At 54.7% G+C, this 57,671-nt stretch carries 52 protein-coding genes (1 of these 52 running past the window's edge); 34 read left to right on the plus strand and 18 right to left on the minus strand.

The features are described from left to right. Positions 1 to 91 precede the first annotated feature (91 nt). Positions 92 to 391 carry a hypothetical protein gene (locus DQX05_RS20925; protein ID WP_119795417.1) on the minus strand — a complete coding sequence of 100 codons (300 nt, stop codon included), beginning with the start codon at positions 389 to 391 and terminating at the stop codon, positions 92 to 94. A 119-nt stretch (positions 392 to 510) separates the two neighbouring features. Here DQX05_RS20925 and DQX05_RS20930 point away from each other — a divergent pair, with 119 nt between their 5' ends. Further along, a complete protein-coding gene (locus DQX05_RS20930; RefSeq protein ID WP_119795418.1) occupies positions 511 to 717 on the plus strand; it encodes a hypothetical protein in 207 nt (68 codons plus the stop codon). Positions 718 to 1,295: 578 nt separating this feature from the next. After that, positions 1,296 to 2,189: a polysaccharide deacetylase family protein gene (locus DQX05_RS20940; protein ID WP_119795420.1), complete on the plus strand. Its 894-nt coding sequence runs from the start codon at positions 1,296 to 1,298 to the stop codon at positions 2,187 to 2,189. 11 nt (positions 2,190 to 2,200) lie between these two features. Here DQX05_RS20940 and DQX05_RS20945 read toward each other — a convergent pair whose 3' ends face one another. Further along, entirely contained in the window at positions 2,201 to 3,262 is a 1,062-nt protein-coding gene (locus tag DQX05_RS20945; protein WP_119795421.1) for an HD-GYP domain-containing protein, read from the minus strand. Positions 3,263 to 3,534: 272 nt separating this feature from the next. Between DQX05_RS20945 and DQX05_RS20950 the strand changes: the two genes are divergently transcribed. The 5 genes from DQX05_RS20950 to yfkAB all read left to right on the plus strand — a co-directional run bounded on the left by DQX05_RS20950 (position 3,535) and on the right by yfkAB (position 10,738). After that, entirely contained in the window at positions 3,535 to 4,986 is a 1,452-nt protein-coding gene (locus tag DQX05_RS20950) for a bifunctional metallophosphatase/5'-nucleotidase (RefSeq protein ID WP_119795422.1), read from the plus strand. Positions 4,987 to 5,007: 21 nt separating this feature from the next. Continuing rightward, positions 5,008 to 5,835 (plus strand): undecaprenyl-diphosphate phosphatase, encoded by an 828-nt coding sequence (locus DQX05_RS20955; protein ID WP_119795423.1) that lies wholly within the window; start codon positions 5,008 to 5,010, stop codon positions 5,833 to 5,835. A 197-nt stretch (positions 5,836 to 6,032) separates the two neighbouring features. Next, positions 6,033 to 7,118 (plus strand): HD-GYP domain-containing protein, encoded by a 1,086-nt coding sequence (locus tag DQX05_RS20960; protein WP_119795482.1) that lies wholly within the window; start codon positions 6,033 to 6,035, stop codon positions 7,116 to 7,118. Between the two features lie 60 nt (positions 7,119 to 7,178). After that, complete coding sequence (locus DQX05_RS20965) at positions 7,179 to 9,422, plus strand: MMPL family transporter (RefSeq protein WP_119795424.1); 2,244 nt, start codon at positions 7,179 to 7,181, stop codon at positions 9,420 to 9,422. A 164-nt stretch (positions 9,423 to 9,586) separates the two neighbouring features. After that, positions 9,587 to 10,738, plus strand: a complete 1,152-nt coding sequence (yfkAB, locus tag DQX05_RS20970; protein WP_119795425.1) for a radical SAM/CxCxxxxC motif protein YfkAB — start codon at positions 9,587 to 9,589, stop codon at positions 10,736 to 10,738. A gap of 1,047 nt (positions 10,739 to 11,785) precedes the next feature. Here the strand turns inward: yfkAB and DQX05_RS20975 are convergent. Continuing rightward, positions 11,786 to 12,796 (minus strand): YpdA family putative bacillithiol disulfide reductase, encoded by a 1,011-nt coding sequence (locus tag DQX05_RS20975; protein ID WP_119795426.1) that lies wholly within the window; start codon positions 12,794 to 12,796, stop codon positions 11,786 to 11,788. A 199-nt stretch (positions 12,797 to 12,995) separates the two neighbouring features. Between DQX05_RS20975 and DQX05_RS20980 the strand changes: the two genes are divergently transcribed. After that, a complete protein-coding gene (locus DQX05_RS20980; protein WP_119795427.1) occupies positions 12,996 to 13,691 on the plus strand; it encodes an HAD family hydrolase in 696 nt (231 codons plus the stop codon). 72 nt (positions 13,692 to 13,763) lie between these two features. Here DQX05_RS20980 and DQX05_RS20985 read toward each other — a convergent pair whose 3' ends face one another. From DQX05_RS20985 to DQX05_RS21005, 5 genes are read right to left on the minus strand one after another with little or no spacing between them, the layout of a single operon-like run. Next, positions 13,764 to 14,927 (minus strand): YheC/YheD family endospore coat-associated protein, encoded by a 1,164-nt coding sequence (locus DQX05_RS20985; protein WP_119795428.1) that lies wholly within the window; start codon positions 14,925 to 14,927, stop codon positions 13,764 to 13,766. Positions 14,928 to 14,948: 21 nt separating this feature from the next. Further along, the gene (locus DQX05_RS20990) at positions 14,949 to 16,058 is read right to left on the minus strand and encodes a YheC/YheD family endospore coat-associated protein (RefSeq protein WP_119795429.1); all 1,110 of its coding nucleotides are present in this window, start codon (positions 16,056 to 16,058) and stop codon (positions 14,949 to 14,951) included. Beyond that, on the minus strand, positions 16,055 to 17,431 hold the full coding sequence (locus DQX05_RS20995; RefSeq protein ID WP_119795430.1) for a YheC/YheD family endospore coat-associated protein: 1,377 nt from the start codon (positions 17,429 to 17,431) through the stop codon (positions 16,055 to 16,057). Before DQX05_RS20995 ends, DQX05_RS20990 begins: the two co-directional genes overlap by 4 nt. Next, positions 17,428 to 18,585: a YheC/YheD family endospore coat-associated protein gene (locus DQX05_RS21000; protein ID WP_119795431.1), complete on the minus strand. Its 1,158-nt coding sequence runs from the start codon at positions 18,583 to 18,585 to the stop codon at positions 17,428 to 17,430. Before DQX05_RS21000 ends, DQX05_RS20995 begins: the two co-directional genes overlap by 4 nt. Positions 18,586 to 18,599: 14 nt before the next feature. Then, positions 18,600 to 19,961, minus strand: a complete 1,362-nt coding sequence (locus DQX05_RS21005; protein ID WP_119795432.1) for a YheC/YheD family endospore coat-associated protein — start codon at positions 19,959 to 19,961, stop codon at positions 18,600 to 18,602. A gap of 153 nt (positions 19,962 to 20,114) precedes the next feature. On the opposite strand from DQX05_RS21005, the gene DQX05_RS21010 reads away from it, so the two are divergent. The 3 genes from DQX05_RS21010 to DQX05_RS21020 all read left to right on the plus strand — a co-directional run bounded on the left by DQX05_RS21010 (position 20,115) and on the right by DQX05_RS21020 (position 22,186). Beyond that, a complete protein-coding gene (locus DQX05_RS21010; RefSeq protein WP_182914847.1) occupies positions 20,115 to 21,287 on the plus strand; it encodes a DUF445 domain-containing protein in 1,173 nt (390 codons plus the stop codon). A 72-nt stretch (positions 21,288 to 21,359) separates the two neighbouring features. Further along, a complete protein-coding gene (locus DQX05_RS21015; RefSeq protein ID WP_119795433.1) occupies positions 21,360 to 21,695 on the plus strand; it encodes a YlbF/YmcA family competence regulator in 336 nt (111 codons plus the stop codon). A gap of 185 nt (positions 21,696 to 21,880) precedes the next feature. Continuing rightward, positions 21,881 to 22,186, plus strand: coding sequence for a hypothetical protein (locus tag DQX05_RS21020; RefSeq protein WP_259392155.1), 306 nt, complete (start codon positions 21,881 to 21,883; stop codon positions 22,184 to 22,186). Between the two features lie 73 nt (positions 22,187 to 22,259). On the opposite strand, the gene deoD is transcribed toward DQX05_RS21020, so the two are convergent. Beyond that, entirely contained in the window at positions 22,260 to 22,970 is a 711-nt protein-coding gene (gene deoD / locus DQX05_RS21025) for a purine-nucleoside phosphorylase (RefSeq protein ID WP_119795434.1), read from the minus strand. A gap of 278 nt (positions 22,971 to 23,248) precedes the next feature. Beyond that, a complete protein-coding gene (locus tag DQX05_RS21030; protein WP_119795435.1) occupies positions 23,249 to 23,980 on the minus strand; it encodes a Crp/Fnr family transcriptional regulator in 732 nt (243 codons plus the stop codon). A 159-nt stretch (positions 23,981 to 24,139) separates the two neighbouring features. On the opposite strand from DQX05_RS21030, the gene deoB reads away from it, so the two are divergent. The 7 genes from deoB (at position 24,140) to DQX05_RS21065 (ending at position 35,788) form a co-directional block, all read left to right on the plus strand. Continuing rightward, positions 24,140 to 25,321 carry a phosphopentomutase gene (gene deoB, locus DQX05_RS21035; RefSeq protein ID WP_119795436.1) on the plus strand — a complete coding sequence of 394 codons (1,182 nt, stop codon included), beginning with the start codon at positions 24,140 to 24,142 and terminating at the stop codon, positions 25,319 to 25,321. A 64-nt stretch (positions 25,322 to 25,385) separates the two neighbouring features. Continuing rightward, on the plus strand, positions 25,386 to 26,420 hold the full coding sequence (locus DQX05_RS21040) for a BMP family lipoprotein (protein WP_119795437.1): 1,035 nt from the start codon (positions 25,386 to 25,388) through the stop codon (positions 26,418 to 26,420). 64 nt (positions 26,421 to 26,484) lie between these two features. After that, entirely contained in the window at positions 26,485 to 28,026 is a 1,542-nt protein-coding gene (locus DQX05_RS21045) for an ABC transporter ATP-binding protein (RefSeq protein WP_119795438.1), read from the plus strand. Further along, positions 28,013 to 29,089 (plus strand): ABC transporter permease, encoded by a 1,077-nt coding sequence (locus tag DQX05_RS21050; RefSeq protein WP_119795439.1) that lies wholly within the window; start codon positions 28,013 to 28,015, stop codon positions 29,087 to 29,089. Before DQX05_RS21045 ends, DQX05_RS21050 begins: the two co-directional genes overlap by 14 nt. Before the next feature lie 3 nt (positions 29,090 to 29,092). Next, entirely contained in the window at positions 29,093 to 30,046 is a 954-nt protein-coding gene (locus tag DQX05_RS21055) for an ABC transporter permease (RefSeq protein WP_119795440.1), read from the plus strand. A gap of 349 nt (positions 30,047 to 30,395) precedes the next feature. Next, on the plus strand, positions 30,396 to 33,071 hold the full coding sequence (locus DQX05_RS21060) for a YhgE/Pip domain-containing protein (RefSeq protein WP_119795441.1): 2,676 nt from the start codon (positions 30,396 to 30,398) through the stop codon (positions 33,069 to 33,071). A 1,382-nt stretch (positions 33,072 to 34,453) separates the two neighbouring features. Continuing rightward, positions 34,454 to 35,788, plus strand: a complete 1,335-nt coding sequence (locus DQX05_RS21065; protein ID WP_119795442.1) for a DRTGG domain-containing protein — start codon at positions 34,454 to 34,456, stop codon at positions 35,786 to 35,788. Between the two features lie 91 nt (positions 35,789 to 35,879). Here the strand turns inward: DQX05_RS21065 and DQX05_RS21070 are convergent, their stop codons facing one another. From DQX05_RS21070 to DQX05_RS21080, 3 genes are all read right to left on the minus strand, one after another. Then, a complete protein-coding gene (locus DQX05_RS21070) occupies positions 35,880 to 36,191 on the minus strand; it encodes a YtpI family protein (RefSeq protein WP_119795443.1) in 312 nt (103 codons plus the stop codon). Positions 36,192 to 36,273: 82 nt separating this feature from the next. Beyond that, a complete protein-coding gene (locus DQX05_RS21075) occupies positions 36,274 to 36,771 on the minus strand; it encodes a sporulation membrane protein YtrI (protein ID WP_119795444.1) in 498 nt (165 codons plus the stop codon). 37 nt (positions 36,772 to 36,808) lie between these two features. After that, the gene (locus DQX05_RS21080) at positions 36,809 to 37,135 is read right to left on the minus strand and encodes a YtrH family sporulation protein (RefSeq protein WP_119795445.1); all 327 of its coding nucleotides are present in this window, start codon (positions 37,133 to 37,135) and stop codon (positions 36,809 to 36,811) included. A gap of 152 nt (positions 37,136 to 37,287) precedes the next feature. On the opposite strand from DQX05_RS21080, the gene DQX05_RS21085 reads away from it, so the two are divergent. From DQX05_RS21085 to DQX05_RS21120, 9 genes are all read left to right on the plus strand, one after another. Continuing rightward, positions 37,288 to 40,902 carry a DNA polymerase III subunit alpha gene (locus DQX05_RS21085; RefSeq protein WP_119795446.1) on the plus strand — a complete coding sequence of 1,205 codons (3,615 nt, stop codon included), beginning with the start codon at positions 37,288 to 37,290 and terminating at the stop codon, positions 40,900 to 40,902. Between the two features lie 104 nt (positions 40,903 to 41,006). Further along, the gene (locus tag DQX05_RS21090) at positions 41,007 to 41,507 is read left to right on the plus strand and encodes a phosphatidylglycerophosphatase A family protein (protein ID WP_119795447.1); all 501 of its coding nucleotides are present in this window, start codon (positions 41,007 to 41,009) and stop codon (positions 41,505 to 41,507) included. Between the two features lie 143 nt (positions 41,508 to 41,650). Continuing rightward, entirely contained in the window at positions 41,651 to 41,839 is a 189-nt protein-coding gene (locus DQX05_RS21095; RefSeq protein WP_087445247.1) for a glutamate decarboxylase, read from the plus strand. 125 nt (positions 41,840 to 41,964) lie between these two features. Further along, positions 41,965 to 42,846, plus strand: a complete 882-nt coding sequence (gene accD, locus DQX05_RS21100; protein ID WP_119795448.1) for an acetyl-CoA carboxylase, carboxyltransferase subunit beta — start codon at positions 41,965 to 41,967, stop codon at positions 42,844 to 42,846. Next, complete coding sequence (gene accA, locus DQX05_RS21105) at positions 42,836 to 43,816, plus strand: acetyl-CoA carboxylase carboxyl transferase subunit alpha (RefSeq protein WP_119795449.1); 981 nt, start codon at positions 42,836 to 42,838, stop codon at positions 43,814 to 43,816. Before accD ends, accA begins: the two co-directional genes overlap by 11 nt. A 145-nt stretch (positions 43,817 to 43,961) precedes the next feature. Further along, positions 43,962 to 45,395 (plus strand): pyruvate kinase, encoded by a 1,434-nt coding sequence (pyk, locus tag DQX05_RS21110; protein WP_119795450.1) that lies wholly within the window; start codon positions 43,962 to 43,964, stop codon positions 45,393 to 45,395. Positions 45,396 to 45,518: 123 nt separating this feature from the next. Then, positions 45,519 to 45,998 carry an acyl-CoA thioesterase gene (locus DQX05_RS21115; protein WP_119795451.1) on the plus strand — a complete coding sequence of 160 codons (480 nt, stop codon included), beginning with the start codon at positions 45,519 to 45,521 and terminating at the stop codon, positions 45,996 to 45,998. Further along, entirely contained in the window at positions 45,995 to 46,135 is a 141-nt protein-coding gene (locus DQX05_RS30980) for a hypothetical protein (protein ID WP_182914848.1), read from the plus strand. Before DQX05_RS21115 ends, DQX05_RS30980 begins: the two co-directional genes overlap by 4 nt. 25 nt (positions 46,136 to 46,160) lie before the next feature. Next, positions 46,161 to 46,565 carry an FxsA family protein gene (locus DQX05_RS21120; protein WP_087445252.1) on the plus strand — a complete coding sequence of 135 codons (405 nt, stop codon included), beginning with the start codon at positions 46,161 to 46,163 and terminating at the stop codon, positions 46,563 to 46,565. A gap of 1,076 nt (positions 46,566 to 47,641) precedes the next feature. On the opposite strand, the gene DQX05_RS21125 is transcribed toward DQX05_RS21120, so the two are convergent. Together DQX05_RS21125 and ytvI (DQX05_RS21130) are read right to left on the minus strand one after the other, a co-directional pair. Next, positions 47,642 to 48,163: a ClbS/DfsB family four-helix bundle protein gene (locus DQX05_RS21125; RefSeq protein ID WP_119795452.1), complete on the minus strand. Its 522-nt coding sequence runs from the start codon at positions 48,161 to 48,163 to the stop codon at positions 47,642 to 47,644. Between the two features lie 182 nt (positions 48,164 to 48,345). Next, the gene (gene ytvI / locus DQX05_RS21130; RefSeq protein ID WP_119795453.1) at positions 48,346 to 49,461 is read right to left on the minus strand and encodes a sporulation integral membrane protein YtvI; all 1,116 of its coding nucleotides are present in this window, start codon (positions 49,459 to 49,461) and stop codon (positions 48,346 to 48,348) included. Positions 49,462 to 49,777: 316 nt separating this feature from the next. Here ytvI (DQX05_RS21130) and citZ point away from each other — a divergent pair, with 316 nt between their 5' ends. The 4 genes from citZ to DQX05_RS21150 all read left to right on the plus strand — a co-directional run bounded on the left by citZ (position 49,778) and on the right by DQX05_RS21150 (position 53,861). After that, entirely contained in the window at positions 49,778 to 50,890 is a 1,113-nt protein-coding gene (gene citZ / locus DQX05_RS21135; protein WP_119795454.1) for a citrate synthase, read from the plus strand. A gap of 153 nt (positions 50,891 to 51,043) precedes the next feature. Further along, on the plus strand, positions 51,044 to 52,342 hold the full coding sequence (icd, locus tag DQX05_RS21140) for an NADP-dependent isocitrate dehydrogenase (RefSeq protein WP_119795455.1): 1,299 nt from the start codon (positions 51,044 to 51,046) through the stop codon (positions 52,340 to 52,342). A 13-nt stretch (positions 52,343 to 52,355) separates the two neighbouring features. Then, entirely contained in the window at positions 52,356 to 53,297 is a 942-nt protein-coding gene (mdh, locus tag DQX05_RS21145; protein WP_119795456.1) for a malate dehydrogenase, read from the plus strand. A gap of 186 nt (positions 53,298 to 53,483) precedes the next feature. Further along, positions 53,484 to 53,861 carry a hypothetical protein gene (locus DQX05_RS21150; RefSeq protein WP_259392156.1) on the plus strand — a complete coding sequence of 126 codons (378 nt, stop codon included), beginning with the start codon at positions 53,484 to 53,486 and terminating at the stop codon, positions 53,859 to 53,861. A gap of 81 nt (positions 53,862 to 53,942) precedes the next feature. On the opposite strand, the gene DQX05_RS21155 is transcribed toward DQX05_RS21150, so the two are convergent. Continuing rightward, positions 53,943 to 54,590, minus strand: coding sequence for an ABC transporter substrate-binding protein (locus DQX05_RS21155; RefSeq protein ID WP_259392157.1), 648 nt, complete (start codon positions 54,588 to 54,590; stop codon positions 53,943 to 53,945). Positions 54,591 to 54,750: 160 nt separating this feature from the next. Here DQX05_RS21155 and dhaS point away from each other — a divergent pair, with 160 nt between their 5' ends. The 3 genes from dhaS (at position 54,751) to DQX05_RS32440 (ending at position 55,872) form a co-directional block, all read left to right on the plus strand. After that, a complete protein-coding gene (gene dhaS / locus DQX05_RS21160) occupies positions 54,751 to 55,320 on the plus strand; it encodes a dihydroxyacetone kinase transcriptional activator DhaS (RefSeq protein ID WP_119795458.1) in 570 nt (189 codons plus the stop codon). Between the two features lie 85 nt (positions 55,321 to 55,405). Continuing rightward, complete coding sequence (locus DQX05_RS32435) at positions 55,406 to 55,543, plus strand: hypothetical protein (protein WP_259392158.1); 138 nt, start codon at positions 55,406 to 55,408, stop codon at positions 55,541 to 55,543. Positions 55,544 to 55,674: 131 nt separating this feature from the next. Then, positions 55,675 to 55,872, plus strand: coding sequence for an oleate hydratase (locus DQX05_RS32440; protein WP_259392159.1), 198 nt, complete (start codon positions 55,675 to 55,677; stop codon positions 55,870 to 55,872). A gap of 213 nt (positions 55,873 to 56,085) precedes the next feature. Here the strand turns inward: DQX05_RS32440 and ytvI (DQX05_RS21170) are convergent, their stop codons facing one another. Then, complete coding sequence (ytvI, locus tag DQX05_RS21170) at positions 56,086 to 57,222, minus strand: sporulation integral membrane protein YtvI (protein WP_119795459.1); 1,137 nt, start codon at positions 57,220 to 57,222, stop codon at positions 56,086 to 56,088. A gap of 131 nt (positions 57,223 to 57,353) precedes the next feature. Beyond that, positions 57,354 to 57,671 carry the 3' portion of a 5'-deoxynucleotidase gene (gene yfbR, locus DQX05_RS21175; protein ID WP_119795460.1) on the minus strand. It continues 312 nt past the right edge of the window, so only the last 318 of its 630 coding nucleotides appear in the window; its start codon lies beyond the right edge, outside the window — the gene reads right to left on this strand; the stop codon is at positions 57,354 to 57,356.

Below are 57,671 nucleotides of genomic sequence, written 5' to 3' on the forward strand. Positions count from 1 at the left end.
CCGCGCAGCCTTGCTAGTGGCAACAGCCTAGGCGCCCCAAGTGCCTAGCCGCGCAACCTTGCAAGGGCACCAGCATAGCGCCCCAAGCGGCCTAGCCGCGGCATTGTAAGGGGAGCAGCAATTGCGCCAAGTGGCATTCCTGCAAAAGTGCAGCAATTTTGGCAAGGTCAGGGGAAATATCACGAAATTGCTGCGCAGCTGCATCATTTTCTTCAAACTGCGACGTATTCAAGCGAAAACGAGTGAAATTCCTGCACTTTTGCAGGATCCCCTTTTCCAACGATCGGATCATGTAGAATTCCTGTATTTTTGCATCATTCCTGGCAGGCGAAGGAACCGTTCGAACATACAGGACAACCTTATCTCGCGACAAGCCGCCCATCATAGTCAATCCAGTTTACACTTCCCTCGCAGCGGAGAAAACTGCATCTTTTTACCGTTGTATATCGAATATGTGTTCGTATATGCTAGCTAGAAGTAAACAAATGCGAATATTCGGAGTGATGTATAGTGAAGACAGAGCATTATATAGGCAGCACGATCGAAATCATCTATGAGGATCGGCACGGAACCATTACTCAGCGGCGAATTGTCGTGCGCAATATCCGGGAGGACGTCCTGCATGCAACCTGTCTCGCGGCAAGGGGATGGCGACCGTTCCGGCTGGAACGCATTTTATCCTGGAAGCCGCTGACCGGCCGCGGGCGATCGGCATGATACATCCTGACCAGAACGTGGTACAGTAGAAGAAATAGCTGGAAACCGCAAGTCTTAGAGGATAGCCTATGCGCAGCCATCTCTTGCACCTGAACCGTATGCGCAACCATCGCCGATTGATGAATTGGCTCGTTCTCGCCGCCCTGATAATCCTTTTTGCTGGATATCGATCGTACACCTATACAGAAAAGCAGGCGGCGCTTGAATTCTCCAGACAGTATGTGAAAGCGACCTACGCCGATAATTTTCAAATAGATGAAGGGTAGAACATGATTTCTCTAGAGGACCTACATTATCTCTGCTAATGATATCGATCGGAATATAATCTATATTCTTGTCTTGAAGAAAAATTCGTCAGGCGGCTTTCGTGTAATGGAGTCAATTGAACAATAGCAACCAGATATGCAGTATTTCCTCACCTCTGTTCCCAGGCTCCTTCTGCCAACGCAGAATTCCTCGAATTCGGTTCCGCCGCATGAATGTCTTCCCTCCGCTGGCGCATAATAAGTGAATCTTCACTGCTTGCGCCGCATCGCGCACCGCAGAGAATGCTCGACAGTTGTGAAGGAGGAAGCGACATGAAGCGCGTAAGGAAAAGCCTGGAGCGTGCGGCACGAATCGGGATGAGCTGTCTTGTGGCTATAGCCTTGCTGTTCGTTGCGCCAGAGACGAAGGTTCATAGAGGGGAGGCTGCAGGAAACGTTGCCGGCGATGAGGCCGTCCGGCAGAGACACCCTGCTGCTGCGGCTATGGAAGAACTGGAGCCAATGCCGGCGAACGCAGCTATAAAGCCGGTTCGTAAAGATCGGGCTTACTTCGAGGAGCGGGGAGATATCGTATGGGAGGTGCCGTCAGCCGGTAAGCGAATTGCCCTCACCTTTGATGATGGTCCTGATCCCAAAAATACGCCTGCCATTCTGGAGCTGCTGAAGCAGCATGACGCCAAGGCTACCTTTTTCCTGGTTGGTTGGCGGGTGAAGGATAATCCGGAATTGGTGAAACGTACCGTCCGTGAAGGGCATGAGGTCGGGAACCACTCGTATTACCATAAATATTTCCGCCGCGGGATTTCGGCCGCTGAGATCAAGGAGGATATGATGAAGGCGCACCGGGTCATCAAAGAGGTGACCGGAACGGCCCCTCACTTGTATCGTCCGCCCGGCGGCTACTATAATCAGCAACTGGTCGACGTCGCTCGTGCCAACGATTACCGCATCGTCATGTGGTCATGGCATCAGGACACGAAGGACTGGAGCTCGCCCGGTGTGCAGCGCATCGTCAATAAAGTACTGAATTCGGCCCGAAATGGGGATATCGTGCTGATGCATGATTTCGCGGAGGGCCGTGCGCAGACGGTGGAGGCGTTGAAGCAGATTTTGCCGGAACTCAAAAAGCGGGGCTACTCCATAGTCACGGTCTCCGAGTTGATGTCGCACCGGGTCAAGGGAGAATTGAAAACGCCCCGCAAATAATAATGATGCAGCTACACGTATACATGCTCGATTTCCAACTGTCTCCGCTGTGCCAGATCGACGAACTCTTGATCGATTTGCACGAGCGGGCGGAACAGCTCGGTCTGATTCGACATCACGATGACTCCCGTCCGGCCGTCATTCAGGCGGGCTTGCTTGTGCAGGAAGTTCGGAATCATGTTCCGGATAAAGGTGTGGGTCATCGTCGGATCCAATTGACCAAAACTCATCGCGTGCAGATCCCGCAATACGCAGAACAGATTCTGCTTCGGCTGACCGCTGCAGGTCGAGGTCATCTCACTGTACACAGCGGCAATTGCAACGATACGGGAGACGGGATGAATCTCGTCTTCCTTCAGGCCAGACGGATAACCGCTTCCATCTAGCCGTTCGTGATGCTGCAGCGCGGTCAGATACAGCCATTCGTCCTCATAGGTCCCTCGTAGCAAGTCGCACCCGAAACGGGTGTGCTTTTTCATTTTCTCGACTTCTTCCTCGTTCTGAATACCCGCAGCAGTAAGCGATGAGGTATCCGTATCCACCAGAGCCATGCCGATCTCATGAAGGAAGCCGGCCTTGCCGACACGCACCGCATCCGCTTCATTATAATTCAGCCACTTCGCCAAATAATAGGATAGCATTCCGACTTGGACCGAATGCTGGTAGGTGCAATCATCTTCCGCCTCCATCCTCAAGAGCAGGGAGACGACATCCCGTTCCGCTTTGATCTGGTGAATCAGCGGCGTTAATGTTTGTTCCACCTGTTCATCTTGTATATGACCATGGGCAGCCGCCTCATAGAATAACTGCTCCACTCCGGCGACCGCTTCCTTATAGGAAGACTGCAGTTGATCCGTTCCGGAAGAGGAAACTAATTGTGGAAGCGTTGTCATCGATTCGGCTTGTCTCTCTTCAATATCGATAAAATCAAGATGATGCCGCAGGAGCAGGGCGATATCCTTCTCCTTCAATTTCGTTCCAGCGGAAATCACAAGAAGACCGTGTGAATTAAAAATATCCTTCGCTACGATATCGCCGTCCGTAACGCTTAAGACATGAACCTTCACGTTCATTCACCGTCCTAGCCAAAAATAGACAACATATGTACCGTAATCATATCAACTTCATTGGAACGTGACAACAGCATTTCCCATTTTGCTTAAAAATTATCGGTCATCAAATCAACGCAGCGCTCGTATACAGAATAATAAGGCTTGTATGCTCCGCTCCTTCCGGCGAGGGTGCCCGGCCATCCCTTCGTTCTTCCACAGTAGTCACCCGAATCGGACACATGCTATTCTAATCTGTGCATGACATTCTAGATTAGGGAAGGATGGGAGATACGATGCCATCGCCTCAGTTGAATACATCGGCTTCGATTCTATTGCTATACACGAACGATATTCATAGCCATTGGAACGGAGCGGCCCGTCTAGCCTCGCTCATGAGCCGTTACCGGCAGCATTGCGGGGAGAAGATCGTGCTGCTGGACGGTGGCGATCATATGGACCGGGCTTATATGGAGACAGAGGGGACCTACGGCGCAGCGAATGTGCGGCTTATGAACCGGCTCGGCTACGATGCCGCTGTGATCGGCAATAATGAAGGGCTGACATTCGTGCCGGAGCGGCTCGGGCAAGTGTATCGGAGCAATGCACGCTTTCCTGTCCTGGCCGCAAACGTCACCGCGCTCAGCACCGGGCAGCGTCCGGACTGGCTGAAGCCGTGGGTCGAGATGGAGCGCGAAGGAATTCGGATCGGCATCGTCGGCGTTACTGCTCCTTATGTCGATTATTACCGTTTGCTCGGATGGGAGGTAGGCGAGCCGATATCCGCCGTTCGGGAGGCGCTCTCTGCTCTCCGTCCTCGCGTTGATCTGCTCGTCGTCCTGTCGCACTGCGGGCTGACGACGGATGTGAGAATGGCAGAAGAAACGGAAGGGATCGACCTTATTCTGGGCGGGCACAGCCATCACCTGCTTCCGGACGGGCATAAAGTGGGCCGGACCTGGCTGCTGGCTGCGGGGAAATACGGCGATCATCTGGGTGTGGCCGAGTGCCGGCGGGCCCCATCGGGGGAGATGGAGCTGTCAGTGCGTTGTACTCCAGTGACCGGAGAGCTTCCTGATCCGATCGTGGAGGCCGAACTTCTCCAGGTCAGGGCCGAGGGGACCCGGACACTGTCTGTCCCTGTCGCTCAAGTCGCGGAGCCGCTCGCCGTGCGTTACGATCGGCCGTCTCCTCTCGGCCAGCTGCTGGCCCAAGCTATTCGCGACCATACCGGAGCGGATATCGGTCTCGTCAATGCGGGCCAACTGCTTGGGGATCTGCCAGCCGGCACGGTGACCGAGGGCATACTGCATACGCTATGTCCCTCTCCCATTAATCCGGTCCGGATGCATCTATCCGGCGCAGACGTGAAGCAGGCAATCCGGGAGAGTCTCCATGAGGAATGCTACGGGCGGGTGGTCCGCGGTTATGGGTTCCGCGGGGATCAGCTTGGCACGCTGTGCGTGGACGGGCTCCAGGTGGAATGGACGTTCGATCCGTCCGAACCGGACGAGGAGCGGATCCGGCTGTGGTTCGACGGCCGGGAAGTGGCCGATAACGACAGGCTTGTCGTCGGCACGATCGACATGTTTGTTTTTGGCGGAGGCTATCCGAGCTTGAAAAATGGACAGGATATCACGTTTTTCCTGCCGGAGATGCTGCGCGATATTTTGGCCGTCCAGCTGCGGAAGGCGGAGGAACTGCGCCGCTGCCGCGAGGATCGGCTTGCGATTGTCCATTATCGTTAGTCGGAAAGGTGGACACCTATCATGGTCTATATTTGGATAGCGGTCATTTTGGGCATCGTGGAAGGCTTGACGGAATTTATCCCGGTTTCCTCTACCGGGCATATGATTTTGACGACCCGGCTTATGGGCATCGCCGAACAGGAGGAATTTCTGAAGACGTTCGAGATCGTCATCCAACTGGGCGCGATTCTCGCGATTACGGTCGTGTACTGGCAGCGGATTCTTGAGATGCTCGGACTGCGAAGCCGGACGGTGGCGCAGGGGCATGTCCGCACGCAGCAGCTCAATCTGCTGCATGTGGCGCTTGGCATCGGTCCCGCCCTCATCGTCGCTTTCTTCGCCCGAGATTACATCAAGAGCCAGTTCGACAATACTCCGACCATACTATGGGCTCTTGTGGCCGGAGGCGTATTCATGTGGATTGCGGAATGGTTCGGCTCCCGGCGCAAGCCGGCCGCAGAGACGATGGATGACATTACGTACCTGCAGGCGTTTTTGATCGGACTGTACCAGATTCTCTCTGTCGTCTTTCCGGGCTTTTCCCGTTCGGGCTCGACGATGTCCGGGGGCATGCTAAGCGGGGTCAGCTATCGGGCGGCTGCCGACTTCTCCTTTCTGATGGCGATTCCGATTATGTTCATGGCGAGCGGCTACGAACTGATCGACGGGTATCGCATGCTTACCCTGGATATTATCGGTTTTTTTGCTCTCGGCTTTATCGTTTCCTTTATCGTTGCGTATATCGTTGTCGTCATCTTTTTGAAGCATATCCAGCGCATTCGGCTGCGCCATTTTGCCATCTATCGCTTCGTGCTTGCCGGACTGTTCTGGTTCTTTATTATCCGGTAAATCGGCGATGCCAATGCGGACGTTCACCATCCGACAGTTTCTGCAACAACCCGCTCCGGGTAGCGACAGAAAGCAACATTCTCCTCTTCGCGCACGGCAGCATTTTTGCTATGATAGAGTAGCTGATGGAGTCGTACGATCATAGGAAAAGAAATTGCAAAGTCAGAAACAGCAGGGGTTGACCATGTGTGCGTTGGATGCCAATTCAGGCTTGCCGTCCCGGCATGCGGCTAGCGAAAAAAATTTTCAATGAAGAAGGCCTCGTCCTGTTGAACGAGGCGGTACAGTTGTCCGAAGCATATATTGACCGGCTCTGGAAGATGGGCGTCTCTTATGTCTACATTGAGGATAACCGGACGGAAGGGATCGAGGCTCCTTCGCTGTTAAGCGAGGAGACGCGCAGGGAAGCGACGGGCGTAGTTCGGCACCAGTTCAAGCAGATGATGAATGATTCGACATCACGGAAGCAGCCGCGGCAACCCTCTTCGATTGGCAAAGCATTTGGAGGCATACTCGATTCGATTATCGACGAGCTGTCCGGCCATGAAGACGCAATGGTCATGCTGAACGATATGCAGGCGACCGATCATTACCTGTTCCAGCATTCGTTGAATGTATGCATTTATACGACGCTGCTTGGCATCCACCACGGGTATGGGAAGGAAGAGCAGCGGGTATTGAGCATGGGCGCGCTGCTTCATGATATCGGGAAGACGCAGATTGATCTGAATATTTTGAACAAGCCCGGGAAGCTGACGGATGAGGAATTCGCTCAGATGAAGCGGCATGCCGAGCTTGGCTATCTCATCTTGAAGGAGGAGCCGAATATTCCGCTGCTTGCCGCCCATTGCGCATTTCAGCATCATGAGCGTCTGAACGGCAGCGGCTACCCGCGCGGAATTCGTTCCGATGAGATTCATGAATATGCGAAATGGGTGGCGATCGCCGATTCCTATGATGCGATGACGTCGCATCGGGTGTATAAGGAGGCGATCTTGCCCCACGTAGCGCTGGAATTGCTGTACACGGGAGCGGATACGCTCTATGATGCATCGATGCTTGCCGTGTTCCGTGACCGGCTTGCAGTCTATCCCGTCGGGATGTCCGTCCGCCTGAGCACGGGCGAGACCGGCGTCGTTGCCCGCATTCATTCGGAATACCCCCAACGGCCGATTGTGCGAATCTTGACCGGACCCGAGGGAGAAAAGCTCGCCGTGCCGCACGAGGTCGATCTGGCCCGGTCGTTGAATGTGACGATCGTCAGCTCGCACATCCAAAATTGACCCTGTCACTCGGGAAGCTTACAATGAAGCTATAATAAGAGTGGTCAGGGGGCGACATACGTGCGGGAATCGGACAGCCGCGGCTTTTTTTGGACATGGGGACAATGGGTATACCGTCGACGACACGCTGTGTGGATCGGTTGGACGGTATTCTTTTTGGCCATGTCTCTCTTAGCCCTGCAGGTTCCTTCGATGCTCAAGGATAACGGCTTTACGCCCACCGGCAGCGAATCGGAGCAGGGGCTGTCCATACTGCGCAGCGAGGTCGGGCTCTCTTCGACGACGATGGATATCGTCTATGAGAGCCGGGATGGCTCCTCCTTGATGACGGAAGACATATTCAGGCTGATCGAACAACGATTTTCCGGACTGAAGCAGGAGCCGTACGTCAGCGACGTCCGTATTCGCCAGGAAGGGCGGCAGGATGACGCGCGGCAGGATGTCGTCGCCGTCCACGTCATTCTCAATCTGGATACGAATGAAGCGTTGGAGAGATATCCGGAGATCCGCAGCCGGATACCCGATCTTCCGCAGGCTGACACCTATGTCAGCGGAGCGACCCCCGTCTATTACGATATGCAGGAAGCGAGCAAGCGGGACATTGTGAAGTCGGAGTTGATTGGACTGCCGATTGCGCTCATCGTTCTGCTTGCTGTATTCGGCACGCTGCTGGCCGGACTGCTGCCGCTCATCGTCGGTGTTGTCAGCGTGATTATCACCCTCGGTCTGATCTACTTCATCTCATTTGGGACCGATTCGCTCAGCAACTTTCTCCCGAATGTCGTGACGATGCTCGGGCTCGCCGTCGGGATCGATTATGCGCTGTTCATGGTAAGCCGCTTCCGGGAAGAGCTGCGGCAGCAGGGCTCGGTTGAAGCCGTGGTGGCGATGACCGCCCAGAAAGCGGGGCGCTCGATATTTTTCTCCGGTGTGGCAGTGTTGATCGGGTTGGTGGCGATGGCGTTCATCGATCTGGCTCTGTTCCGTTCCTTGAGCCTGGGCGGCGTGCTCGTCGTGACGATGTCCGTCATCGTAGGCAACTCGCTGCTGCTGGCTCTGCTGGGCGTATTCGGCGAGCGCATCAATCGCTTTCCGGTTATTCCTGTGCGCTTCCGCAGCCTGGATGCGGAAGGAGGCAGCGCCTTCTGGCGCGGAATCGCGCATCGCGTAATGAAGCGGCCGGTTACGATTGTCATCATCCTGTTCGTTCTGCTGACCGGCCTCGCGCTGCCGATGGCCGGCATGAATATCGGTATTCCGGACGCGGAGATGCTGCCGCCGAAGTACGAGTCGCGAGCTGGCTCCGATCTGCTGAACGAGGCATATGACAAGCGGGAACTGAACCCGATTCTCATCGCGCTGCGTATGGAGCAGCCCTATACGGATGCCGGGACGATCCGGCAGGTGGAAGCCTGGCAGACCGAGCTGAGCCGGATCAATGGAGTGCGGCGCGTCGACAGTTACGTAAGCTTGATGAGCAGACTGCCCGGCCTGGACGCGAAGGCGGAGGCCTTGAAGGATCCTGCCCTGCGCGCTCAATTGGAGAGCAGCCATCTGTCGAAGGAGCGGCTTATCGTCATGCAGGTCATTCCCGATGGCGACCCGGAAGGGCAGGAAGTGCGCGATCTCGTCCACAGCCTGCGGAATTGGGAGCTCCAGGGCGGAATGACCGCCAAATATGTGACAGGCGGACCGGCGGTGCAGCTCGACATAATCGAGCGCATTACGGGGGCGCTTCCTTATGTCGTCGTCTTCATCCTGATCGTGACATACTTGGTATTGTTCATCGCTTTCCGTTCGGTTCTGCTTCCATTGAAGGCGGTGCTGATGAACATATTGAGTCTCGGATCGAGCCTCGGCATCGTCGTGCTTGTCTTCCAGCACGGATATTTGGCCGATCTGTTCCAGGTCACGTCGACCGGCATGGTGGTTGCGATGCTGCCGGTCATCATATTTTGCGTCGTCTTCGGCATATCGATGGATTATGAAGTCTTCCTGTTGTCGCGGATTGCCGAGGAATACGAGCGTACGGGACATAACGAGCACAGCACGGCAGACGGCCTCATGAAGACCGGCGGAATCATTACGAGCGCCGCCTTCATTTTAATCGTCGTGGTAGGCGCCTTTATTTTCACGGATAATGAAATGATGAAAGCGATCGGCCTTGGGCTGGCCACTTCGGTACTGCTCGATGCGACCTTGATCCGCATCTTCCTCGTGCCCTCGCTGATGAAGCTGATGGGGCGGGCCAATTGGTGGGCGCCGAAGGGGTTCCGTCGCAAGGAGAAGAAGCGTGCGGCCTAATCGATAATCGGCCCGGATGACCAGCTTTGCCCGGAGCAAGCGCTTCGGCTGCACGGAGCGAGCCTCTGGCCGCTCGACAGTTGGAGAGATGACTGCTGTTCGGGCAGGGTGGCGAAGGAAATCGCCAGCCAACAGGTTAATGGAAAAATAAGGTGGAATGTAGTATGAATCAACTAGAAATGGAACGAGTCAAGGAAAAGCAACAGATCAGCCCGGCGTATGATCCTTGGGATCCGATTCGCTCGCTGCGCGCGTACGGACGTCATGTCCTGACCAGCGTCGAGATGACGGTGGCCCAGATGTGCAACATGCGCTGCGAGCATTGTGCGGTAGGACACACGCTCATGATGAGCGAGCCGCCGAAGCTGCCGCTCTCCCTCATGCTCAAGCGGCTGGATGAGGTCGAGCATCTGGAGACGCTCAGTATTACGGGAGGGGAGCCGATGTTCCATCTGAAGACCGTAACCGACTATATCGTTCCGATTTTGAGATACGCCAGCGAACGAGGAATACGGACCCAGATCAACTCGAATCTGACCTTCGATATCGGCCGCTATGAACTGGTCGCTCCATATTTGGACGTCATGCACATTTCGTTCAACTATACGTGCATGGAAGATTTCCATGCGGTCGGGTTCACTCATACAAGCCATGAGGTCAAGTCCGGGGCCGCATCCCGGTTATATGAGCGCATGATCGAGAATACGAAGCGGCTGAGCGAGGCAGGAATGTACATTTCGGCCGAGTCGATGATCAACTACCGGACACACAGTCAGCTGAGCGAGATTCATCAGCTTATCGTCGAGATGGGCTGCCAGCGCCATGAGGTGCATCCAATGTACCCTAGCTCGTTCGCTCAGAATCTTCCGGTGCTGCCGCTGTCCGATCTGAGACAGTCGATACATCGGCTGCTCGACACCCGCCACCAAGACGTCTGGATGCTGTTCGGGACGCTGCCTTTCTTCGCTTGCAATACGGACGAAGAAGACCAGAAGCTCCTTCAGCGCCTCCGCTCTGAGCCGATGGTCACGCTGCGGAACGATCCGGACGGGCGCAACCGGTTGAATGTCAACCTGTTCAGCGGCGATGTCTTCGTGACCGACTTCGCGGACATTCCGGCCTTCGGCAGCATTTACGAGAGCCGGCTGGACGATATTTTCAATTCCTGGTTGCAGGACCATCCGCTGTCCCGCACAGTCGACTGCCATTGCCCGGCGGCCGCCTGCTGCGGACCGAATCTGCTTGTCGCAGATATGTACTACAAGGGCGCCGATTTCAAGACGAGAACGGCCCTGCTGCCAGCCTTGGCGAAGTAAGCAGCAGCTTCAAAATATTTATGATACTGATAGGCGGAGGCCAGTTGGCAATCCGCTTTTTTCATTTGAGAGAGCATGATTTTCAATGTCGGGTAGGGAGTCGGAGAAGGTCCAACTGCCTTATATCCACTCTCCCCGTCGGTCAGGAAGCTGGATGAGCCTGGGTTGCCCAATTACCAGCTCTCCTGTCGTCAGGAAGAAGGGTGTGCTCGGATAGCCTTGTAACCAATCTCCCTTTGGGTCAGGAAGATGTATATGTGCAGGTTACCTTATAACGAAACTCCCCGTCGTTCAGGAGGAATGTGTTTGGATTGCCTTATAACCAATCTCCCTTTCGGTCAGGAAGATGAATGAACTCGGAGTCTCTTATAGCCAATCTCCCCATAAGCCAGGTAGAAAGTGAATAACCATAATAGAATTAGATCTAACAATCAAAATAAGATGGTTTGGATGGAGTGTTCTTGCTTTAAAATAATGTGTTTATCTGAATATTGGATATTGTGTGTTAGAACTTTGAGCCGATGGGGATGTAAAGAACTAGTGGGGGATCGTCCTGACTCGATGTGATAGTGGTGGAAAGAGTTGAAAAGTGAGATCGCCCTGACTCGATGGGATAGCGATGCAAAGAGTTGAAATATGAGATCGTCATGACTCGATGGGATATCGACGAAAAGAGACGGAAAGTGAGGCTGCCCTGATGCAATGGGAGAGTGGTGTCATGTACCGTAATGAAATATGGTGGAGGGCTATCCGTTTACGGCCTGTGATGTAATGCGTGGGAGGCGGCATTCCGTTAGAATGGGCCTTACACTCGTGGAAGGTGCTTGCTTAGTCCAATAAGAACAGAACGTGTTCATTCACGTAGGATGCCTAGTAAGCCGAACGAAGACAGCATAATTTACGGATGAAGCCTGGTTCTATGGAAAGGGGCACGTGTCCGTTTACCGGACGATGCTAGTCCGATGGAGGGCGGCATGCGGACCAATCACGGACGGAGTACGGTCCATGATTGGCGGATCGCACTCCATCCATTTGGGAGCCGGGCGGCTATCCGTTGGTCGTACGGTCTTCCGCCGCGGCGTCGGGGTTGGGGCCGATATGGTCGGCAATCAACCGGCCATGGTAGCGGCCGGTCTCGATGAAGACTTCGTTCGCATTGCGGCCCGATGCGATGACGCCCGCAACATACAGGCCGGGCACGTTCGTCTCCATCGTCTCCGTATCATAGACGGGCTTGTCCTGATCGTTCTGCATGCGGACACCGCTCGACTCCAGCAGCTTGCGATCGGGACGGAAGCCGGTTAGGGCGAGCACGAAGTCACAGCTAATCTCTTCTGTCGACCCGTCGCCGCACTCAAGGCGCACCTGATCTTGGGCAATATCGACGACACGGGAGTCATAACGAATATGGATCCGCTCCTTGGCGAGCTTGCCCTCCAGAATTGGGCGGACCCACGGCTTGATATTGCCGGAGATCTCTGTGCCGCGATAGACGATGGTTACCTGGGCGCCCACCCGCTCACATTCGAGCGCGGCATCGACGGCAGAATTGCTGCCGCCGATGATGACGACCTTCATGCCGGCGTACGGATGCGCCTCCTGGAAATAATGGGTGACATGCGGGAGATCCTCGCCCGGGATGCCCAGGAGGTTCGGATAATCGAAATAGCCGGTCGCAATGACCACATGCCGGCTTCGGTAAGTAAGCGCTTCTCCGCTGCGGGTCTCCGTGTGCAGCGTGAAGATGCCGTCCTCCTTCCTGGCGATATCCTTAACTTCTTCATAGGAGCGGATACGGAGCCCATACTGCTCCGACACCCTGCGGTAATAGACGAGCGCTTCGTGACGGTACGGCTTCTCATTCGGGGTCGCGAACGGGATGCCGCCGATTTCCAGCAGCTCCGGCGTGCTGAAGAACTGGAGATGGGTCGGATAACGGTAGATGGAGTGTACGATGCACTGCTTCTCGATAATGAGCGGATCCCAACCGCTGCGCTGCAATTCGATCGCGGCCGACAGCCCGCAGGGCCCGGCGCCTATAATTATCACTTGTTCCAAATCGGTTCGCCTCCGTGTTACATGCTGTACTATGATGTTATCCGATATGCAGACGTTCCTCAAGTGAACGGGCAGGAGCCGTAACATAATTTTAAAGAGAAGAATAAGGGAAAACGCTCCGGTTGGGCCGCTGCTTATGGTATAGTGGGGTCACTGACCGTTAACTTAATGACGACAATTGGAGGGACTTGTTGTGAGTATGGCCACATTGCGCGCAGACCGGCTTCCGCGCCCGGAAGCGATGATCTTCGATATGGACGGGACGCTGTTCCGCACGGAATCGCTTTTGGTGACAGCGTATCATCGGGTATTCGATACATTGCGGAGCGAGAAGCTGCATGAGGGGCCGACGCCCCCGGAAGATTTGATACTCGGATCGCTTGGTATGCTGCTGGCGGACATCTGGAAGCAGGTCATGCCGGAAGGCAGCCCGGAGGCGCACCGGCGCGCGGACGAGCTTCTGCTGCACTACGAGTTATCCGGATTGAACGAAGGAATCTCGGAGCTGTATCCGCAGGTGAAGGAGACATTGGCCGAACTGCAGCGGGAAGGCGTGAAGCTATTCGTCGCAAGCAACGGGCTGGAGGAATATATACAGGCGATCATAAAGACCTTCGGCATGGACGAGCTGTTCACCGGTTTATACAGTGCGGGGGGAAGAGGCACCGAGACTAAGGTGGAACTGGTGCGGATCCTGAAGTCGGAGCATGGCATCGATTCGGCCTGGATGATCGGCGATCGCTCCTCTGACGTGGAAGCGGGGAAGGAGAACGGACTTGCCGTCATCGGCTGCCAGTATGCCGGCTTCGGTCAGGAACAGGAGCTTGAGGGCTCAGACGTCATCATCCGTCAATTCGACGAGCTGTTGGACTTATACCGTACGACAGCATCTTAACCGCGACAGGCGCAGACTCTGAGAGCTGCGCCTGTCGTATATGATGGACGATTCTGAATTCAACCGTCATTCTTATCCTTCCGATTTGTTGTCGGCTGTCGGCGGCGGCGATTTGTCGGAATCCGGCAGTTTAATGCCCGCCTTTTTCCGGTACAGCCAGGATGCGTATTCCAGCGGGCGCACAATCGAGTTGCGGTACGTCTTCTTGTCGCCGATGCGGTGGAACACTTCTCGCGCCGGCTTCGGATTGACCTCAAGCAGCCAGATGCCCCCTTTCTGGTCGATCGCGAGATCGAGCGCCAGCTCGCAGAGAGCATCATATCGCTTCTCCAGGAATTCGGCTACCGCGAGACTGAGGGCTTCGGCCTCCTTGCGGATATCCTGGATGCGGCCTTTGTCTCCTATCCACTGTGTCAGCAGCTCCTCCATCCGCACGGCCTGGCCTCCGCCATGGAGATTGGATGTGATGCTATTGATCGGTCCGACGCGCCCGGCGCAGCCCGTAACCGACCAGGCGCCAGAGCCGTTCTTCTGAACGAGCATCCGGTAATCATGCACGCGTCCGCTCGGCAGCTTGAGCGCGATGCCCTGCTGGATGAGGTAGCGGTCGTTCGCCTTCCAGGAGGCTAGCCTGGCGGCCAACTGAGAGAAGGTCATTTTCATCGGCCGGATGACCTGCCGCTGATGATCCCTTCCCTCGACATAGACCACACCGTCCGCCGAGCGGAGGCGCTGGATGCGAAGAATGCCGCGCCCTCCCGTACCGTTAATCGGCTTCAGGTAGATCAGCGGCCGCTCCTTCAGCATGCGCTGCACATCCTGAATTCCCGAATACAGCCTTGTGTCGGGAAGATATTTTTTCAAGGACGGGACCGTGGAGAGCACTTGGTAGATCGTCCATTTATTGCGGAGCGGACGATTCAGATACAGGAGTTTCGGGTATTTGCTGCGGAACCGCTTCAGCTGCTCGAACCGGTAGCTTTTCTGAATGCGGCACCGGTCGAAGATCATAGTCGGGAAGCGGGTCCATTTACGCGTCCAGCGCCCGCTCTTCGGATGGTACCACATACCGTTGATTCGCTTCTGATGGTCATCGACATCCTCCGGGGTGAATACGAAGACGGTCAATCCCAGCTTCTTGCCGGCCACAGTCATCTTCTGATAAATATGCCGTTCTTCCAATTGTTTGTGTTCATTCATATAGAGCGTCAAGATGCCAAGAACGGGTTCATCCAAGCGTCTTCACCTTCTTTGACGTTATCCGCCGGTTCGGGACAAATAAGTCGAATACTGGAAAATTCGTTCCAGCGAGCGCCTCCGAATATGAGGCTCATCGAATTTCATTGGCTTCGCATTGGCTTCGAAGAACCAGATGCTGCCGTTCGTATCTACGCCCAAATCCATCGACATCTCGCCAAGCATATGCCCGGAGCCTCGTTCGATCTGCCGGGCGATGATGATGGCCGCGTTTTTAGTCCGGGCCATCGTTCTCCGCGCTTGTTCGGCACCGAAATTTGCGCTGAGCAGCTTCTCGGGATTCTCGATGCTTCCGCCGCGGGGGACATGGGTCGTAATGCTCGAAGAGCCGGCGACACGGGCGCCGACACCGGTAATATCCCATTGGCCTTTGCTGTTCTTCTGCACGAGCACCCGCAAATCAAACGGCCGCCGGTTCAACGTAGCCAGTGGAATGCCTTGCTGGACGATATAATCATGGGTCCCGGCCTGCTTGCGTATCCGGGCCCACAGCTTCGAGATCGTGGCGCATTTGAACAGGGCGCTCCTTCTCTTGTCCTGGGTTTTCAGCCGGAACTTCATCGCTTTCGTATGATTGACGCGCAGCGTCATAATGCCCATGCCGGCCTTTCCCGTCTCCGGCTTCAGGAACAGATAGGGATGTTTGTTCAACATTTTGGCCAGCGCGACAGAGGTGCGCAGCCGCCGCGTCGCGGGGATGAAGGGCCGGGTGGCCCTCGATTTTTTCAGCCATTCGAACAATTGCCATTTGTTGAAAAAGTAAGGATTATACAGGCGAATGCTGTGATGCTCCAGAATCTCCTCAATCTTGTTGCGGACGGCAGGCAGATTCTCATCCTCCCGCAGCGGTATGCGGTTATAGACGATGCGGGGAGGGGGGAACCAATCCTGCTGCCAGGCCTGCTTATCCTCGTTGTAATCATAGCCCGCGATTCGCTTGGCATCGAGCTTCAGATCCCTCACGGTCACGATATATACGGTAAATCCGAGATCCTTGCCCGCACGCAAGATATCCAGGAAGTTATCGCGATTGCCGCGGAATTTTTCCTTGGCATCCTCGATCGTCAGAATGGCGACGACCGGCAGCTGATCTTGCTCTATGCCACTCACATCGGATCCCTCCTGCGGAATTTGCTTAGGAACAAACAGTGATCCAGGATATGTTCAATGGATGATTGACCTTCAGTGCGCAAGGATGGATGCTTGAATATTGAGCGCCCAGGCTTGGCATTGGCCTCGAACATCCATACATGCTCATCCCGGTCAATGCCGAGATCGAAGCCGAGCTCACCAAGCAGATGAGGATAGTTCCGTTCAATGGCCAGCGCCAGTTCGATGGCTACCCTTTTCATATTGACAAGCACTTCGTCGGCTCTGTTGCCGAACATCCGCTGGAGAGCCTGCTCCGGCGTCATCAGTTGACCGCCATTCTTCACGTGGGTGGTAACGCTGCCTTTGCCGGCTTTCTTGGCCCCGATTCCGACAACGGTCCAGTCATTCTCCCCGTTCTTGTGCATATGGAAGCGGAAGTCGATCGGACAGCCATCGATCTCGACGAGCCGAACTCCCTGCTGCACGACATAGTTACGCAGCGAACGGCCGTGCCTTCCTTGCAGCATGCGCATGAGGCTTGAGAATTGCTTGAAGCGGAGCAGCGTGTTTTTGCCGTTGACTGTGTAACGTGCGAAATATCCTTTTCTCGGTAGGTAGGTCAGCCGATAGATGCCGATACCGAGGCTTCCCGAGGTCGGCTTGTAGTAGACGAACTGATGGCGGGCCAGCATGTCGCGAATCGTGTCCGGCGTCGGATTCATGACCGAATCCGGCACGTGGAGATTGGCCTCCAGATCGTTTTCCAGCAGCTCGTAGATATCGGATTTTTTGAAGAAGCTCCAGTTGAAAAAAGGGATGTTCCGGCGAACGAACCGCTCCCGCAGCATCTGGATCGAGGGCGTCGTCTCTGCCCTCCGGCTCGGCAGCCGGTTATATACGACATCCGGCAGCGGCACGGTGCGCCGGATCCAACTGCCGGATTCCGATAGGAAGTAGGCGTTGACGGTCTCGTTATGCCAATTGATGTCGCGCGGAGTGAAGGCAAAGACGTAGGCTTTCTTATTGCCGGCGCGCAAAATTTGCTTAATGAACGAGGTTCGGCCGCCGAATGGATGCGACTGCGTGCGCAGCGAGGAATCCGATAAGATGCCGATTAGCGGTCCCAATTGCAGATCGCCTTCCTGATCGTTGCGAAGATAGACCATACCGGATTTCGGCACCCGGACGAAGCTACGAAGGCCAGCTGGTATGATGACATGGTTGCCTGGACGCTTCACCGGCTTCAGCGTAGCAGGGATTGTCGCCTTGCCCAATCGAAGCCGTACTGATTTTTTGCCGGTTAGCTTCAGTTGCTTCATTAAGGTGCTGGAGAGATACACTGTTTTCTCGGATTTAGGTGTTAAGTGGACGTTGCATACCGTCAAACTCATGGACTTACCCTCCTAAGATGTCGACCCAATACATAGCGCGCATACAAGATGGGATTTTCCACGGATTTCACAGCGGCTTCCCGCTCGCCTGTCTGACGGAAGACCGTCCTGCCCGGCTTCGAATTGACCTCCAGCAGCCACATGCGGGCTTCCCGATCAATGCCGTAATCCAGGCCGACCTCCATCAGACGCCCGTGTCGTGCTTCAAGTAGAGGGGGAATGCGCTCGCTATAGGCATGCAGCTGCTCCATGAGCCGCTCGGCACGCTCCAGGTCGTATTCGCGCTTCAAAAATGGAAGGACAGACACGGCCCGCCCGCCTCCATGGAGATTGGAAGTAATGCTGTCAGGGGCACCGATGCGTGCGGCCATGCCGGTCATCGCCCAACGGCCCCGGTCATTCTTTTGCATCAGCACACGAATGTCGAATGGCTCGCCTGCCTGCGTCAGCAAGGATAAGCAAGGCTGCATGACAAAGGTTCGTCTGCCGATAAAGCCGGCAATCCAGTCGTATCCATTCTCGGTGCATTCAAAATGCTTCGTCAGCGGGCGGTTGCGTTGATCGCGTCCTGTTATATGGAGTAAGGGGGCATGGCTTCCATCTCTTTGCTGTGCCGTCCGGCGATACTGTACCCGGAGCGCAGATTTCCCCTTGGAGCCGGCATGAGGCTTCAGGAACAGGCTTCCGTCGTAGCGGGACAGCGCAGCAGCGAGGCTGCGCTTGCCCTTGTAAAGATGAGTGGGCGGCAGAATCGCGCTCAGGCCAGACTCTGTGGATAAGGAGCGGTAGATGTCCCATTTGCCCCGCAATCCGACCCCCAACTGGGCTGTGCGTCTGCTCCGCAGCAGCTTGGCAAGGGCGGTTGAAGCTTTGGCGCTGGCGCTTCCGCCGGAGAAGATGCACCGGTTGTACACAAGGGAAGGCAACGCGGTAGTGCAAGGCTCCCATCGCTGGTCGCCGTAGACATAACCGTTCACCGTACCGGAAGCAAGGTCGGCCCATTCAGGCGAAAATACGATAACTCGGACGCCGTGTTTGCGTCCGGCCTGACAGAGTCGGCGGCAATATTCAGGCTCGGTGAAGGGGGGAGTGCCGGGCGACTCGTTCTGCAGAACGCCGATGACAGGCTGCTGATCGGTTCTCTTCTTCTTCATTCCCTGCCACCTCCTTAAAATCCGGACAAATACCGGGCGTATTCCACCGTTTTGCGGACGGAGGGACGGACTCGGTTGACGTTTAACGGAGTATTGTCATTTTTGGAAGGCTTGGAGTTGACTTCAAGCAGCCACACTTTGCCTGACGTATCGATAGCCAGGTCAATCCCCAATTCACCGAAGTGAGCGGGAATATGCGTGTCGATGCCGCGCGCGATATCGAGCGCGGCCCGCTGCAGCTTGCCCACGATATCGCTCTTCGCGCCGGTCGGCAGATTCGAGCGGCTGACCGCTTCCTTCACGGTGCTGAGCGTTCCGCCGCGCGCCACATTCGACACGAAATGCTGCGTGCTCGCGGTTCGGGCGACGATGGACGTGATGCTCCAGCGGCCATGAATGTTCTTCTGAACGAGCGCGCGGAAATCAATCGGGCGCTTGGCATAATCGATTAAGTTCAAGCCTTGCTGGATCTGGTAGCGGTTCGTCTTCAGCTTCCCGGACAGGGAAGAGAACAGCTTGGTTAAGCTGTTGAAGTTCTGGCGCTTGGTGCCGCTAATATTGGAATAGAGGGCTTGATAACCGTTATCCGAGGTACGGTTAATGCAGATGATGCCTTTGCCGAGGCTTCCCCGGGCTGGCTTCAGGAAGAGGGTCTGGTATCGTCCGCTCATCGTCTTGAGGGTAGAGTAGCTGCGCAACAAATACGATTCCGGCAAGTAGCGGGTCAACTCCGCACTCGACTTCAACGCGTCGAATACCTCGGTCTTATCCAGAAACTTTTCATTGAATACATGCGACTGGTAGCGTAATTTTACTTCTTTCATGAAATGCTGTACGCTAGGTTTGTTCTCCAGAGATCGTGTAGTCAAGCGATTGTTAACGACATCCGGGATTGGCATGCTGGTGAGCTGCCAAGTTCCTTTTGTAAAAACCCATGCCTGTATCCGTTGAGGGTCCTTCAGATGTTCGGGCGTGAAGAAGCAGGCAACGGCTCCTTGGGATTGGCAGGCATCGACCATCTCCCGGCAGAAGGCGGTAATCGTGCCGAACGGCCGATCTGGAATATCAGGATAATCCCGGCTGATCAGGACGCCGATGAGCGGACCGATTCTCAACGTCTGCTGGGTATACGTTAGCCGCAGGGTACCACCGTTCGACAGGCCCATATTACGGGCAAGCGCATGATTGATCCGGAGCCCGTCAGATTTGGGAACGGAGGATACGGTCACACTCTGTCTGAAGGAACCAAAGCGCAGCGTAATCGGATGGTTTACGGGAATTTTCCATTGCTTGACATAGCTGTCGCCCAACATGATTGTGTCTTCCCGCAAGATGCCGGCACTCACAACGTGGAGCCTCACTTTTGATTTCGACATGTTGGTTCTCCTTCCAACGACGACTTGCATGATGAATCACGGTATGCACCGGGCTGGAGTCGATACTAATACAGGTGAACCGCATACGTAATTCATCATATGAGGACATATTTCCCTTGGTGATTGACCTGCACCATGAAAGGAGGGGTGGACGTGCCCAATTGGTTGTTTATTCTATTTAGCGTCATTGTGGCTGCGTTTGTCGGCGGCATTACGAATCATTTTGCAATAAAGATGCTGTTCCACCCGCGGCAGCCGATTCATCTGTTCGGACGGAGAGTGCCGTTCACGCCCGGCCTCATTCCGAAGCGGAAGTTAGATATTGCGGGCTCGTTAGGGGATGTCGTATCTGAATATTTGGTGACCAGCGATGGGTTGCGGGTGATGCTGCGCCAGCCGGAGGTGCAGGAGCGGGCGGCGGCCGGCCTGGCGGGCTTTCTCGACCGGCTGCTGGCGGATGATCGCACGCTGCGCGAATGGGCCGCGCTTGCCTTCCCCGGGCACAGCTGGCCTGAGCTATGTGCGGCCTGCGGGGAGCGGCTCGACAAGCTGACTGAGTCGGGAATCCGGCGCGGCTTGGCGGGCAGCGGCTGGGACGAGCGTCCGCTGTCCGAGTTCCTGCCGGCAGGGCAGGAGGAGAGCCTGAACCGGCTGGCAGGCAAGGCCGCTTCCGCCATCCTGCTGTCGATTGAGCGGGAACTGCTGTCGTCCAGCGGGCAGCGCATGCTGCTGCGGATGGCGAAGGAGTTCGTGGACCGGTCGAAGGGCTTCATGGGCGTGATGGCGGCCATCTTCGTCGATGAAGATAAGCTGGTCACGCGGATTACGCCTCTGCTGGCGGAGCAGCTTCGTTCCGACAAGGTCCATGAGACCGTGACCCGCATGCTGGAGCGGAAGCTGGAGGATTGGCTGAGCCAGCCGCCGGCCGAGCTGCTGCGCGTCTGGTCGGGCGACGAGTCCGAGCCTGCCGGCCAGATTATCGGGCTGGCGAAGTCATGGCTGCAGTGGAGCCGCCGCTTGGAACGGTGGGGAGACGCGCGGCCGAGCCGCTGGCTGGAGGAGAGCAAGGAGGCTTGGCAGCCCTACGTGCCGCGGCTCGTCGATTCCGCGATCGCGCTGCTGGATCGCAATCTGGACAAGGTCGTGCGTGCCGCTCGTCTGGAGGAAGTCGTCCGTTCACAGGTGGAGCAGTTCCCGATCGAGCGGCTGGAGACGATTATTTTGAGCGTCTCGGGGAAGGAGTTCCGTGCTATCACGTGGCTCGGGGCGCTGCTTGGTGGGATTATCGGCTTGATTCAGTCGCTGATTCTTCTGGCCATCGGTTAGTAGCACTCGCGACAGCGGCCGCTCCTGTATGGTATGCTGACTTACGAGGAAGAACGGAAAGGATGAGAATGGATGAGTGTATATGATCAAGCCCATGAATTGGCCCGCGCCTTGCAGCAATCGGACGAGGCGAAGGCCGTCGAGACGGCGATGAAGGCGATTGAGGCCGATGGGGACAGCAAGCGAATGCTGGATGATTTCCGCCTGCGCCAGATGGAGATGCAGCAGAAGATGATGACTGGCGAGATGCCGGAGCAGTCGGAGCTGGACAAAATGGAGAAGCTGTATGAAGTCATCAGCATGAATTCTGAGATCGCGCAGCTGTTCGAAGCCGAACGGCGGCTGGCGGTCGTCATTCAGGATGTGAACAAGATCGTATCGGATGCGCTCGGCCATCTGTATGCCTGATACCGGCACATTGAGCGCGAGGCCTACGCGGCCGAGCGATACTGATGCCGCGGGTGCTGCGGTGTGAACGAATCTGGCATGTTATCTATGGATGCCGCATACGCTCTACTATAGCCAAGCTATAGGATTACAGAACGATGGCGCCGCCGGCTGTCTTCGTTGCTGTTGAAGGAGAGCGATTGCCCATGATGAACCGAATGTCTTATTTCCGTTCTTCGAAGCGTAGTGTATGGAAGCATGTCCTGTCGATAGGGGCTGCCCTTGCCATGCTTGTCATCGTACTGCCGACACTGTCTTTCCAGGGTGGCTGGACGCCGGCCGTCTGGTTCTGCATCGTCTGGTGCGCCTTCGCGCTGCTTATTATTGCCGCCCATCTGCACCGCCTCCTGTGCGTGGATGAAGAGACCGAGAGGGACCTGCAGCGTATCAAGCAGGAGAAGCTGCGGCGTTGGGAGGAGCGGCTGAGCCGCAAAATCGTGCGGATGAAGTGAGCATGGAGCAAAGGGGCAGCCCGGTCTTGGCATTGACCGCGGGCTGCCCCTTTTTCCTGTCTGTCCGGTTGTCTTATTTGCCGCGAAGTGCTGTCTCCAGCGCGACTTCGATCATGTCGTTGAACGTCGTCTGCCGCTCTTGGGCCGTCGTCTGCTCCCCGGTCAGAATATGATCGCTGACGGTGAACATCGCCAAGGCGTCAATACCGTATTTCGCCGCTAAAATATAAAGCGCCGCCGTCTCCATTTCTACGGCGAGAACCCCGTATTTGCCCATCTTCGTCTGCATCTCTACAGTGTCGGCATAGAAATGATCCGAAGAGAAGATGTTCCCTACCTGAAGATGAAGCCCTTTTTCCTGGCCGATCTCATAGGCGCTGCGAAGCAAATCGAATGTCGCAATCGGGGCGAACTCGGCATCCGGGAAGTAGTGCTTGTTGATGGAAGAGTCGGTGCATACCGCTTGCGCCAGCAGCACGTCGCGCAGCTTCACGTCTTCTTGAATCGCGCCGCATGTTCCGATGCGGATGATGGTCTTGCATCCATAATCTTTGATCAATTCCGTCGCGTATATGGAGAAGGAAGGAATCCCCATGCCGGAGCCTTGAATCGATACTTTATGTCCTTTATAGGTTCCTGTGTATCCGAGCATGCCGCGAACCTGGTTGTAGCAAACGGCGTTCTCAAGGAACGTTTCTGCGATGTACTTCGCGCGAAGAGGATCGCCAGGCATCAAGGCGACGGGTGCAATATCTCCAACTTGTGCTTCCAAATGAATACTCATGCTGAATCCCTCCATTGTCCTTCACAAAATAAATTTAGAACCGTTATTAATATGAAAACGGTTACTTGTATTTATACGATACCATGAACACGGATTGAAAAACCGTGATGGCGGCCCTTATATTCTGTGAACAATTTCACCAAATTATTGACGGGTTGGTAACTGAATGCGTCTTCTTCGCCAATTATAATCAAGATATGACAAACGGCCCCGACCTTATCGTCGGCAGCCGCCATCAGTTCTATGCATGCATGGCGCGTATTCGGCACCATGGATTTTTACGGTTGGAAGATATCTTGCGAACGCCATTTGCGGTAAGCGGGCGAATCATCCATGTCATCGCACATCGATTGCAGCTTCTCCAAGTCGGTAATGTAAATGTATTTCTGATTCATCATCAGCACACCTTCGTCCTGCAGATCGCGCATGACCTTCGAGATCGATTCCCGGGTCACACCAATCATGTTGGCCAAGAGGTGATGCGTCACTTTACAATCGATCTTGTAAGCGGATTCAGCAGGCTTGCCCAGGTTGTAATACAGATCCAGGAGCAAGTTCGCCAGCTTCAATCGCACGTCGAGATAAGACAGGTAGCGGACTTTGTTGTTCATATTGCTCAAGTGATCGAGCAGCCGGTTATAGGCTCTCTTCATTACCGACGGGTGTCTGTCCATGATCGCGTTGAAATCTGATCGGTTCATGACCCAGAAATGGGAGGTCTCCATCGTTTCTACGGTAGCGACGCGGCGAGGGTAGGTAGCGATGGTTTCCATCTCGCCGATGATATCGCCGGGGAACTGGAAGTTTAAAATAATTTCCTTGTCGTGATAAAGACGATATACTTTTACTAGTCCTTCCCGCAAAATATATATATCAGAACTATCATCATCTTCATGGATGAGCACCTGGTTCTTCTTATAGGTTCGGGTTTTCAGCAGGGGAAGGATATTGTCGCAATCCTCCTGTGATAAGTCTTGTAACAAAAAAACGTGCTGTAAACTGCTGAGCATGGATTCTCCTTTCATCGGCAGGAATATGGATATATTGCCTGTCGAAAAACCATAATTACATTTATACATCTATATATTACATGACATTCGCCGGATAAGCCAAGTACCGGCGCGGGTGTCCGATTAGACAACTTGGATAACAGAAGAGGAGTGGTAAACATGTTTGAACGAATATGTGTCGTCGTCATGGATAGTGTAGGAATCGGAGAGCTTCCCGATGCGGAACGCTTTGGAGACGTCGGCTCTCACACGCTCGGCCATATTGCGGAGCGCGTACCGACAATTCAGCTTCCGAATCTTCAGGCGCTCGGTCTGGGCAATATCGCGGACCTGCCGCATATTCCTCCCGCCGAAACTCCACTGGCCTTCTATGGCAAAATGGCCGAGACTTCCGTCGGCAAAGATACGATGACCGGCCATTGGGAGTTGATGGGCCTGCATGTCGACATTCCATTCGAGGTTTATCCGGAAGGATTTCCCGAGCCGCTCATCAAGGCTTTCGAGGAGAAGACGGGACGCAAGGTGCTCTGCAACCGCCCTGCTTCCGGGACGGATGTGCTGAATGAGTACGGTGAAGAGCAGATGCGCACCGGCGCCTGGATCGTGTACACGTCCGCGGACAGCGTATTCCAGATTGCGGCGCATGAAGACATTATTCCGCTGGAAGAGCTGTATGCGGCATGCGAGATCGCTAGGGAGATGACGCTGACCGCGCCATATGCCGTCGGACGCATTATCGCGCGGCCGTACGTCGGTGAGCCGGGCAACTTCAAGCGGACCGCCAATCGTCATGATTACGCACTTGCTCCGCCGGCGAAGACGGTTCTAAATTTCATCTCCGAGGGCGGGTATGAAGTGGTATCCGTGGGGAAAATTAACGATATCTTCTCCGGAAGCGGAATCAATCACTCCTATCCTACCAAGAGCAATTCACACGGCATGGAGACGACGATTGAGCGCTTAGGAGATGCAGGGAAAGGATTGATCTTTACCAACCTGGTTGATTTCGATTCTCTGTACGGACACCGGCGCGATCCGGAGGGCTACGCCCGCTGCCTGGAGGAGTTCGACCGAGCGCTGCCGGAGATGATGGAACGGGTCGGCGAGAAAGACCTGCTCATCATTACGGCCGATCACGGCAACGACCCGATTCATGCAGGAACGGATCATACACGCGAGTATGTGCCGATTCTAATCTACAATCCGACGTTTGCGGGCAAGACCGCTTCCATCGGAGTACGCTCGACCTTTGCCGACTTGGCCGCTACGCTGGCAGACAACTTCGGCGTCACGGGAACAGGTCACGGGACCAGCTTTTTATCGCTGTTGGCGGCCCGCTGACGTGCTCGCTTTAGATAGATGCAAGACGAAGAAGGATTGATTAATCTCAAGGGGGAACTTGTCAATGAAGAAATCGATGTTGTTGGTATTATCAGCGATGCTATTGTTCACCTTCGCTCTGGCCGGCTGCGGCAACAAATCCGGGGGCACGAACGCTGGCGGCGGCGAAGGCGCTGAAGACGGCGGGAAGAAGCTCAAGGTCGGGATGGTTACCGATCTGGGAAGCGTGAATGATAAATCGTTCAACCAGAGCGCTTGGGAAGGCCTGCAGAAGCTGCGCGACGACTTCGGCTATGAAGTCAAATATTTGGAGCCGAAAAATGACGGTGAAGTCAATCCGAGCTTGAACCAGTTCGTCAAGGGCGGCTACGACTTGACCTGGGCCACGGCTTATACGCTGGATGATGCGGTAACGAAGATTGCCAACGAGAATCCAGACGCGAAGCTGGGTATCGTCGATTCGGAAATCATCGTGCCGAACGTCGCTTCCGTCTCCTTCAAAGAAAACGAAGGCGCGTTCCTGGTCGGCGTTATCGCCGGATCGATGACGAAGTCAAACAAAATCGGATTCGTCGGCGGCATGGAAATTCCGGTTATCAAGCGCTTCGAAGCCGGCTTCCGCGAAGGCGTCAAGGCGGTTAATCCGGATGCTTCCTTCAAAGCGATTTACACGGGGCAATTCACCCGCGTCGATATGGGGAAATCGGCTGCTTCCACGTTGTATGACGACGGCGTCGATATTATTTTCCACGCTTCCGGCTTGACAGGCAACGGGGTATTCAATGAAGCCAAAGAGCGTGTGAAGCGCGGCGACAGCGTCTGGGTTATCGGCGTAGACAAGGACCAGTCGCTTGAGTTCGGCGACGATGTGACGCTGACCTCGATGATTAAGAAGGTCGACGAAGCGGTATATACGATTTCCAAGGCGTTGGCGGACGGCAACTTCCCTGGCGGCCAAGTCACTTCTATGGGCCTGAAGGAAAAAGGCGTCGATATTGCGCCGACTTCCGACAAAAACGTGCCTAAGGATATATTGGACAAAGTCGAAGAATACCGTGCAAAAATTGTAAACGGCGAGATTGAAGTGCCGACGACTTAATTTCACCATACCGTCTCCCCGCCGCTAGAGCGGCGGGGAGATGTGTTACGGAGGGGAACGCCATATGCACAAGGGAGATATCATACTGGAATTGAAAGGAATTACAAAGCGCTTTCCCGGCATTGTAGCAAACGATCAAATCAGCTTGCAGTTGAAAAAAGGCGAAATTCATGCGCTTCTCGGCGAAAACGGCGCCGGCAAATCGACATTGATGAATATCGTATTCGGATTGTATCAGCCTGATGAAGGCAGTATTGAACTGAACGGCCGGCCGATTGTGATGGACGGCCCGAACAAGGCGATTGAATGCGGCATCGGCATGGTGCATCAGCATTTCAAGCTTGTTCACCCTTTTACGGTTACGGAAAATATCGTGCTCGGCATGGAGCCGACGCGAGGCATAAAGATGGATTTAAAGGGCGCTGCCCTTAAAATACGCCAGCTGTCTGAGCAGTATGGGCTGAATGTGAAGCCGGAGGCGGTCATCGAATCGATTTCGGTCGGCATGCAGCAGCGGGTCGAAATTATGAAAACGCTGTACCGCGGCGCCGAGATTATTATTTTCGATGAGCCAACCGCGGTGCTGACGCCGCAAGAGATCGATGAGCTGCTGCACATTATGAAGCGGCTGGCGGCGGAAGGCAAGTCGATTCTGCTCATTACGCACAAGCTGAAGGAAATAATGGAGGTTGCGGACCGCTGCACGATTATCCGCCGCGGCAAAGTCATTGATACCGTGAAGGTGTCTGAGACGGATCCGGAGATGCTAGCCGAGAAGATGGTTGGCAAGCATGTCGAATTCAAGACAGACAAGGCGCCGGCTTCACCGCAGGATGTCATGCTTCAGGTTGATAACCTAATCGTGAAGGACGAGCACGGGCAGCATGCCGTGGACAACGTCAGCTTCCAAGTGCGCGCCGGAGAGATTGTCGGTATCGCGGGCGTGGACGGCAACGGTCAGAATGAGCTGATTGAAGCGATAACCGGCATGCGCCGGACCGCGGGCGGGCATATCCGGCTGGCTGGCCAGGATGTGACGGACGTGTCTCCGCGTGCCGCTTCGGACAAGGGTATCTCTTACATCCCTCAGGATCGGCATAAGCATGGGCTGGTGCTCGATTTCGACGTAAGCGAGAATGCCGTGCTCAAATCATATGACAGCCCGAAGTTCAGCCGCAAAGGCTTGATGGATCAGCAGGCGATTGAACAGGTGGCGGAACGGTATGTCGAGCATTTCGATATTCGGACGCCAAGCATCCATACACTGGTGCGGGCGATGTCCGGCGGGAACCAGCAGAAGATCATTATCGCGCGCGAGATCGACAAAGATCCGAAGCTGCTCGTCGCAGCCCAGCCGACACGGGGGCTGGACGTCGGGGCGATCGAATTCGTGCATAAGCAATTAATCGCCCAGCGCGACGCAGGCAAGGCGGTCCTGCTCGTGTCGTTCGAGCTGGAAGAGATATTGAATGTGGCCGACCGCATCCTCGTCATGTTCGACGGGCGCATTGTCGGAGAGACGACGCCGGAGACAACGACAGACCAGGAGCTGGGTCTCATGATGGCCGGCAAGCATCAAGGGGGGGAACGTCATGAACAAACTTAAATCGATGCTAGCCAAAGAATCGGTTATCATCTCTCTCGTGGCCATCATCCTCGGTATTCTTATCGGAGCTCTCGTTATGCTTGCCGGAGGTTATAATCCGCTGCTTGCATATCAGTCGCTGGTTGAGAAAATATTTGGCTCCGCCTATGACATGGGAGAGACGTTGCGGGCGATCGTTCCGCTTATCTTCGCCGGATTGGCCGTAGCGATTGCGTTCCGTGCGGGTATGTTCAACATCGGGGTAGACGGCCAGATTGTGATGGGCTCGCTCGGTGCGCTCATCGTAGGCAATATGATATCACTGCCGCCGATTCTGCACGGCATCGTCGCCATTATCGCCGGCACGATTCTGGGCGGGCTGTGGGGCGCGCTTGTCGGTCTGCTCAAGACGAAGCGGGGCATTAACGAGGTTATCTCCTGCATCATGCTGAACTGGACCGCGCTCTATCTCAGCCATATAGTCATCAAGGCGTTCATGGCGGAATCGGGAACGTCCCGTTCGCAGAGCATCCAGGAATCGGCCAGCATCCAGATCGGCTGGCTCAGCGATTTGATGAGCGGGGCCCGCGTTCATTGGGGGTTCTTTATCGTCATCGTCGCTATTATCGGGTACCACTTATATATGAACCGGACGAAGTGGGGGTATGAGACCCGCGCCGTAGGGAATAACAGACATGCGGCGGAATATGCCGGCATGAGCGTGTCCAAGGTCATTACCCGGACGTTCTTCCTCTCGGGGATGCTGGGCGGCATGATCGGAACGCTGGAAGTGCTGGGCGTCTTCAAATATATGGCTATCTCCTCCGTTACTTCCGGTATCGGCTTTGACGGTATCGCCGTCGCGCTGCTTGGCATGAACGGCGCGCTGGGCGTCCTGTTGGCCGCCGCGCTGTTCGGGGCGTTAATGTACGGAGCGCAGGGCATGAGCTTCGGAGCGGACGTTCCTGGCGAGGTCATCAAGATGGTCATCAGCATCATCATCTTCTTCGCCGCGGCTCCAGGCATGATTCGCTGGTTGTTAGCACGGTTTTCACGTTCCAAAAAGGCGAAGCGGGAGGGATAACAGATGGAATTGCTTGGATCTTTAATCAACGGAACTCTCGTATTTGCAACAGCACTCGTCTTCGCCGCGCTCGGCGGACTCATTGCGGAGCGTTCGGGGGTTATCAACCTCGGATTGGAAGGCTTCATGGTGTCAGGCGCGTTTTCCTCCGCGGTTGTGGCTTATTACGCCGAACAGGCAGGACTGGGTGCGGCTTCCCCATGGCTGGGCTGTCTGGCCGCGCTTATCTTTACGGTCATCTTCTCAGGCATTCATGTCATTGCCTCGGTTCGCTTCAAGGCGAATCAGGTCATTAGCGGTATCGTGGTCAATATGCTCGCCGCCAGCTCAACCTTCTTCCTGGTGAAGCTCATCTTCAACGGGGCGGCCGAGACGCCGGTCCTCAGCCATGTGTTCCACCGGATTCACATTCCTTGGCTGAGTGATATTCCGTTCGTGGGTAGAGCGTTCTTCCAGTCGTATCCGACGACGTATATCGCGCTCCTGTTCGTCATCATCGTCTATTACGTGATGTTCAAGACGCCGCTCGGCCTGCGGCTGCGGGCGGTCGGCGAGCACCCGGGAGCGGCGGACACGGCCGGGGTGAAGGTCAATCGGCTGCGCGGCTGGTCCGTCATGGTCGGCGGATCGATTGCCGCCTTGGGCGGAGCGACGATTGCTTTGACAGCGAACAGCAGCTTCGCGTCCAATACGATCTCCGGCCAGGGGTATATCGCGCTGGCGGCGGTTATCTTCGGCCGCTGGAATCCGATCGGCGCGACGTGCGCAGCGTTGTTCTTCGGCTTCGCGCAGGCGCTGCGAGATCAGGTTCAGCTGTACTCCTTCGCCAATGCGGTACCGACGGAAGTATTTTACATGCTACCGTATGTGCTGACGCTCCTCGTGCTGATCTTCACGGCCGGCAAGAGCAATTCGCCGTCTGCGCTTGGCGCGCCATATGAGCCGGGCAAGCGGTAATATAATATCAACAGCAATCGACATGGGCTGGCTATGCCTCCCTCTTCCCGTTGAGGAAGAGGGAGGTTTTTTCATGTTCTGAATTCCCTTCGCATACATTCTTCGTAGCTTCAAGCGCCGATGCGCGCTCCACTCTTTCATGCAGCGAACTTGACCGTAGCAAATTTTTATAAACAAGAGAAAATCGCCGTTTTTATATCAATTTTAATCCAGTTTCGAACCATTTTAAGGGTAATTGCCAGAAATAATCTGTTTGAATTCTGAAAAGGCGGGCGGTATAATATCAAACATCTGCGGTGTCAGAACTATTTTAACAAAATGGTCATTCGGTCAGTGAGGAGGTGACAGCATGAAGAGTCTTCGGTTTTTTTGGTCGGAATTAATGGGGGTCATCCGGTCGAAGGATGTCCTGATTCCGATACTCGGTCTCCTGGTTATCCCGCTGTTGTACAGTGGCGTCTATTTGGTGGCGAACTGGGATCCGTACAGCAATGTCAAAAACATGCCTGTCGCAATCGTTAATGAGGACCGGCCGGTGACGTATGAAGGCAAGGAGATTGCGATCGGGCATGAGCTGATTGAGAAGCTGCATAGCAATGATGCGGTGGACTTCCATTTCGTGTCGCGCAAGGAGGGTGAGCGCGGATTAAGCGAGAACAAGTATTATTTGCTTATTATCGTGCCGGAAGAGATGTCGCACAACGCGACCACGATTCTCGACCCCAATCCGAAGCCGATGAATCTGATCTATAAGGAGAATAGCAGCTATAATTTCTTGTCCGGCCAAATCTCTGACAAGGTCGTGCAGAGCATCAAGTCGGAGCTGTCGCAAAAGGTGACGGAGACCTATGTTGAGCAGATGTTCAATGCGATCGATACCGTCGCCGAAGGATTAGGCGCCGCCAGCGAAGGGGCCGGTAAAATCGAAGACGGTCTCAGCCAGTTGGGCGCCGGAATCGAGATGTTCCGGGACGAATTGAATGCGCAGGTCGACTCGAAGACGGCGGAAGCGGAGACGATGGTCGAGAAGATGCTGGCCGAGAACGAGAAGAAGCTCGATCAACTGATTCATGATGAAATAGACAAAACGATGGATACGAAGAAGCCCGAACTGATGAAAAAGGTCCATCAAGACATCGATACCGAAGCCGAGAAGTATACCAAGATTGTATATGATACCGTCCATACGCGGATCGACGACATGGTCAATGAGTACTCGCCATTGTCGAAGGAGAAGCTTCATGCGCAGATCGACAAGCAATCCGCCGTCTATGGAGATGAGATTCGCAAGAAGCTGCATCAGGAAATCGACACTGCGTATAATAGCAACCTCAACCAGGTGTTGGGCAAAATCAGTCAGGAGGTCGACAAGTCGATTGCCGACATGGAGCCGGCTGCCCGGGTGAAGATGCACAGCATTATTGACAAGGAGTATGCGAATGTTGACAGCTCAATCCGTTCGACGCTGAACCGTTATATTGATGAGAAAGTGGATCAGATCTTCGACGATGCCATCAAGCGCGGGAAGGAGCAGCTGGATAACATCCAGGCAAATCTCGATCAACTGGAAGAGAAGCTTAAGCCCATCGGCGAGAAGCTGCCCCCAGAGCTCCAGCAGCAGTGGGAGGCGATGAAGAAGCAGCTGGAACAGGTTCGATCCCAGGTCGAGGAAAATCTGACTCAGGTCAATCTGGAGCAGCTGCGCGACAAGGTGAAGCAGGATTTGAACAACATGGTCAACAAGGAGCTCGACAAGTTGAAGCCCGCACTGCTCGCCAAGCTGCATCAGGCAGCAGACCAGAAATTCGACCAGGTCTATCCGCAGGTGCGTTCGCTCGCACAGCAGGTAGCGATGTCCAAAGCGAATGAGCTGGCTCCGAAGCTGCTGGCCAAAGCGCATCTCGTTGCCGAAGATATTTATCAGGAAAAATTGAAACAGCTTACCGACAAGCTTCATGATACGGTCGATTCCAAATGGATGGAGTACGAGCCGCAGGTCGTGGCGGGCCTCCATCGGAAAGCGAATGACGAGCTGGATCGGATGACGCCGGAGATTCTCACAAAGATTCATCAGGCGGCCGACGACAAGGTGAACAATCTGGAGCCGATGGCGCGAGATCTGCTGCACGACATGGCGGAGATGAAGCTGAAGGAAGCCGCCAATAAGGTGCAGGAGATGATCTTCGTCAAGATGAGCGAGATGCTGAATCAGGTCGATCAAGCGAAGGATGCAATCAACGGCGGATTCGAGCAGTTGCTGGACGGTCAGGAGCAGCTTTTATCCGGCGGCGCGGAGCTTCGCCAGAAGCTACAGGAAGGCGCGGATAAAGCGCAGCAGAACCCGACCGATAAGACGTATGAAATGATTACGTCCCCGGTTGGCAGCGATAAAGTCGCGAATCATGATGTCACGACCTACGGCGTAGGCATGGCTCCGTATTTTTTGTCGCTTGGATTTTTCGTCGGGGCATTGATGTTCTCGATGGTCTACCCGCTGCGGGAGACCTACACCCGGCCGCCTTCCGGCACCGCCTGGATGACGAGCAAATACGGATTCATGACGGTGGAGAGCGTTCTGCAGGTTGCCATTGCCGGATTGGTCGTCCTCCATGTGATTCATTTGCCGGTGACGAACGTGCCGATGTTTTTCGTCGTTTGTCTCGTTACGAGCTTAACGTTCTTTGCCATGATCCAATTTTTCATTACCTCATTCGGGAACGTAGGGCGCTTCATTATCATTTTGCTGCTCGTGTTCCAGCTGTCCTCGACCGCAGGCACCTTCCCGATTGAATTAACGCCGAAATTTTTCCAGATGCTGCACCCTTGGTTCCCGATGACTTACACGATCCGGGCCTTCCGCGGCGTCGTGTCGCTGGGCGACATCCAATACGTCTGGCTGAATCTCGGCAAGCTGTCCATCTTCCTCGTGCTGTCGCTTCTCGGCAGCTGGATCTATTTCATTCTCAGCCACCGGAAGCTGGCGAAGACGGAGCCGTCGATTGACGGAACCGCAATGACCGGTTGACGATTCGGCCGCAGCCCGTACCGATAGAGAGAAAAATCGTGAAAAAGGTTAATATAGGTGCCGGCAAGAAGAAAGACGCTGGGAACATTTCGTTCCCGCGTCTTTTTTCGTTTGTAACCGTTGATGGGCAATGGTTCGTACCTGAGAAGGCAAGGAATATGAAAATAAAACGTCGAATAAGAAAAACACGCGCGTGGTATTGATGTCTGTTATGAAAAAAGCAACAAATGTAAGCCTTCGTTCAAGGGATGCGGCCGTATTGGCACTCTGTTATTCTTTTTACCTCAGATAAAGGGTAGAACGGAGGACTACTGCATTGAGAAGTGAACAAGAAATAATGAATCTGCTTGTCGATTTCGCCATGAATGATGAGAGGAACTGATTGGTATATTTTTCCATCGGAGCTGGGGAATTGGTTTTCCTATATCTTTCTTTTTCAGGATGGCAACATGGTCACGAAGTATACTGTAAATATTCGGAACTCTTTGAGGTGGACGAGATAAAGTGACCGTCTTTTTTAATGGGCGGTTATAATTTTGCGCAATGACGAGTATCTCCACAGGACAGCAAGGACAAGTAGCCGTTACTACCGGAATGAAAAAACCTGGCGTATCGCGGATAAAACTAGTACCCTTATTTGCCTCTTATGACCAATATCCCAACGACTCAGAGAAAGAACGCGATGACTCAACCAGCGCCCTCATCCTGACACCCCTAACGCCGTTCACGATGGACGAATCAGTGAACCAGAGTTTCACGCCTTATTTTGATAAATTTTGATGAATAGATGTAGCTTCCTGGAATAGTTCCGTTCCTGCGAGAAAAGTCAGGATTGAACCAGAGATGGGCATTGACCAGTTGTTTGAACCAGGATGATGAAATTTGATGTGTTGAAAGAAGTCGATTGGACTCTCCTGACTTAACGGGATAGTGAACGAAAGACAGTAAGGGGCACCTGATCTGATGGGATAGTGAACGTAAGACAGCAAGGAGACCTGATTCGATGGGATAGTAATCATAAGATAGCTGGAGGGTACTTTCTTTGGTTGGGTTCTCCGCCGTCCAGTATGCCTGGGGTACCTGACTGAACGGGAGAGCAAACAAAGAGAGAAGGGCGTTAAATGGCGGTGAACCGGTCATTTTTTTCATTATATCTTTCAACAGTTCAAGGAGTCGGGAAAGAAGCTGCTGTTATAATTGAATGCCGCCTGAATATGAGGCGCCACTTCATAGTTCTCCGCATGAGGAGCAGTTTGATGAAGGGTGTATTACCTTGAATGCTATGGGATGCAAGTGCCGGACTCGTTTTTTTTGCATCGTTCTTTGAAGATGTGCTATCATGAATACAGAGTACAACAGTTCGGAGTTCGGGGGTGTAACAGATGGAAGGGAATGATGGGACGGTTACGAAGTATGAGCAGTTGCTGCATCATATCGAGGGCTTGAAGCCGGGAACGAAAATATCGGTGCGCAAGCTGGCGAAGGAGATGTCGGTGAGCGAGGGGACCGCTTACCGCGCCGTCAAGGAGGCGGAGAGCATCGGCATCGTCATTACGAAGGAGCGGATAGGAACGGTCCGCGTCGAGAAAAAGCCGCGTAATATGTCGGACAACCTGACCTTCGGTGAAGTGGTCGACATATTGGGCGGACATGTACTGGGCGGCGGCAAAGGTCTTGAGAAGACGCTGAACAAATATGTCATCGGGGCGATGAAGCTCGACGCGATGGAGCGCTATATCGATGCCGGCAGCCTGCTTATCGTCGGCAACCGGGAGGATGCCCACCGGCTTGCCCTACAGCACGGCGCGGGCGTTCTTATCACCGGGGGATTCGGCACCAGCCGCGAGGTCAAGCTGTTGGCCGATGCGCTGAATCTGCCGATTTTTTCGTCGAAATATGACACGTTCACCGTCGCCTCGATCATTAACCGTGCGCTGTTCGACCGGTTAATCAAGAAGAAGATCATGATCATCGAGGATATCGTTACGTTGAAATCGAAAATGTATGTGCTGCGTCCTTCGAGCACGGTGCAGGATTTCGAGCGGATGCGGGAAGAGACGGGGCACAGCCGCTTCCCGGTCGTGGACGAATGGAACCGCGTTATCGGGATGATGACGTACAAGGATATGCTTGGTGCGGATTCGCAGCAGACCATCGAGAAGCTATATACTCGCAGCCCGCTGACGGCCACGCTGCAGATGACGCTGGCGACGGCCGCCCATACGATGGTGTGGGAAGGGGTGGAGCTGCTGCCTGTCGTCGATCGGAGCCGCAAGCTGATTGCCGTCGTAACGCGCCGCGAGGTGCTGAGCGCGCTGCGTGACGCGCGTCAGGAGACGCAATTGGGGGAGACGTTCGTTGATTTGATATGGAACGGATTTGAGGAGCAGCGGGACGAGGAAGGCAATCCGATGTTCCGTGGGGGGATTACGCCCCAGATGGTCAACGGCTTCGGCGCGGTGTCGGAGGGCATACTGACGACGCTGATGACGCAAGCCGCGCTGAGGGCGGTCAAGGAGATGCGAAGCTACGATCATGTGATGGACAATATCACCACGTATTTCGTCCGTCCGCTCCAGATTGAAGATGTCGTTACCCTGAAGCCTCAATTGATCGAAATGAGCCGGAAGTTCTGCAAGCTGGAGGTCGAGATTCGGCATGGAGAGGTGCTGGCGGCCAAAGCGATGATGACGATGCAGTCGATCGATCACGACTGATCCCCGTCTTTCACCGGCGAATAGCCTCTGCCCATCTCGGGCAGAGGCTATTGTCGCGCGCTGACGCGTGACGCACGGATGTATGACGGGCTTATTTCGAGGAGCCGACCCCGTCAAGAATGCGCTGGAAATGCATATGGTTGCGCACTCCGGCCAGCAGATTGAACAGTCCGATCAGCATAACGGCGGCACCGACAATGATGCGCATCGTCGAGGCGGAGTACGCGATCGCCTGAATGCCGGCCAGGCAGAGCAGCATCAGTCCCATGCAGATGTTCATTCTGGCCGTGAACAGGCCGCGGAGCACCGTGTCCGTCTGCCGCCGGGAGCGGATGCTGAAAAAGACGGACAGCACGGATGTGATGCACAATAACAGGAATAGCGTCCATTGAATCCATTCCATCAGGAAGAACTCTCCTTCTCACTTGCTTTTCATAGCTTCTGGCTGTCCCTAGTGTATCACAGATTGCGCCTCATCCCAATATTTAGGACACCTTCGCCGGAATATAAAGTTTGACATCGACCCACACGTGAAGCACGCCCTCGGTGACAAGCATCGTGCGCAGCAGCACGGTGTAGTCCTTCTCTTGCACATCGGGATATATCTTGTGGGCCAAGAGACCCTCGACCAGCTTCGAATGTTCGTCAATCTGGAAGACGTCCCTGCCCTTCAAGCCGGATAAATCCTTGAGCAGGCGGCGCCGAATCTCGGTCTCATGGGCCTGGGGAAGAGCCGTGCCCGTAGCGGGCTCATAAATATGAACCTCGATGCTCTTGATAATCGTCCGCCGATTCTTGTAGCGAAGCAGATCCTCCGCCTCCGCCTTATAGTGGGCCAGCCTGTCCTGCAGATCGATATTCATCATCATCAACTCGTTGAATTGGTGCAGGTGCATGGCGTGGTATACCGCCGCCCCAATGACGGCTCCGACCAGGACGAGCGCGATGTCGCCCAGCCATCTAGGTACTGCCTTCAGCCGCATAGGCCCGCCTCCTCTCGCTGACGGCACCCTTCTGCGGCTAGATTCGGCTTCGGCATATCCATTGAATCATCTCGGTTCCCATATGGGCGCCGATGAAGGAGACGAGGATGTAGAGCAGCTGCTTGAACACCGGGGAGAGGTTCCCGTCCAGGAAGTTGCTTTCGATGACACGTATCGGGTCGATCGTTCCGCCTACGGCGGCGACGACGGCCCATATTTTCAGCTGCTCGGAAATATGCTGCATCGTATCGATCGGCGATTGCAGCGCGACGACGGCTCCGATGCCGGCTAGTATTGATCCGCCCAGCACAACACCGAAGGCGATAAAAAAATCGATAAGCGCTTTGGACAGAAACGTACCCATTGAATGGCTTCTCCTTTCCTGCTCCCGCGGGTGCCTGCGGACAAGATGTCCTTTATACATATATAGAATTTCCGTGAAAAAATATGATACAATACAAGATAGACGAAAATATGTTCCCATACATGGCACGGCATAAGAAGGAGGGGAAGGCTATGGAACCGTTCGTGCACCTGCATGTTCACAGTGAATACAGCCTGCTTGACGGTGCGGCCCGCATCGAGAATCTGGCCGCACGGGCGGCTCAATATGGGATGAAAGCGCTGGCGCTTACGGATCATGGGGTCATGTACGGGACCATCGCCTTCTACAAAGCTTGCCTTGCGCACGGAGTCAAGCCAATTATTGGCATGGAAGCTTATGTTACGGCCGGGTCGCTTCATGATAAGGGCTCCCGCAAGGAGCAGCCGAACTATCACCTGATTCTCCTGGCAAAAAATGAAGAAGGCTATCGCAATCTGATGCGGATTACGTCCATCGGGCATTTGGAAGGATTTCATTACAAGCCCCGGGTGGACATGGACACGCTGCGCCGGCATGCGGACGGCATCATCGCGCTGAGCGCCTGCCTTGGAGGAGAGGTGTCCCAGCATGTGCTCCACGGGCGAGCAGAGGCCGCCCGCGAGGCGGCGGAGCGTTACCGCGATATTTTCAAGGACGGATTCTATCTCGAGCTGCAAGACCACGGGCTGCCTGAGCAGAAGAAGGTCAATCTCGGCCTTGTCGCGCTCAGCGAGGAGACGGGCATCCCGCTTACGGTGACGAATGATGTGCACTATATGGAGGAAGAGGACGCCGCGGTGCAGGATGTCCTCATTTGCATCGGCACGGGCAAGACGAAGGAAGACGAGGATCGGCTGAAAATGGGGACGACCCAGATGTATTTCAAGTCGGCGGAGGAGATGAACGCGCTGTTCCGCCACGTTCCGGAGGCGGTGGCCAATACGGTGCGCATTGCAGAGGAGTGTCAGGTGACGCTGGACCTTGGAGCCTCGATTCTTCCTTCCTTCGAGCCGCTGCCGCCGGGGCTGTCCGCCCCTGATTATTTGCGCCAGCTGTGTCAGGAAGGGCTTGAACGGCGCTATGCGGAGCTGCCCGCCTGGTCGGACGAGGAGTTCCGTACGGCCGCGCAGGAGCGGCTGAACTATGAGCTCGACACGATCGAGAAGATGGGGTTCTCCGATTATTTCCTCATCGTGTGGGATTTCATCCGCTTCGCGCATGAGCAGGGCATTATGACCGGACCCGGCCGGGGTTCGTCCGCCGGCAGTCTGGTCGCCTACAGCCTGCGTATTACGAATGTGGATCCGCTCAAATACCGGCTGCTGTTCGAGCGGTTCCTCAACCCGGAACGGATTACGATGCCGGATATCGACATCGACTTCAATGACGAGAGGCGCGACGAGGTCATCCGCTATGTGGCAGACAAATACGGCCATGATCGAGTGGCGCAGATCATCACCTTCGGCACGATGGCCGCGCGAGCGGCCGTACGGGATGTCGGCCGGGTGCTGAACGTGCCGTATAACGAGACGGATCGGGCCGCCAAGCTGATCCCGAACCAGGTAGGCATGACGCTGGCGAAGGCTCTGAACGCCAGCAGCGAGCTGCGTGAATGGAAGGAGCGCCAGCCCCGCATCGGCGAGCTGCTCGACATGGCGGCGAAGGTGGAACGGATGCCGCGCCACGCGTCGACCCATGCGGCTGGCGTCGTCATCAGCCGGGAGCCGCTGACCCATTACGTGCCGCTCCAGGCCGGGACGGAGCATGCGGCGCTTACGCAGTATTCGATGGAGCATTTGGAAGCGGTCGGGCTGCTGAAGATGGACTTCCTCGGCCTGCGCACCTTATCGATCATCGAGCGCACGCTTGGCTGGGTGAAGAAGGATACGGGGGACGAGATCAGCCTGAACGCGCTCGACGATACGGATCCGGCCACCTATGCTCTTCTGGGCAAGGGGGATACGACGGGCGTATTCCAATTGGAATCGGCCGGCATGCGCCGCGTGCTGCGGGAATTGAAGCCGTCCTCGTTCGAGGATATCATATCTGTCCTCGCTCTGTACCGGCCGGGTCCGATGGAGTTCATCCCGAATTTTATTCAGAGGAAGCACGGCCTGAAGCCGGTGGAATACCCGCATCCCGATCTGGAGCCGATTCTCCGGGATACCTACGGCATTATCGTCTACCAGGAGCAGATTATGCATATCGCTTCGCAGATGGCGGGATTCAGCCTGGGGGAAGCGGATCTGCTGCGGCGGGCCGTATCGAAGAAGAAGCGTGAAGTGCTGGATCAGCAGCGCCAGCATTTCGTGGAAGGCAGTCTGGGGCAAGGCTATTCGGCGGAAGAAGCGAACCGGGTGTACGACATGATCGTCCGCTTCGCCGACTACGGCTTCCCGCGTGCCCATGCGGCGGCGTATGCCGTGCTTGCCTTCCAGACGGCTTATCTGAAGACGCATTATCCGACAGAATTCATGGCGTCCATGTTGACGGCCAATATGGGCAGCCACCGGAAGGTGGCGGAATATATCGACGATTGCCGGCGGCTCGGCATCGAGGTGCTGCCGCCGGATGTCAATGAGAGCTTCGTGCCGTTCACCCCGGTTGCGGGCGGCATTCGCTTCGGCCTGGGCGCGATCAAGAATGTCGGCACGCTGGCGATCGAGAGCATTATTCGCGAGCGGCAGGAACGGCCTTATGCGGATTTGCTCGATTTTTGCCAGCGGGTCGATCTGCGGGTCTGCAACCGCCGGGTTATCGAGTCGCTCATCCAAGGCGGAGCCTTTGATTCCTTGCCGGGCCACCGCGCCCAACTGCTCGCCATGATCGACGAGACGCTGGAGGCAGCCGCGAAGTGGCGCAAGGATCGGGAAGATTTGCAGATCCAATTCCTCGATCTCGTCGAGGTGAACAACTGGACGATTGATTATCCCGATGTCCAGCCGCTTACAATGTCGCAGCAGCTGGAGCTGGAGCGGGAGCTGCTCGGTCTCTATTTGTCCGGGCATCCGCTGGACGAATATGATCAATTGCTGGAGGAGCTCGACACCGACCGGCTCGTCGATCTGCACGAAGCGCCTGACGAGAGCGAGTGCATCGTCGCCGGCATGATCGTGTCGCTCCGCACCATTACGACGAAAAAGGGCAAGCCGATGGCCTTCGCCGAGCTGGAGGACCGCGTGGAACGGGCCGAGGTCGTGCTGTTCCCGGAAGTGTGGAAGCGGGCGGAGCGGCTCGTTGGCAAGGGCGCGCTCGTGGCGGTGCAGGCGAAGGTGCAGCTTGAGGACGAGGGCTTCAAGCTGCTCGCCCACGAGGTGGTGCCGCTCGAGGCCGGCGCGGTCTCCGGCCTGGCGAAGCGCATCGCCGCCCGGCGGCGCAAGCCGCTTGCCGCAGGGATGCGCGTGCCGGACGGCGATGCGCCCGTAGCGGCCGAAGCCGCCGGACACCGCGCTGCGCCGCAGCGCCCGGCTCCGGCCCGCCAGCCGCAGCAGGCGCCATCGGCGGGCTCCGGCGCCAAGGGCGCGCCGCGCGGGGCGAAGCGCCAGCGCGTCTACATCAAGATTACGGCCGACCGCGAGCGGCCGGAGCTGCTGGAGGAGCTCAAGCGGCTCCTCCAGACGCAGCCCGGCCCGCTGCCGACCGTGCTGTTCTACGAGCGCGAACAGCAGCTGCTCGCGCTGAACGACTCGTACGCGCTGAAGCCTTCGCCGGACCTGTTCAAGCGCATCGAGGCGCTCTTCGGCGAAGGAAGCGTACGCGTAAAATAATGATGAAGCGGTGAACATTTCCCCGCCCTTCCGCATACATTTTAGATACGTCTCAGATGCAGGAGACAAGTCCGAACGGAGGACAGGGAAGGGAGGGGATGGCCATGCCGCTCGATTTGGCCGAGCAATGGCTCAACCGGCGGGGTGTCACCCTGGACAGCATCGCGGACATCGTCTATCAGCTTCAGTCGCCTTACAATGCGTCCCTGACGATGGAAGCGTGCCTGGATAGTGTGCAGACGGTAATCCGCAAGCGGGAAGTCCAATACACGCTCATTACCGGCATTGCGCTGGATGAGCTGGCGGAGCAGAAACGGCTGCCAGAGCCGCTGCAATCGATTATGGAGGCGGATGAATCCTTGTACGGGGTGGACGAAACGCTCGCGATGGGGATTACGAACGTATACGGCATGATTGGGTTAACGAGCTTCGGCTATTTGGACAAAGCAAAAATCGGCGTCATCCGTGAGCTCAACGATAACCGGGAACAGGTGCACGTCTTTCTCGACGATATCGTCGCCGGATTGGCAGCGGCAGCTTCCGCCCGCATCGCGCACCGGAACCGGGACGCACGCAGCTACGATGCGGCAGATGACGCGCTGTAGCTTGAACGGAGGCCCCGAGGACTCCCCTGACATACATGGCGGTTAGCGATTCCACCGGATTTGGTTGCGGTGAAAATGTCAATTATGTTATCATAATGGCATTATATGAGCCGTACTTGGGACGTTAGGGGGGTCATACGCGCATGTGGACAGTCATCTACATCGCTCCGACTGCCAATTTAGCAGAGAAGATCCGGATCAGATTGACAGAGGAAGGATTTCTCGTTCAGGTTCGCCCTGTCCATCTCTCCAAACAACAATTTGAAATCCTGGTACCTTCCGGGGAAGTCGAGGAAGTTCAAGAGGTGCTCAATTCGATTTTGCATGCATGAGACGGCTGATGGATGAACGCTAGGTTGTTCAGACAGCCGATTTTTATTGCCTGCGGTTAGGACAATCTCTGGGGAGCCGCAAGACTGCTCCTTGCTGAGAAATCACGCCTAAAGAGGTGTAACGGGTGTTTAAAGACTTATTTCAAAAGAAAAAGTACGCAACAGTGCCTTCGCCGATGATGAACGATGATCGTCCTAAGCGTGAAATACCCGAAGGGTTAATGAACAAATGCCCGAAATGCGGCACGATTCAGTATCATAAAGAATTGCAAAAAAACCTGAAGGTATGCTCGGAGTGCACTCATCATCTGCGATTGAATGCGTGGGAACGCATCGAAATGACCTTGGATGAAGGCCGTTTCTTTGAATATGACGCGGAAATGGATTCTGTCGACCCGCTTCAATTCCCAGATTATATGGAGAAGCTAAATCTTCAAAAAGCAAAGACGGGCTTGAAAGAAGCCGTAATCACGGGGGAAGGCACCATAGGCGGTTTTCCGGTTGTGGTTGCCGTCATGAGCTTCGAGTTTTTCACAGGCAGCATGGGCTCGGTCGTCGGCGAGAAGGTGACGCGCGCGATTGAGACGGCGCAGCAGAAGCAATATCCTCTGATCATCTTCTCCACCTCTGGTGGAGCGCGGATGCAGGAAAGCATTCTGAGCCTGATGCAAATGGCGAAGACGAGCGCGGCGTTGGCCAAGTTCCATGAGGCGGGCGGTTTGTACATTTCCGTCTTCACCGATCCGACGATGGGCGGCGTATCGGCCAGCTTCGCGATGCTTGGCGACATTATTATAGCGGAGCCAGGCGCAAGAATTGGCTTTGCCGGACGACTTGTCATCGAGCAGACGATTCGCCAGAAGCTGCCGGACGAGTTCCAGACGGCGGAATTTAATTTGAAGCACGGACAGATCGATCTGGTCGTTCCGCGCAAAGACATGCGCCAAACATTGAACAAGCTGATTGATCTGCATACCGTGAAAGGAGAGGTGACGCATGGCGGGTGAGCTTCCGTTCGAGCAGCCTTTGGTAGAGTTGAAGAAAAAAATAGACGAGCTTAAGCGGTTCGGCAAAGAAAAGAACATTGACTTTACTGAAGAAATCGCCCGGTTGGAGCAGCGTTACGCCAAGCTGGCCGAGGACATTTACACTACGATCAGTCCGTCGCAGAAGATGCACTTGGCACGACATCATCAACGTCCGACCGCGCTTGATTTCATTCAGCATATTTTTACCGATTTCATCGAAATGCACGGAGACCGCTTGTTCGGCGACGATCTTGCGATCGTTGGCGGATTGGCGCGATTGAACGGCATTCCCGTCACGGTTATTGGTCATCAGCGAGGGAAAGATACGAAGGACAATATTGCACGCTTCTTCGGCAGCCCCCATCCGGAAGGCTTCCGCAAGGCGCTGCGCCTAATGCAGCAAGCGGACAAGTTCAACCGGCCGATCATAACGTTCATTGACACGAAGGGTGCCTATCCGGGCAATACGGCGGAAGAGCGCGGCCAATCCGAGGCGATCGCCCGCAACCTGCGGGATATGATGCTGCTCCGCGTGCCGGTCATTTGCGTCGTAATCGGCGAAGGGGGCAGTGGTGGAGCGCTGGCTTTGGGTGTGGGCAACCGCGTGCTGATGCTTGAAAATGCAATCTATTCCGCCATCTCTCCGAACGGCGCGGCTTCCATTTTGTGGAAGGATGCGTCGAAGGCCGATCAGGCGGCGGAAGCGATGAAGATTACGGCAGACGATCTGAAGGAAATGGAAGTCATCGAGGAGATCATTCCCGAGCCGCAGGGCGGAGCTCACAAAGATGTGCCGGCTGCCTCGGCCGAAGTCAGAGAAGCGCTTGTCCGCCATCTGGCAGAACTGCTGGAGATGAGCGCCGATGAACTGCGGGAGGACCGGTATGAGAAATTCCGCCGCATCGGGGTATTTGAAGAACATACCAAGGTAGGAAGTACCGAATCATAAAAACGGTATATGCTGGTAAAACTAAATATTATGATAATCTTCATATACAAACTTGTCGAATTATAGTAAATTAGATAGATGAGGGCATACGCAAGATATGCAACAATAGACAGAAAAAGAGAGCACAACATTGGAGGAAACTCATATGCGTAAAACGAAAATTGTCTGTACGATCGGTCCTTCCAGCGAATCCTTGGAAAACATCAAGAAAGTGATTATGGCCGGCATGAATGTCGCCCGTCTGAACTTCTCGCACGGCGACTTCGATGAGCACGGCAACCGCATCAAAAATATTCGCCAGGCTTGCGCTGAGCTCAACAAGACAGTTGCTATTCTGCTCGACACGAAAGGCCCGGAAATCCGTACGGGAAAATTGGCGGTAGAGCCGATTGACCTCGTTCAGGACGAATATGTCACATTGACCACGGAAGAAATTTTGGGAGACAAGGACCGCATCTCGGTTACATATAAAGAATTGCCGCAAGATGTGGAAGTAGGTTCGACGATTTTGATCGACGATGGTCTGATCGGACTATCTGTTGTTGATATTCAAGGCACGGAAATCAAATGTAAAATCGTTAACGGCGGAACGATTAAGAGCAAAAAAGGCGTAAACGTTCCAGGCGTTAAGATTTCGCTGCCAGGTATTACAGAGAAAGACGCAAGTGATATCCGCTTCGGTATTGAACAGGGTGTCGACTTTATTGCGGCTTCTTTTGTGCGTAAAGCGAGCGACGTCATGGAGATCCGCAACCTGCTCGAAGAGAACAACGCAGGCCACATCCAAATCATCTCGAAAATCGAGAACCAAGAAGGCGTGGACAACCTCGACGAGATTCTGGAAGTGTCCGACGGTCTGATGGTTGCGCGCGGTGACCTCGGTGTCGAGATTCCGGCCGAAGAAGTTCCACTCGTTCAGAAGCGAATGATTGAGAAGTGCAACCTGGCCGGCAAGCCGGTCATTACTGCGACGCAAATGCTTGATTCCATGCAGCGCAACCCGCGTCCGACCCGCGCCGAAGCGAGCGACGTGGCGAACGCCATCTTCGATGGAACGGATGCAATCATGCTGTCGGGCGAGACGGCTGCAGGTAAATATCCGGTAGAGTCGGTGCTGACAATGTCCCGCATTGCGGAGAAAGCGGAGTCTGCGCTCGAATATCATGAGCTTCTGGCGAAGCAAAGCTCGAAGCAGCAGGCAACTGTAACCGACGCTATCAGCCAAGCGGTAGCGAACTCTGCATTGGAGTTGGATGCGAAGGCAATTATCAGCTCTACGCAGACAGGCTATACGGCACGGATGGTATCCAAATACCGTCCGAAGGCGCCAATCATCGCCGTCACTCCATCGGAGCAAGTGATGCGCGGACTGTGCCTGTCCTGGGGCGTCGTTACCGTCAAGAGTGAAGCGGCCAATTCGACGGACGAAATGTTCGATGAAGCGGTTCGCGGCGGCGTGAAGACGGGTATCGTATCCGAAGGCGACCTCGTCGTCATTACGGCTGGCGTGCCTACTGGCTGCGCAGGTTCGACGAACTTGATCAAGATTAGCCAAATCGGCCAAAGCCGCCTTTCCTAATTGGCAGCTTTTGATACGAACAATGATTCCATAAAAACAAGCAGAAGCAATGGTGCAACCGCCATTGCTTCTGTTGCATTTGTGAGCGAAGGCTCCATAGGATACAATAGGGGGAGAAAGGGAATGAGCGATTCCGAAATGAACACGCAAGCCGCGTGGTATGGATTTCCGCTTCGTGTTAGATATCAGGAGACCGATAGGATGGATGTTGTATTCCACGGCAATTACGTCACCTGGTTCGAGGTGGGCCGGACTGAATGGATTCGTGCCCAAGGCTTAACCTACCGTGAACTGGAAGCGCGGGGATTGCTGTTGCCGGTCGTCGACCTGCATCTGCATTTTATGCGCCCGGCTATATACGACGACACGGTTGTCGTGTTCACGAAGCTCATTCAGCGGACGCCTCTGCGCCTCACCTTCGCCTCCAGTATCTGCCGTGCAGGCGAGGAGGGTGCCGAAGCCGGTTGGTATGTTGAGCCGGAAGGCGAGCGCCTCGTTGAAGGCGAGACGACGCTGGCTTGGCTGAACGCGAACTGGAGACCGGCTCGAATCGAGCGGGAAGCGCCTGATGTATGGGAGCTGCTGAAGCAGGCATGCCCTTGACGCTCCTTCCAGGGCTGCTTAGGCGGCCGTTCGCGTTGTGGTATGGGCTGATGACCGACTGGCCATTGGCCGCCAGCAAAGGAGATAATGTGGCAGGCTGTGTTCGCGCGAGCCTCGGCTTCGCAGCTACAGCATGAACTTCAGTGGGAAGGAGATGCGAGCATGAACCCGATTATGATAGGCATACTTATCGTATTGACCTTAATTCCGGCTTTGGAAATATATGGATTCCTCCTCGTCAGCGGCTGGATAGGAGGGTGGAACACGTTCCTCCTGATCCTTTTGACCAGTGTGATCGGCGCGATCATCGCACGCTACGAAGCGGCTCAAGTATGGGGAGAGGCCCAGAAGCAGCTTCAAGCGAGACAGGTTCCGGGGCGGGCGGTCATTGACGGTCTCTGTATACTGGCTGGCGGCGTGCTGCTGCTGACCCCCGGGTTTTTCACGGATATCGTGGGCTTCACGCTCGTGTTTCCACTGACCCGGCCCCTATACAGGCATTACTTGCTCAAATGGATTGAAAAGAAAATGAAGGATGGCAGCTTCATCTACTATAAGCGATATTGATGAGGTGCGCCTGCACAGACAACGACATGATGCGTGCATCACGTCGTTGTTCCGTTCCGGCCACTTTTGAGAAATCGCCCCCTCGATTAGTGCAGGTAAGCACGTATAACCGCCTATGAACGCTATCCCCTTGCGTCAGGGCAGGTAAGCGCGTATGAACGCCTTATGGACGATATACCACTGCGTCAGGACAGGTAAGTACGTATGAGCACCCTATGAACGCTATCCCCTTGCGTCAGGAGCAGGTAAGCGCGTATGAACGCCCTATGGGCGATATCCCCTTGCGTCAGGACAGGTAAGCGCGTCTGAGCGCCCTATGGGCGATATCCCCTTGCATCAGGGGGAAGGTAGGAGCGTCTGAACTCCTTATGGAAGATATCCCACTGCGTCAGGACAGGTAAGTACGTATAAGCACCCTATGAACGCTATCCCCTTGCGTCAGAAGGGCAGGTAAGCGCGAATGAGCGCCCTATGAACGAAATCCCTATGCCTCAGGTCAGGTAAGCACGAATGAGGCCCTATGAATGATATCCCAATGCGTCAGGACAGGTAGCATAACCGTAACCGAGCCTTATCAGTGTTATCCCGTTTATTCAGGGTAGGGGCTTATAGGCTTTGTTCAATTCGGTCTTTGTGGATGATCCGGCCCCTGACGCGTTGGGATATTGGTTATAAGGACGCTCCTATGCTACATCTCCATTCGACAAAACCATCAATACAAGCAATATTACTAGCGCAAGAATCAGCATTTGTACTTAGTGCGTCCTATGCAGTAACGAGTTGCAGAAGTTTGGTGAGTGGCCTTTCCGGCAAGAGCCGGGCCCCTGACGTGTTGGGATATTGGTTATAAGGACTTTTCTAAGGTACCTTTCCATTCGATAAAGGCCCGGCACGAGACAAGAACAATTACAAGAACAATTATTACAAGAACAAAAAGAACAAGATCAAAGAACAAGATCGAAGAACAAGAATCAGCATAAGTACCTGGCGCTCCCTATCGAACCAACGATGTGCAGAATGGCTGGTACCTTGCCCCTCAAGCTTCCAGACCCGCGTCGCTGGACAGAGGTGACGGATTACGCTTGTTCCTGATGCTTTTTCCACTTCCTGATTTTTGCCCGGAATGTTTTGAAGGGAGCGGCGGAATTGATGTGGATCCATCGGGCCATCGGCCAGTTCGGTTTGTCCCCGGTCCATTTGCGGACAGATTGGATAAACAGTTCTTCTTCGCTTAAGGTGTCGATCCAGTCCAGCCACTGGCGTTCTGTATCTCGGAACAACCGCCGGAGTTCGGTCAAGGAAAGATCAGCGTAAGCAGCGTAGAAGGACTGGTACAGGCCGCCGAGCTGGTTCCATTTATAATCCGGCGCCGGCATGATAACGGGTTTTCCCGCCAGTTCGTCTTTATCCCAGCCCATAACAAGATTCAGCCATCCGAGCTGGTAGGCGATGATTTCGGCGGGAGTTCTATCGACTTCAGGAACTCTTTTGTCCTTTTGACTGTCGTCCATCCCCTCGAACTCACCGTCCAGCAGCAGATAAGCAGAATGGATGGTTTCTTTCAGCTGTTGTTTGGATGCGTATTCGTAGCTCGCCATGGCGACTCCCCTTTTCAGATTTTTCTATTATTTTACTAGATTGAACCTGACACCTCTATGTCATATTTCGATCGGTCCCGCAGCCAAAATTGATAACTGCATGCGGAATCCGGCGGCCGAAGTGGAAAGAGGGGGGCTACCCCCTCCTGGTGGTGATAGGATGCGGGCGCTTGTCCGGCTTCTTACTGCCTTCCGGCCATAATGTAGTTGCGCAAGTCCGTGAAGATTCCGGCCCGGTGCAGCGCGGCAATGATGACGACGGCGACAGGCCCGGCGATCAGGCCGAGCACGCCGAGCAGCTTGAGGCCGGCGAAGGTGGCCATGAGCATGATAAGCGGATCGAGCCCGAGGCTGGAGGCGAGCACTTTCGGCTCCATCACCTGGCGGGCGACGAGGACAATCGCATAGAGGACGGCAAGTCCGATGCCGAACGAGGTATTGCCGATCGCGAAGCTGTATATCATCCAAGGCACCATGACCGCTCCCACTCCCAGGTAGGGGAGCAGATCGACAAGTCCGACCAGTAGTCCGATTGTGATCGCGTAGTCGACCCGGAGCAGGATGAGGCCGATCGTGACGAAGACCATCGTCATCGAGATGAGCATGAATTGTGCCCGGCAGTAGCCGAACAGGGCCCCTTTCAGATCGTGCCAAATGGTGCCAGCTGGCGTCCGGAGCGGCTCCTGCACCCAGGCGAGCACCGTGCGCCGCCATCGCAGCCAATCCTTGCTGATGAAGAAGGCGGCGAGCAGGACGACGATCGCGATGGTTGCGACGTTGGGCAGGCTGGTGAGCAGCCGGACGATGCCATCCAGGAAGAGCGTGATCAGGTTCGTAATCGCGGTCGTGACGGTCTGCGCGGTATCGGCCAGATTGCGGTTGATCGATTCCTGGACATTCGGATTGTCCTTGTAGATCGAACTGATCAAATGAATGAGCTGCTGTACCTCCCCGCTATCGAAAAAACGGATGAACAACTCCCTCCATTGATTGAGTGTATAATCCATCGTTAACGATACTGTATATATTTCTTTGACGATGCGCGTAATGACGGCGGCCGCAATCGTCATCATTCCGAGCAGGAACAGCAGCAGCGACACCGTGACGCTAAGCCAGCGGGGAAAGCGCAGCGATTCGCTCATCCAATCGACGATCGGGTTCAGCAGGAGCGCGATCAGCCATGCGATCAGGAACGGGTACATCACAGGCAAGAGAATGTAGCAAGCGACGCAGACAAGGATGGATCCCCCCAGGACAAGGCTTCCTCTCCATAGCCGTTTCAACGATATGTGATTCATTTTCCCGTCTCCTTTCCGGCTTGGGTGACCGGGATTCCTGCTTCCCGGATCCGTACGTAGGACAGACCTTTATAAGTAATGCTATGCTTAAAATCACAAGACTTTCATTTTTATTTTCACAAAAAGCATTTATAGACGTGATAAAGCATTTCTATCCACATTCTGTAATGAAACCGTTCACAGTTCCGACAAAATCCTTTATGATTTAAAGTAGAAAGAACCTGCCTATTTTCAAATAGTCAGGGAACATCAGGATTGGCAGAGAAAAGGGAAACTAGGATTGATATAGGTAAGTAATGCAAAGGAGAGAGGACAGATGACAGCGACGAAAGGTTTGGAAGGTATTGTTGCAGCGGAATCGTCGATCAGCTCGATTATCGACGGCACGCTGACCTACCGCGGTTACAATATCGACGATTTGGCTGATTACGCAACCTTTGAAGAGGTTGTGTACTTGCTCTGGCATGGCCAGCTGCCGAACCGTGACGAATTATCTGCATTACAGAAGCAATTCGACGAGAGTGCGGCAATTTCTCCTGCCGTCATCGATCAAATGAGATTGTACCCGTCGAACGCCAATACGATGGCTGTTCTCCGCTCCGCGATTTCCGCTCTGGCCCTGTATGACGATCTGGCCAACGACATGAGCCGGGAGGCGAATGTCGCCAAGGCGGTGAAGCTGCAGGCGAAGCTGCCTACCGTGGTTGCCGCTTACGCGCGTCTGCGTGCGGGCAAGGAGCCGGTGGCTCCGCAAGCCGGCCGTTCCATCGCATACAATTTCCTGTATATGCTGACAGGGGAAGAGCCGGAGGCAAGCGCCGTGAAGGCGATGGACAAAGCGCTCGTCCTTCACGCAGATCATGAGTTAAACGCTTCCACGTTCGCCGCGCGCGTCACGGTGGCGACGCTCTCAGACATCTATTCCGGCGTTGTGTCGGCTATCGGAGCGTTGAAGGGACCGCTTCATGGCGGAGCCAATGAAGCCGTCATGAAGATGCTTGAAGAGATCGGTTCTCCCGATCGCGTGGAGGATTACATTCAAGATAAGCTCGATCGCAAAGAAAAGATCATGGGCTTCGGACACCGCGTCTACAAGAATGGAGATCCGCGCGCGAAGCATCTTCAGGCGATGTCTCGTGAGCTTGGCGGCAAGAGCGGCAATCTCGAGCTGTATAACATGTCGGTCCGCATTGAAGAGATTGTGACCGGTCAGAAGGGCCTGAAGCCGAACGTCGACTTCTATTCAGCCTCGGTGTACACGCTGCTTGGCGTACCGCGCGATCTGTTTACTCCGATCTTCGCGATAAGCCGGGTATCCGGATGGACGGCTCATATTTTGGAGCAATACGAGAACAACCGGATTATCCGTCCGCGCGCCGAGTACACCGGACCGGCCGTCCAGCGCTACGTTCCGCTCGCGGAGCGATAATCGACGGACACGGGATGGAGCAGCGAATAATCGAACTGGCTTGTGCTACCAGACGGCGGGTTGCTACAATGGAGTTGTGGCTCCCGCCGATCGTATGGCAGACGAAGGCTGCATCACATGATGGTGCGGCAATTTACTTAAGGAGGAACGTCCATGGTTCAATTGGAGAAGTTCGAATTACCTACTGAAGGCGAGAAAATTACAATTCAAGACGGCAAGCTGCAAGTGCCTAACCATCCGATTATCCCGTTCATCGAAGGAGACGGAACGGGCCGCGATATTTGGCGCGCATCGAAGCGGGTGCTCGATGCCGCAGTCGAGAAGGCGTACAATGGCGAACGCAAGCTGGCTTGGTATGAGGTGTTCGCGGGCGAGAAGGCCTATAACACATACGGCGAATGGCTGCCTAACGATACGCTGGCAGCGATCCGCGAATATATCGTCGCGATCAAGGGACCGTTGACGACGCCAATCGGCGGCGGTATCCGTTCTCTGAACGTCGCGCTTCGCCAAGAGCTGGATCTGTACACATGCTTGCGTCCGGTTCGCTATTTCCACGGCGTTCCTTCTCCGGTCAAGCGTCCGGAATTGGTTGACATGGTCATTTTCCGTGAAAATACCGAAGATATCTATGCCGGCATCGAGTATGCTTCCGGATCGGAAGAAGTGAAGAAAGTGATTGCCTTCCTGCAGCAGGAGATGGGCGTGAAGAAAATCCGCTTCCCTGAGACTTCCGGCATCGGCATCAAGCCGGTATCTTCCGAAGGCTCCAAGCGCCTCGTACGCGCAGCGATCGAATACGCGATCACTCATAAGCGCAAGAGCGTAACGCTGGTTCACAAAGGCAACATTATGAAGTTCACGGAAGGCGCGTTCAAGAACTGGGGCTACGAAGTGGCCGAGCAGGAATTCGCCGAGCAGACGTTCACTTGGGGCCAGTACGATCGCATCAAGGAAGCGGAAGGCGTAGATGCGGCCAACAAGGCCCAAGCGGAAGCGGAAGCGGCTGGCAAGATCATCATCAAGGACGCCATTGCTGATATCGCTCTGCAGCAAGTGCTGACGCGTCCGAAGGACTTCGACGTCATCGCTACGCTGAACCTGAACGGCGACTACTTGTCCGACGCCCTGGCTGCGCAAGTCGGCGGCATCGGCATTGCGCCTGGCGCGAACATCAACTATGTGACCGGACATGCCATTTTCGAAGCGACGCACGGAACCGCGCCGAAGTATGCGGATCTCGATGTCGTCAATCCGGGCTCCGTTATTCTGTCCGGCGTCATGCTGCTGGAGCATCTTGGCTGGCAGGAAGCTGCTGACTTGATCTACAAAGGCATGGAGACGGCGATCAACAATAAGACCGTAACCTATGACTTTGCCCGTCTGATGGACGACGCAACGGAAGTGAAATGCTCGCAATTCGCTGATCATATCATTAACCATATGAAATAGGGGGTCGACCGGAATGGCTATTCGACGCAACAAGATTACGGTAGTAGGTGCGGGATTCACGGGCGCTACTACTGCTTTGATGCTCGCCCAAAAGGAACTCGGAGACGTTGTATTGGTGGATATCCCCCAACTCGAGAATCCAACGAAGGGGAAGGCGCTTGACATGCTGGAGGCAAGCCCGGTGCAAGGGTTCGACAGCCAGATTACAGGTACCTCCAACTATGAAGATACGAAGGATTCCGACATCGTCATCATAACGGCGGGTGTAGCGCGGAAGCCGGGCATGAGCCGGGACGATCTCGTCAACACGAATGCAGGCATCGTGAAGTCCGTCTGCGAAAATGTGAAAAAGTACTGCCCAAATGCTTACGTCATCATTTTGAGCAATCCGGTTGATGCGATGACCTACGCAGCATTTGAAACGCTCGGCTTCCCGAAGAACCGCGTCATCGGCCAATCCGGCGTCCTGGACACGGCTCGTTACTGTACGTTCATCGCGCAGGAATTGAACGTGTCGGTGGAAGATGTCCGCGGGGTCGTGCTTGGCGGACATGGCGACGACATGGTGCCGCTCGTTCGGTATACGAATGTCGGCGGCGTGCCGATTGAGAAGCTGATTCCGCAGGAGCGCATTGATGCGATCGTGCAGCGCACCCGCGTAGGCGGCGGCGAGATCGTGAACCTGCTTGGCAACGGTAGCGCCTACTATGCGCCGGCGGCATCGCTGGTACAGATGACCGAAGCGATTCTGAAGGACAAGAAGCGCATTCTGCCGGTCATTGCTTACCTGGAAGGTGAATATGGCTACGACAAGCTATTCATGGGCGTATTGGCCATACTGGGCGGCGACGGCATCGAGAAAGTGCTCGAGATTGACTTGACGCCGGAAGAGCGGGCGGCATTGGACAAATCAGCCGAATCCGTGCGGAATGTTATCAAAGTTGTCGCCGGATAAATTGAAATTGTGACAAATATTATAGCGATATACAGAAAGATGGCCCAAAAATGGCCATCTTTCTTTGTGTTCAGAGGGAGAGTCTAGTATAATAGGAAGCAAAATTACATACATAACATGACTATGGAGGGAATGTTCCTTATGTACACGGCTCTTGTACTCTTGCATATTCTGGGGGCAGTCGCAATGGGGATTTATGCGGTCATCCCGTTTGTCGTCAATAAGCTGAAGCTCGTGTCGGCATCGGGGCAGGAGGGGCTGCTGCTTGGCGTTCATTCCGCGAACCGGATTGCCCAATATGCACTAATCGCGCAATTTCTGACGGGCGGCTATATGATTGGCAAAGGCAGCTATTCCATGCTGTGGATTATTTTGACGATGGTCGTGTTCCTCGCCATCGCCGCGCTGGGCGGCATTATGGGCAAGCAGATCAAGGTTGCGCTGCAGTCGGCGAAGGCCGGCCAGAGTAATACGGCGGCGATTGACAAGACGCAGATGTTCGCCACGCTCGTCTTCATCCTGTTCATCATCATGGTTATTTTGATGGTCTACCGCTACATTTAATCCGAAGCGGAACAGGGAGGGCCGTCCTGTACGTCATGCAGTATGACGAACGGGACCGCCCTTTTTTTCTTGCCAATCGCTCTATTTTTTCAACACCATATCGCGCACCATTTCCAGCACTTTTTCTTTGCCGAGCGGGAATGTTCCTAACGACCATGTTGGATTGTCCAACATATAGACGTGGCCGTTTTTCGCTGCCTTCAGCTTGCTCCACAGCTCGGATTTTTGCATGTCATCCAGCTTTTTTTGAGCCACTGCCAGATTATCTCCATACAGCCCCAAGAAAATATAGTCCGGATCGAACATGAATAGATTTTCAAGAGATACCATTTCGACGCTTGACTCCGTCGGCGCCCCTTCGCCTATCGGCAGCTTCAAATCAGAGAACAGGACGTCGCCGAGCAAAGCTTTTCCGTAATTCCGGTATTGCGACGCATTTGTCACGTACAGGGCAAACGTTGCATCTCCCGTGACGGCTTTAATTTCATCGCCGATTTTCTTGGCCTTCTCTTCATAATGAGCAAGCCATTCATTCATTTCCTTTTCTTTGCCCGAGATGCCGGCCATCTCGGGGAAGCGTTCGCGCCAAGTGTAAAAATCGCCCTCCAACTGCACTGTCGGCGCAATTTGCGTAAGCTGATCGTACAATTTCTCCGTGCGGCCGCTCGTAATAATCAAATCCGGATTCAGCGCCATTACGTCTTCCACCTTCACGGAGCCGGCATCCACCAAGGTTACTCATTCCAGCTTGTCCTTCAAGTAATCGGGCAGATCCGGGCCGGCTGACGACATAATCGGCTTGATTCCCATAGTCATTTGTAGCGGGATACGATTGCGGGTATAATAAGCATAAATTTCAGAGTTGTATTCTGATACAGCAGGTGATGGAATGTCCAGCTCGCTTATAACGAGGAAAGCGCTTGCGACCTCACTCAAGGAACTGATGAACGACCGCCCTTTCAATAAAATTACGGTCAAGCATATCGTGGATCGCTGCGGCTTGAACAGGCAAACGTTTTACTACCATTTCCAGGACATTTACGATTTGCTCGGCTGGGTTTACCAATCTGAAGCCGTCGAGAGCATCGCCCACTACCGAAGCTACAGCACATGGACGCAAGGACTCCGCAAAATTTTTCTCTATATCGAGAACAACAAAGCATTTTGTCTCAACACGCTTAACTCATTGGCAAGGAACCATCTCGATCATTATTTGTACAGCGTCACGATGGGCTTAATGAGGGATGTGGTGAACGAAGTCTCGGATACAATGGAGGTTCGGGAAGAGGATAAGAAATTTATCGCCAATTTCTATACGCTTGCCTTTACTGGCCTCGTGATTCAGTGGATGGAGAACGGAATGACCGAGAATCCGGACCGGATGATCCAAAAATTGAACGAGCTGTTGGAGGGCAATTTCTCCAAAGCGCTGCATCGCTATGAGCACAAGCCCCAGTAAGCGAGGCTGCCTCTCGCTAGAAAACTATACATTTTATTGCCAATGGCAAAAAATTATACAGCCGCCGCATGGCGTCGATTTCAATATGAAATGCACGGTGACCGATCTGGATTTCAAAGAAGGCAGCGGCATTACGGTAACGAGAATTCATTATGTCAAAGAGGGATCGCCGGGAACGATAGAGCTCAATGACGGCGACCTTATCATCGTGACGGGTCGATGACGGAGGGCTATAGCCTTGGCTCGATGACGTCCGCCCAAGCTTGAACGGCAAGGGAAGCTCGTGGAAGCTATGGGATCGCATCGCCGCGAAGAAGCCCGGATTGGGAAATCCCTTCTTCATTCGACGACCATATCGAAGGCTCGAAGTGGGAGTCCTTCACCGTAACCTGTCAGGACTCGAGATTTTTCGATCGGATGGAAGCCTTCTCCCGCAATAAAGCACGAACAGGCGCCTTGGTCACATTCAAGGAGTCCAGTTGGTTGATGTCGATTGTGCTAGCGCATCAGCCGCATTTCCGGAACCAGCCGGAGCATGTCCGCGTGTTCTAGGGCTACGGTCTGTACCCGGATAATGAAGGCGACTATGTGAAGAAAAAAATGTCGGACTGCAACGAGTATCAATATGACATTAGAACGCTGCTGAATGGGCTAGTGACGTCCTTCGGGTAAGAAAGCGTGAAGAGTTGCGGCGGGCCTGACAGGCAAAGAGAGCGCATTCCGGGGGAATGGCGCTCTCTTTGTTGTCCTTGCGAAGCTGCGTGATTATTTGGGTGCAGGGGGCGCCATCGGAAAGAAGGAGCCGGTCATAATATAGCGCCAGACATCGCGGAATACATGGGCCCGCTGCAGCGCCGTCAGCACGACGAGGGCGATGATGCCAACAAAAATGCCGATCACCCCGAACAGATGAAGTCCCGCGAACAAAAAGATAAGCAGCATAAGCGGATTCAGTCCGATGCTGGAGCCGTACACCTTCGGTTCAAAGGCATGCCGCGTCACAAGAATGATCGGCCATAACACCAGAAGACCGGTGCCCAGGAACAGGTTGCCTTCGATGAAGGAGAACACCGCCCACGGGACGACTATGGCGGGGATGCCGATCAGCGGAATCAGATCGACGATGCCGCCGATAATCGCGATCGTGAAGGCATACTCGACGCCAAGAACAAGCAACCCGAGGAAAAAGACGAGTGCGGTAATGCTGGATAAAATAATATGCCCCTTCACGTAACCGAAAATGGCATGCTGCAGATCGCCGCTTACGACGCTGAGGGAGGCGCGTACCCGTTCGGGCACCATCTGCTTGCTCGCCGTCGCCAGCGAATTCCACTGCTTGCTGATGAGATAGGTAGCGACCATAATAATGACGGTGATCACAGCCAGCTTGGGCAGGAACAGCACGCTCGCTTTAATAAAGTTGAATAAGTAGGCGACGAGAGCCGAGCCGGTCGTCGCGATCGTGCTCGTATATTTCGACAAGGACGATTGCAAGTCGATCGCTGTCAGCGTCTCATTTAGATCGGACAGGATAGCTTGGAATTCAGCGGAATGATAGTAATCATTCAGCCAATTCCTCCACTCGGCGATCTGCTCCTGCACGAGGCCGACGATATGCCAGGACTCCGACACGATCTTGGTCGTGAAGACGAAGATCGCGAAGGTTATGATCGAGCCGAACAGTAGAATGGAGGAGGCTACGGCGGTCCAGCGCGGGAACCTCCATCTTTGCTCCAAAAACCGGACGAGCGGGTTCATCATATAGGCCAGCAGCCAGGCAATCAGGAACGGGTAAATTATCCGGAAGCCATAATAAAATAGCAGGATAGCCCCGAGTGTGACGATGGTTACCCATATGCCGCGAAAAATGCGATGAACCAGTGTGACATTGAATAATGGCATGGCGTTCTTCCTTTCTTCCTATCCAACGGCGACAATTTTCGCTGTATTTTTTACCTTAATTTTAACAGACCGCGGGATGATTTCCAAAACCATCGCCAGTCTGCGGGATAGGGAGGAGGAACTACGTGAGTCTAGCTGTCGGGCAACGACATTTCGTCCAGCGTCATGTCGAAGCTTGGCGCGAGGCGGGTAAGGACATAGTCGATTTCCTCCAGGCCGAGCGCCCGCAATTTTTGCTCGGTCTGCCGCCGGGCCACATCGAATTCCCGGTTGCCCGCTGCCGCTTCGCTTCCGCATTTGAAGTAGGCGTCGAGCAGATCGGCAGCCTTCACATAGCGCTTCAGTTCCTCATCCAGCGTCTGATCGATGAGCGGCGCATAGGCCGTCTGCAGCTCAGCCGGAATCATGCCGATAAGCCGCTCTGCAGCCAATTGCTCGATCTCGCGGAA

It is taken from the genome of Paenibacillus thiaminolyticus, from assembly GCF_003591545.1.
GTDB classification, from domain to species: domain Bacteria; phylum Bacillota; class Bacilli; order Paenibacillales; family Paenibacillaceae; genus Paenibacillus_B; species Paenibacillus_B thiaminolyticus_A.

Bases quoted from the DNA above. Each gene is read 5' to 3' on its own strand.
- DQX05_RS21000 (WP_119795431.1), bottom strand. From the start codon at position 18,585: ATGAAGAAGAAGAGAACCGATCAGCAGCCTGTCATCGGCGTTCTGCAG.
- DQX05_RS21060 (WP_119795441.1), top strand. From the start codon at position 30,396: ATGAAGAGTCTTCGGTTTTTTTGGTCGGAATTAATGGGGGTCATCCGG.
- DQX05_RS21020 (WP_259392155.1), top strand. From the start codon at position 21,881: ATGATGAACCGAATGTCTTATTTCCGTTCTTCGAAGCGTAGTGTATGG.
- DQX05_RS20945 (WP_119795421.1), bottom strand. From the start codon at position 3,262: ATGAACGTGAAGGTTCATGTCTTAAGCGTTACGGACGGCGATATCGTA.
- pyk (WP_119795450.1), top strand. From the start codon at position 43,962: ATGCGTAAAACGAAAATTGTCTGTACGATCGGTCCTTCCAGCGAATCC.
- DQX05_RS21055 (WP_119795440.1), top strand. From the start codon at position 29,093: ATGGAATTGCTTGGATCTTTAATCAACGGAACTCTCGTATTTGCAACA.
- DQX05_RS21005 (WP_119795432.1), bottom strand. From the start codon at position 19,961: ATGTCGAAATCAAAAGTGAGGCTCCACGTTGTGAGTGCCGGCATCTTG.
- icd (WP_119795455.1), top strand. From the start codon at position 51,044: ATGGTTCAATTGGAGAAGTTCGAATTACCTACTGAAGGCGAGAAAATT.
- DQX05_RS21095 (WP_087445247.1), top strand. From the start codon at position 41,651: ATGTGGACAGTCATCTACATCGCTCCGACTGCCAATTTAGCAGAGAAG.
- DQX05_RS21030 (WP_119795435.1), bottom strand. From the start codon at position 23,980: ATGCTCAGCAGTTTACAGCACGTTTTTTTGTTACAAGACTTATCACAG.
- ytvI (WP_119795459.1), bottom strand. From the start codon at position 57,222: ATGCCATTATTCAATGTCACACTGGTTCATCGCATTTTTCGCGGCATA.
- DQX05_RS32435 (WP_259392158.1), top strand. From the start codon at position 55,406: ATGAAATGCACGGTGACCGATCTGGATTTCAAAGAAGGCAGCGGCATT.
- DQX05_RS21070 (WP_119795443.1), bottom strand. From the start codon at position 36,191: ATGGAATGGATTCAATGGACGCTATTCCTGTTATTGTGCATCACATCC.
- DQX05_RS21120 (WP_087445252.1), top strand. From the start codon at position 46,161: ATGAACCCGATTATGATAGGCATACTTATCGTATTGACCTTAATTCCG.
- DQX05_RS21045 (WP_119795438.1), top strand. From the start codon at position 26,485: ATGCACAAGGGAGATATCATACTGGAATTGAAAGGAATTACAAAGCGC.
- DQX05_RS21050 (WP_119795439.1), top strand. From the start codon at position 28,013: ATGAACAAACTTAAATCGATGCTAGCCAAAGAATCGGTTATCATCTCT.
- DQX05_RS20940 (WP_119795420.1), top strand. From the start codon at position 1,296: ATGAAGCGCGTAAGGAAAAGCCTGGAGCGTGCGGCACGAATCGGGATG.
- DQX05_RS21150 (WP_259392156.1), top strand. From the start codon at position 53,484: ATGGGGATTTATGCGGTCATCCCGTTTGTCGTCAATAAGCTGAAGCTC.
- deoD (WP_119795434.1), bottom strand. From the start codon at position 22,970: ATGAGTATTCATTTGGAAGCACAAGTTGGAGATATTGCACCCGTCGCC.
- dhaS (WP_119795458.1), top strand. From the start codon at position 54,751: ATGTCCAGCTCGCTTATAACGAGGAAAGCGCTTGCGACCTCACTCAAG.
- yfkAB (WP_119795425.1), top strand. From the start codon at position 9,587: ATGAATCAACTAGAAATGGAACGAGTCAAGGAAAAGCAACAGATCAGC.
- ytvI (WP_119795453.1), bottom strand. From the start codon at position 49,461: ATGAATCACATATCGTTGAAACGGCTATGGAGAGGAAGCCTTGTCCTG.
- DQX05_RS21090 (WP_119795447.1), top strand. From the start codon at position 41,007: ATGCCGCTCGATTTGGCCGAGCAATGGCTCAACCGGCGGGGTGTCACC.
- DQX05_RS20960 (WP_119795482.1), top strand. From the start codon at position 6,033: ATGCCAATTCAGGCTTGCCGTCCCGGCATGCGGCTAGCGAAAAAAATT.
- mdh (WP_119795456.1), top strand. From the start codon at position 52,356: ATGGCTATTCGACGCAACAAGATTACGGTAGTAGGTGCGGGATTCACG.
- accA (WP_119795449.1), top strand. From the start codon at position 42,836: ATGGCGGGTGAGCTTCCGTTCGAGCAGCCTTTGGTAGAGTTGAAGAAA.
- DQX05_RS21125 (WP_119795452.1), bottom strand. From the start codon at position 48,163: ATGGCGAGCTACGAATACGCATCCAAACAACAGCTGAAAGAAACCATC.
- DQX05_RS21040 (WP_119795437.1), top strand. From the start codon at position 25,386: ATGAAGAAATCGATGTTGTTGGTATTATCAGCGATGCTATTGTTCACC.
- DQX05_RS21065 (WP_119795442.1), top strand. From the start codon at position 34,454: ATGGAAGGGAATGATGGGACGGTTACGAAGTATGAGCAGTTGCTGCAT.
- DQX05_RS21075 (WP_119795444.1), bottom strand. From the start codon at position 36,771: ATGCGGCTGAAGGCAGTACCTAGATGGCTGGGCGACATCGCGCTCGTC.
- DQX05_RS20980 (WP_119795427.1), top strand. From the start codon at position 12,996: ATGGCCACATTGCGCGCAGACCGGCTTCCGCGCCCGGAAGCGATGATC.
- deoB (WP_119795436.1), top strand. From the start codon at position 24,140: ATGTTTGAACGAATATGTGTCGTCGTCATGGATAGTGTAGGAATCGGA.
- DQX05_RS20955 (WP_119795423.1), top strand. From the start codon at position 5,008: ATGGTCTATATTTGGATAGCGGTCATTTTGGGCATCGTGGAAGGCTTG.
- DQX05_RS21115 (WP_119795451.1), top strand. From the start codon at position 45,519: ATGAGCGATTCCGAAATGAACACGCAAGCCGCGTGGTATGGATTTCCG.
- citZ (WP_119795454.1), top strand. From the start codon at position 49,778: ATGACAGCGACGAAAGGTTTGGAAGGTATTGTTGCAGCGGAATCGTCG.
- DQX05_RS20950 (WP_119795422.1), top strand. From the start codon at position 3,535: ATGCCATCGCCTCAGTTGAATACATCGGCTTCGATTCTATTGCTATAC.
- DQX05_RS21015 (WP_119795433.1), top strand. From the start codon at position 21,360: ATGAGTGTATATGATCAAGCCCATGAATTGGCCCGCGCCTTGCAGCAA.
- DQX05_RS21085 (WP_119795446.1), top strand. From the start codon at position 37,288: ATGGAACCGTTCGTGCACCTGCATGTTCACAGTGAATACAGCCTGCTT.
- DQX05_RS21080 (WP_119795445.1), bottom strand. From the start codon at position 37,135: ATGGGTACGTTTCTGTCCAAAGCGCTTATCGATTTTTTTATCGCCTTC.
- DQX05_RS20995 (WP_119795430.1), bottom strand. From the start codon at position 17,431: ATGAGTTTGACGGTATGCAACGTCCACTTAACACCTAAATCCGAGAAA.